This window comes from Streptomyces sp. NPDC002851 (assembly GCF_053591935.1).
Window position 1 is genome coordinate 56854 of record NZ_JBSFUT010000012.1, and the last position, 57171, is coordinate 114024.

The 57171-nt window shown below is 70.9% G+C and carries 50 protein-coding genes and 3 pseudogenes (1 of these 53 only partly in view); 29 read left to right on the top strand and 24 right to left on the bottom strand.

The genetic code is table 11. From position 1 onward, the window contains the following. The first annotated feature begins 49 nt into the window (after window positions 1-49). From ACWD10_RS15105 to ACWD10_RS15135, 7 genes and pseudogenes are all read left to right on the top strand, one after another. A complete protein-coding gene (locus ACWD10_RS15105; RefSeq protein WP_451090860.1) occupies window positions 50-814 on the top strand; it encodes an SDR family NAD(P)-dependent oxidoreductase in 765 nt (254 codons plus the stop codon). Between the two features lie 86 nt (window positions 815-900). After that, window positions 901-1824, top strand: a complete 924-nt coding sequence (locus ACWD10_RS15110) for an oxidoreductase (RefSeq protein ID WP_451090862.1) — start codon at window positions 901-903, stop codon at window positions 1822-1824. A gap of 105 nt (window positions 1825-1929) precedes the next feature. Beyond that, entirely contained in the window at window positions 1930-2517 is a 588-nt protein-coding gene (locus tag ACWD10_RS15115; protein ID WP_451090864.1) for a hypothetical protein, read from the top strand. Next, window positions 2466-2738 (top strand): annotated as a pseudogene (locus tag ACWD10_RS15120) (sugar ABC transporter substrate-binding protein); the annotation flags it as partial. The gene ACWD10_RS15115 and the pseudogene ACWD10_RS15120, both read left to right, overlap by 52 nt. Continuing rightward, window positions 2721-2934 (top strand): annotated as a pseudogene (locus ACWD10_RS15125) (hypothetical protein); the annotation flags it as partial. The pseudogenes ACWD10_RS15120 and ACWD10_RS15125, both read left to right, overlap by 18 nt. A gap of 198 nt (window positions 2935-3132) precedes the next feature. Further along, complete coding sequence (locus tag ACWD10_RS15130; protein ID WP_451090866.1) at window positions 3133-3381, top strand: hypothetical protein; 249 nt, start codon at window positions 3133-3135, stop codon at window positions 3379-3381. Then, window positions 3378-3779 carry a DNA-binding protein gene (locus ACWD10_RS15135; protein ID WP_451090868.1) on the top strand — a complete coding sequence of 134 codons (402 nt, stop codon included), beginning with the start codon at window positions 3378-3380 and terminating at the stop codon, window positions 3777-3779. Before ACWD10_RS15130 ends, ACWD10_RS15135 begins: the two co-directional genes overlap by 4 nt. 163 nt (window positions 3780-3942) lie before the next feature. Here the strand turns inward: ACWD10_RS15135 and ppdK are convergent, their stop codons facing one another. Beyond that, window positions 3943-6666, bottom strand: a complete 2724-nt coding sequence (gene ppdK / locus ACWD10_RS15140) for a pyruvate, phosphate dikinase (RefSeq protein WP_451090870.1) — start codon at window positions 6664-6666, stop codon at window positions 3943-3945. 416 nt (window positions 6667-7082) lie between these two features. Next, on the bottom strand, window positions 7083-8303 hold the full coding sequence (gene dusB / locus ACWD10_RS15145; protein WP_451090872.1) for a tRNA dihydrouridine synthase DusB: 1221 nt from the start codon (window positions 8301-8303) through the stop codon (window positions 7083-7085). 109 nt (window positions 8304-8412) lie between these two features. Between dusB and ACWD10_RS15150 the strand changes: the two genes are divergently transcribed. After that, entirely contained in the window at window positions 8413-9900 is a 1488-nt protein-coding gene (locus tag ACWD10_RS15150) for an MFS transporter (protein WP_451090874.1), read from the top strand. Here ACWD10_RS15150 and ACWD10_RS15155 read toward each other — a convergent pair. Further along, window positions 9855-11040: pseudogene (locus ACWD10_RS15155) on the bottom strand (MmyB family transcriptional regulator). The gene ACWD10_RS15150 and the pseudogene ACWD10_RS15155 sit on opposite strands and share 46 nt — an antisense overlap. Between ACWD10_RS15155 and ACWD10_RS15160 the strand changes: the two are divergent. After that, on the top strand, window positions 10976-12325 hold the full coding sequence (locus tag ACWD10_RS15160; protein ID WP_451090876.1) for an MFS transporter: 1350 nt from the start codon (window positions 10976-10978) through the stop codon (window positions 12323-12325). The pseudogene ACWD10_RS15155 and the gene ACWD10_RS15160 overlap by 65 nt on opposite strands. A 68-nt stretch (window positions 12326-12393) precedes the next feature. Here ACWD10_RS15160 and ACWD10_RS15165 read toward each other — a convergent pair whose 3' ends face one another. Then, window positions 12394-12651, bottom strand: coding sequence for a DUF6243 family protein (locus ACWD10_RS15165; RefSeq protein WP_451091080.1), 258 nt, complete (start codon window positions 12649-12651; stop codon window positions 12394-12396). A 275-nt stretch (window positions 12652-12926) separates the two neighbouring features. Between ACWD10_RS15165 and ACWD10_RS15170 the strand changes: the two genes are divergently transcribed. Next, window positions 12927-13142 (top strand): hypothetical protein, encoded by a 216-nt coding sequence (locus tag ACWD10_RS15170; protein WP_451090878.1) that lies wholly within the window; start codon window positions 12927-12929, stop codon window positions 13140-13142. Between the two features lie 5 nt (window positions 13143-13147). Here the strand turns inward: ACWD10_RS15170 and ACWD10_RS15175 are convergent, their stop codons facing one another. The 3 genes from ACWD10_RS15175 to ACWD10_RS15185 all read right to left on the bottom strand — a co-directional run bounded on the left by ACWD10_RS15175 (window position 13148) and on the right by ACWD10_RS15185 (window position 16459). Next, window positions 13148-13771, bottom strand: coding sequence for a TetR family transcriptional regulator (locus ACWD10_RS15175; RefSeq protein ID WP_451090880.1), 624 nt, complete (start codon window positions 13769-13771; stop codon window positions 13148-13150). Between the two features lie 109 nt (window positions 13772-13880). After that, entirely contained in the window at window positions 13881-14897 is a 1017-nt protein-coding gene (locus tag ACWD10_RS15180; protein ID WP_451090882.1) for an aldo/keto reductase, read from the bottom strand. A gap of 182 nt (window positions 14898-15079) precedes the next feature. Beyond that, window positions 15080-16459 (bottom strand): glycine--tRNA ligase, encoded by a 1380-nt coding sequence (locus ACWD10_RS15185; protein WP_451090884.1) that lies wholly within the window; start codon window positions 16457-16459, stop codon window positions 15080-15082. Window positions 16460-16657: 198 nt separating this feature from the next. Here ACWD10_RS15185 and ACWD10_RS15190 point away from each other — a divergent pair, with 198 nt between their 5' ends. The 4 genes from ACWD10_RS15190 (at window position 16658) to ACWD10_RS15205 (ending at window position 19987) form a co-directional block, all read left to right on the top strand. Beyond that, on the top strand, window positions 16658-17698 hold the full coding sequence (locus ACWD10_RS15190) for a metal ABC transporter substrate-binding protein (protein ID WP_451090886.1): 1041 nt from the start codon (window positions 16658-16660) through the stop codon (window positions 17696-17698). Between the two features lie 65 nt (window positions 17699-17763). Further along, the gene (locus ACWD10_RS15195) at window positions 17764-18552 is read left to right on the top strand and encodes a metal ABC transporter ATP-binding protein (RefSeq protein ID WP_451090888.1); all 789 of its coding nucleotides are present in this window, start codon (window positions 17764-17766) and stop codon (window positions 18550-18552) included. Window positions 18553-18554: 2 nt separating this feature from the next. After that, window positions 18555-19457: a metal ABC transporter permease gene (locus tag ACWD10_RS15200; protein WP_451091082.1), complete on the top strand. Its 903-nt coding sequence runs from the start codon at window positions 18555-18557 to the stop codon at window positions 19455-19457. Between the two features lie 122 nt (window positions 19458-19579). Next, the gene (locus ACWD10_RS15205) at window positions 19580-19987 is read left to right on the top strand and encodes a Fur family transcriptional regulator (RefSeq protein WP_451090890.1); all 408 of its coding nucleotides are present in this window, start codon (window positions 19580-19582) and stop codon (window positions 19985-19987) included. Between the two features lie 85 nt (window positions 19988-20072). Here the strand turns inward: ACWD10_RS15205 and ACWD10_RS15210 are convergent, their stop codons facing one another. Together ACWD10_RS15210 and recO are read right to left on the bottom strand one after the other, a co-directional pair. After that, entirely contained in the window at window positions 20073-20894 is an 822-nt protein-coding gene (locus tag ACWD10_RS15210) for an isoprenyl transferase (RefSeq protein ID WP_451090892.1), read from the bottom strand. Between the two features lie 85 nt (window positions 20895-20979). Further along, window positions 20980-21729 (bottom strand): DNA repair protein RecO, encoded by a 750-nt coding sequence (gene recO / locus ACWD10_RS15215; protein WP_451090894.1) that lies wholly within the window; start codon window positions 21727-21729, stop codon window positions 20980-20982. Between the two features lie 228 nt (window positions 21730-21957). Between recO and ACWD10_RS15220 the strand changes: the two genes are divergently transcribed. Continuing rightward, window positions 21958-22875, top strand: a complete 918-nt coding sequence (locus ACWD10_RS15220) for a hypothetical protein (protein ID WP_451090896.1) — start codon at window positions 21958-21960, stop codon at window positions 22873-22875. Between the two features lie 40 nt (window positions 22876-22915). Here ACWD10_RS15220 and ACWD10_RS15225 read toward each other — a convergent pair whose 3' ends face one another. After that, the gene (locus ACWD10_RS15225; RefSeq protein WP_451090898.1) at window positions 22916-24832 is read right to left on the bottom strand and encodes a beta-galactosidase; all 1917 of its coding nucleotides are present in this window, start codon (window positions 24830-24832) and stop codon (window positions 22916-22918) included. A gap of 226 nt (window positions 24833-25058) precedes the next feature. Between ACWD10_RS15225 and ACWD10_RS15230 the strand changes: the two genes are divergently transcribed. Genes ACWD10_RS15230 through ACWD10_RS15250 form a run of 5 tightly spaced genes read left to right on the top strand, consistent with a single transcriptional unit; the run spans window position 25059 to window position 31669 of the window. Beyond that, window positions 25059-26690 carry an ABC transporter substrate-binding protein gene (locus tag ACWD10_RS15230; protein ID WP_451090900.1) on the top strand — a complete coding sequence of 544 codons (1632 nt, stop codon included), beginning with the start codon at window positions 25059-25061 and terminating at the stop codon, window positions 26688-26690. Between the two features lie 39 nt (window positions 26691-26729). Next, complete coding sequence (locus tag ACWD10_RS15235) at window positions 26730-27689, top strand: ABC transporter permease (protein ID WP_451090902.1); 960 nt, start codon at window positions 26730-26732, stop codon at window positions 27687-27689. Continuing rightward, on the top strand, window positions 27689-29710 hold the full coding sequence (locus ACWD10_RS15240) for a dipeptide/oligopeptide/nickel ABC transporter permease/ATP-binding protein (RefSeq protein ID WP_451090904.1): 2022 nt from the start codon (window positions 27689-27691) through the stop codon (window positions 29708-29710). Before ACWD10_RS15235 ends, ACWD10_RS15240 begins: the two co-directional genes overlap by 1 nt. A gap of 1 nt (window position 29711) precedes the next feature. Next, the gene (locus ACWD10_RS15245) at window positions 29712-30737 is read left to right on the top strand and encodes an oligopeptide/dipeptide ABC transporter ATP-binding protein (RefSeq protein ID WP_451090906.1); all 1026 of its coding nucleotides are present in this window, start codon (window positions 29712-29714) and stop codon (window positions 30735-30737) included. Beyond that, window positions 30734-31669 (top strand): dihydrodipicolinate synthase family protein, encoded by a 936-nt coding sequence (locus tag ACWD10_RS15250; RefSeq protein WP_451090908.1) that lies wholly within the window; start codon window positions 30734-30736, stop codon window positions 31667-31669. Before ACWD10_RS15245 ends, ACWD10_RS15250 begins: the two co-directional genes overlap by 4 nt. Window positions 31670-31688: 19 nt before the next feature. Here ACWD10_RS15250 and ACWD10_RS15255 read toward each other — a convergent pair whose 3' ends face one another. From ACWD10_RS15255 to leuA, 3 genes are all read right to left on the bottom strand, one after another. Then, window positions 31689-32888 carry a sialidase family protein gene (locus ACWD10_RS15255; protein WP_451091084.1) on the bottom strand — a complete coding sequence of 400 codons (1200 nt, stop codon included), beginning with the start codon at window positions 32886-32888 and terminating at the stop codon, window positions 31689-31691. Window positions 32889-33043: 155 nt separating this feature from the next. Further along, entirely contained in the window at window positions 33044-33751 is a 708-nt protein-coding gene (locus ACWD10_RS15260) for a TerB family tellurite resistance protein (protein WP_451090910.1), read from the bottom strand. Between the two features lie 238 nt (window positions 33752-33989). Further along, window positions 33990-35750, bottom strand: coding sequence for a 2-isopropylmalate synthase (gene leuA / locus ACWD10_RS15265; RefSeq protein ID WP_451090911.1), 1761 nt, complete (start codon window positions 35748-35750; stop codon window positions 33990-33992). A gap of 309 nt (window positions 35751-36059) precedes the next feature. On the opposite strand from leuA, the gene ACWD10_RS15270 reads away from it, so the two are divergent. The 4 genes from ACWD10_RS15270 to ACWD10_RS15285 all read left to right on the top strand — a co-directional run bounded on the left by ACWD10_RS15270 (window position 36060) and on the right by ACWD10_RS15285 (window position 40192). Continuing rightward, window positions 36060-37163, top strand: a complete 1104-nt coding sequence (locus ACWD10_RS15270; RefSeq protein ID WP_451090913.1) for a M4 family metallopeptidase — start codon at window positions 36060-36062, stop codon at window positions 37161-37163. Between the two features lie 39 nt (window positions 37164-37202). Continuing rightward, a complete protein-coding gene (locus ACWD10_RS15275; RefSeq protein ID WP_451090915.1) occupies window positions 37203-37469 on the top strand; it encodes a protealysin inhibitor emfourin in 267 nt (88 codons plus the stop codon). A 120-nt stretch (window positions 37470-37589) separates the two neighbouring features. Then, window positions 37590-38969 (top strand): GH1 family beta-glucosidase, encoded by a 1380-nt coding sequence (locus ACWD10_RS15280; RefSeq protein WP_451090917.1) that lies wholly within the window; start codon window positions 37590-37592, stop codon window positions 38967-38969. Beyond that, on the top strand, window positions 38966-40192 hold the full coding sequence (locus tag ACWD10_RS15285) for an MFS transporter (RefSeq protein WP_451090919.1): 1227 nt from the start codon (window positions 38966-38968) through the stop codon (window positions 40190-40192). Before ACWD10_RS15280 ends, ACWD10_RS15285 begins: the two co-directional genes overlap by 4 nt. A 19-nt stretch (window positions 40193-40211) precedes the next feature. Here the strand turns inward: ACWD10_RS15285 and era are convergent, their stop codons facing one another. The 4 genes from era to ACWD10_RS15305 all read right to left on the bottom strand — a co-directional run bounded on the left by era (window position 40212) and on the right by ACWD10_RS15305 (window position 43742). Continuing rightward, window positions 40212-41174, bottom strand: coding sequence for a GTPase Era (era, locus tag ACWD10_RS15290; protein WP_451090921.1), 963 nt, complete (start codon window positions 41172-41174; stop codon window positions 40212-40214). Between the two features lie 99 nt (window positions 41175-41273). Next, complete coding sequence (locus ACWD10_RS15295) at window positions 41274-41756, bottom strand: hypothetical protein (RefSeq protein ID WP_451090923.1); 483 nt, start codon at window positions 41754-41756, stop codon at window positions 41274-41276. A 186-nt stretch (window positions 41757-41942) separates the two neighbouring features. After that, a complete protein-coding gene (locus tag ACWD10_RS15300) occupies window positions 41943-42296 on the bottom strand; it encodes a cytidine deaminase (RefSeq protein WP_451090925.1) in 354 nt (117 codons plus the stop codon). Between the two features lie 48 nt (window positions 42297-42344). Beyond that, a complete protein-coding gene (locus tag ACWD10_RS15305) occupies window positions 42345-43742 on the bottom strand; it encodes a 6-phospho-beta-glucosidase (protein WP_451090927.1) in 1398 nt (465 codons plus the stop codon). Window positions 43743-43991: 249 nt separating this feature from the next. Here ACWD10_RS15305 and ACWD10_RS15310 point away from each other — a divergent pair, with 249 nt between their 5' ends. The 5 genes from ACWD10_RS15310 (at window position 43992) to ACWD10_RS15330 (ending at window position 48489) form a co-directional block, all read left to right on the top strand. Beyond that, window positions 43992-45107 carry a carbohydrate kinase family protein gene (locus tag ACWD10_RS15310; RefSeq protein WP_451090929.1) on the top strand — a complete coding sequence of 372 codons (1116 nt, stop codon included), beginning with the start codon at window positions 43992-43994 and terminating at the stop codon, window positions 45105-45107. 128 nt (window positions 45108-45235) lie between these two features. Next, window positions 45236-46294 (top strand): PhoH family protein, encoded by a 1059-nt coding sequence (locus ACWD10_RS15315; protein WP_451090931.1) that lies wholly within the window; start codon window positions 45236-45238, stop codon window positions 46292-46294. 14 nt (window positions 46295-46308) lie between these two features. Continuing rightward, window positions 46309-46812 (top strand): rRNA maturation RNase YbeY, encoded by a 504-nt coding sequence (gene ybeY, locus ACWD10_RS15320; protein ID WP_451090933.1) that lies wholly within the window; start codon window positions 46309-46311, stop codon window positions 46810-46812. Between the two features lie 19 nt (window positions 46813-46831). Continuing rightward, complete coding sequence (locus ACWD10_RS15325; protein WP_451090935.1) at window positions 46832-48139, top strand: hemolysin family protein; 1308 nt, start codon at window positions 46832-46834, stop codon at window positions 48137-48139. Then, window positions 48136-48489, top strand: coding sequence for an MmcQ/YjbR family DNA-binding protein (locus ACWD10_RS15330; RefSeq protein WP_451090937.1), 354 nt, complete (start codon window positions 48136-48138; stop codon window positions 48487-48489). The genes ACWD10_RS15325 and ACWD10_RS15330 overlap by 4 nt, the downstream gene beginning before the upstream one ends. A gap of 55 nt (window positions 48490-48544) precedes the next feature. Here ACWD10_RS15330 and ACWD10_RS15335 read toward each other — a convergent pair whose 3' ends face one another. From ACWD10_RS15335 to dnaJ, 7 genes are all read right to left on the bottom strand, one after another. Next, a complete protein-coding gene (locus ACWD10_RS15335; RefSeq protein WP_451090939.1) occupies window positions 48545-49867 on the bottom strand; it encodes a glucarate dehydratase family protein in 1323 nt (440 codons plus the stop codon). 86 nt (window positions 49868-49953) lie between these two features. Next, window positions 49954-50868, bottom strand: a complete 915-nt coding sequence (locus ACWD10_RS15340) for a ribonuclease Z (RefSeq protein WP_451090941.1) — start codon at window positions 50866-50868, stop codon at window positions 49954-49956. A 19-nt stretch (window positions 50869-50887) separates the two neighbouring features. Continuing rightward, window positions 50888-51241: a histidine triad nucleotide-binding protein gene (locus ACWD10_RS15345; RefSeq protein WP_451090943.1), complete on the bottom strand. Its 354-nt coding sequence runs from the start codon at window positions 51239-51241 to the stop codon at window positions 50888-50890. 401 nt (window positions 51242-51642) lie between these two features. After that, window positions 51643-54888 carry a S41 family peptidase gene (locus ACWD10_RS15350; protein ID WP_451090945.1) on the bottom strand — a complete coding sequence of 1082 codons (3246 nt, stop codon included), beginning with the start codon at window positions 54886-54888 and terminating at the stop codon, window positions 51643-51645. Between the two features lie 203 nt (window positions 54889-55091). Continuing rightward, complete coding sequence (locus ACWD10_RS15355) at window positions 55092-55832, bottom strand: 16S rRNA (uracil(1498)-N(3))-methyltransferase (protein WP_451090947.1); 741 nt, start codon at window positions 55830-55832, stop codon at window positions 55092-55094. Further along, window positions 55829-56905, bottom strand: coding sequence for a nitronate monooxygenase (locus ACWD10_RS15360; protein WP_451090949.1), 1077 nt, complete (start codon window positions 56903-56905; stop codon window positions 55829-55831). Before ACWD10_RS15360 ends, ACWD10_RS15355 begins: the two co-directional genes overlap by 4 nt. A 106-nt stretch (window positions 56906-57011) precedes the next feature. Next, window positions 57012-57171: the 3' end of a molecular chaperone DnaJ gene (gene dnaJ / locus ACWD10_RS15365; RefSeq protein WP_451090951.1), read on the bottom strand. The gene runs 974 nt beyond the window's last position; only the last 160 of its 1134 coding nucleotides appear in the window; its start codon lies off the right edge, out of view — the gene reads right to left on this strand; it ends in the stop codon at window positions 57012-57014.

The window sequence follows — 57171 nt, forward strand, 5'->3', positions numbered from 1 at the left end:
GCCTCAATATTGGAATGAACGGTCAAGAAAAAGGTTAAGGAGCCCCCTCATGCCCCAGCGCTTCACCGGACGCACCGCCCTCGTCACCGGCGGCGGCACCGGCATCGGCCGCGCCATCGCCCTCGCCCTCGCCGCGGAAGGCGCGGGCGTCGTGGTGGCCGGGCGCACCGAGGCCCCCCTCAAGGAGACGGTCGAGCTGATCGAGGAGCAGGGCGGCACCGCCCTGGCCGTGCCCGCCGACGTCACCCGGTCCGAGGACACCGAGGCCCTGGTCCGCGCGGCGGTCGACCGCTTCGGCTCGCTGGACGTCGCGGTCAACAACGCGGGCGTCTTCCGCGCCGGGGGACCGCTCGCGGAGCTGCCCGAGGCGGACTGGCACACCCAGCTCGACATCAACGTCACCGGCGTCTTCCTCTCCCTGAAGGCCGAGGTCGCCCAGATGCGCGCACAGGCCGGCGGCGGCGCCATCGTCAACGTCTCCTCCGTGCTCGGCGCCCACCTGCGCGTCCCGGGCAAGGCCGCGTACGCCGCGAGCAAGGCCGCCGTCTCCGCCCTGAGCCGCGGCGCCGCCCTCGACCACATCGGCGACGGCGTGCGCATCAACACCGTGAGCCCCGGCGCCTCCGCCACCAGCATGTCCATGCTCCCCGGCGAGACCGAGGCCGAGCGCACGGAGCGGATGCGCTCCGCGGTGCCGGTCGGCCGGGTCTCCACCACCGAGGAGGTCGCCGCCGCCGTGCTCTACCTCGCCTCGGACGACGCCGCCTCCGTGGTCGGCACCGACCTCGTGGTGGACGGCGGAGCCTCCGCCTGACGGGATGCCCCGAGGGTTGACCAGCCCTCCGGACGTACGGTGAGGTGACGCTGCAGTAACCGCCAAGCCGTCCGGAGGGACCCGCCATGACGGGCTGGAACGCGAGCGCCATCCCCGACCAGCACGGCCGCACCGCGGTGGTGACCGGAGCCAACAGCGGCATCGGGTACGTGACCGCCCGCGAACTGGCCCGCCGCGGCGCCCGGGTGGTGCTCGCCTGCCGCAGCGAGGAGCGCGGCCGGGCCGCCGAGTCCCGGATCGCCGCCGAAGTCCCGGGCGCCGACGTCGAGTTCGCCCCGCTCGACCTGGGCGACCTGAAGTCCGTACGGGCCTTCGCGGCGGCGTACGAGGCGCAAGCCCTGGACCTCCTGATCAACAACGCGGGCGTGATGGCGCTGCCGTATGCCCGCACGGCGGACGGCTTCGAGACCCAGTTCGGGGTCAACCACCTCGGGCACTTCGCGCTCACCGGGCTGCTGCTCCCGAAGCTGCTCGCCTCGCCGCGCGCCCGGGTGGTCTCCGTCTCCAGCGGGCTGCACGCGCTCGCGAACATCGACATCGGCGACCTCAACAGCGAGCGCAAGTACCGCCGTTGGATCGCGTACGGCCGTTCCAAGACGGCGAATCTGCTCTTCGTGCACGAGCTGGCGCGCCGCCTCGACGCCGCGGGCGCGAGCGTCGTCGCGGCGGCCGCCCACCCGGGCTACGCGGCCACCAACCTGCAGACGGCGGGGGTGAAGCTGGAGGGCCGCAAGGCCGCCGAGCGGCTCGTCGATCTCTTCAACCGGATCGTCGCCCAGCCCGCCGAGTCCGGCGCCCTGCCCACGCTGTACGCGGCCACGGCGGCCGGGGTGCGCCCCGACTCCTTCACGGGCCCGAGGGTCCAGGGCTGGCGCGGCGCCCCGGCCCCGTCCTGGCGGGCCAAGTGGACCCTGAACGACGTGGCGGGCGAACGCCTCTGGGCGGCGAGCGAACAGCTGACGGGCGTGACGTACGCCTTCGACCGCTGAGGCCGCGGGGAGACCCGAGGACGGCCGCCGGAAGGCCACCAGAGGGCCACCGAAAGGGGCGAAGTCCCCGCGCACCCGGCCGCGACCCGGAGTAGCGTCACCCGTATGAGCGCAGGGAGCACAGGGAGTACAGGCAAGAAGATCACCGAGAAGGTCTCGGCCGCCGCCCTGACGGAGGCCACCGGCAAGGACTGGGTGGGCTGGTTCGCGGTGCTCGACAAGTGGGGCGCGGCCGGGAAGGGCCACACGGAGATCGCCCGCCATCTGCGCGAGGATCACGGCGTCAACGGCTGGCACGCCCAGTCGATCACCGTCGGCTACGAGCAGGAGCGCGGCCTGCGCGAGGTCGGCCAGTCCAGCTCCGGCACCTGGGACGCGAGCGCGAGCAAAACGGTCAGCGCCTCGCCCGAGGCGGTCACCGAGGCCTTCACCGACGAGGCGGTCCGCCGCCGCTGGCTGCCCGACGCCGAGCTGACCGTACGCACCCACCGCCCCGGCACCTCGGTCACGGCGGACTTCGAGGACGCGGCCGGGGGCGGTGGCCGGATCTCGGTGGACCTGACGGCGAAGGGCCCGGAGAAGACCGTGATCGGCTTGGGCCACCACAAGCTGGAGGACGCGGACGCGGTGGCCGCGTACAAGGAGTTCTGGCGCGACCGCCTGACCGTCCTCAAGGCCCTCCTGGAGGCGTAGGCACCCTGGTGGGGGCGTACGGCGCGGCGGTCAGCGCGCGGGCCCGGGACAAAGACGCGGCCAAGGCGTATGTGAAGTGGTTATGGGTCGAACAGACCGCGTACCAGGAGGACTTCGCACTCTCCTACGGTTTCCACATCCCGGCCCGGCTCTCGCTCGCGAAGCGGGCGGGCAAGCTGAAGGAGGGCGCGGCGGCGGACGCGGTGCGCTACGCCACCGACCCACCCCGCTGGTTCTGGCTGTTCGTCGGCCCCTTCGCGCTCGGCCTCGACCTGTTCACCTACGTCCCGCTACGTGGGGCTCGGCAACTACGCGGAGATGCTGCGGGACGGCGCGTTCACCGACAGCCTGGTGACGTTCCTGGTGTTCTCGCTGTTCATCGTGCCCGCGACGTTCGCGCTCTCGCTCGCGCTCGCGCATCGGGCAGGCCCGCTGGTTCGGCCTCGGCCGCAAGGAGGCGTGAGCGGCGATGCGGACGGATGCTGCGGATGCTGCGGATGCTTTCGTACGAGTGGACGCGCCCTGCGCGTGGCCCTCCTGGTGGCCCTGGCCCTGCTCTGCCTCACCCCTCGGACCGGGGGGCACGCGACACGCATACCGCAGTATGCTTAGGTCATGGCTGACACCACGCGCATCACGGTGACGCTCCCCACCGAGCAGGTGGCGGAGCTGAAGAAACTCACGGACAACGTCTCCGGCTACGTGGCCGATGCGGTAGCCCGCCAGATCCGGCACCAGCTGCTCGGCGCCGACCTGCGCGACTACACGGACGAGCACGGAGCCTTCAGTGACGAAGAACTGGCGCAGGCACGAGCGCGGATCTTCGGTACGACACAGGCCACGGACGGCGCGAGCGCCGCGTGAGCGGGCACGTCGAGACCCTTGTCCTGGACAGTGAGGGACTGTCGGCCTGGGTTGCCCAGGACCGGAAGGTCATGGCGATGCTCCAGGTGTTCCACGGGATGGGCTCGGATCTTGTCGTCAGCGCCAACACGATCGTGGAGGTGGGTCACGCCCGGGTGAACCTGCCCCGGCTCAGCTGGGCGCTCTCCCGGGTCAAGGTGGAGCCGGTCACGGAGGCGGCGGCCAAGGGCGCGGCACAGCTGCTCAAGGCGGCCGGGCTGCACGGCCACAAGCACGCGATCGACGCCACCGTCGCGGAAGCGGCGCTACGTCAGCCGGGCCCGGTCGCCATCCTCACCTCGGACGTCGATGACATGACCCGACTGTGTGGCAGCAAGGTCCGGCTGATCGGCCTCTGACCCGCCGTTCCGGGCCTGAACTGCGCCGGGGCACACCGAAGGGGGCGCCCCCGCACAAAGGGCGCCCCCTTCTGAACCGGGACGAGTGCCGGATCGGTGAGGGTCGGGTGACACGACACCGGTCCCGGGGTTCAGGCGGGCCCGCAGGCCCTCATGGCATCGGCTATCGGCTGTCGCTGCCCTTCGACTCCGCCGCCGCCCGGCCCGCCTCGAGCCGCGCCACCGGGATCCGGAACGGCGAGCAGGAGACGTAGTCGAGGCCCACCTCGTGGAAGAAGTGCACCGACTCCGGGTCACCGCCGTGCTCACCGCAGATGCCGAGCTTCAGGTCGGGGCGCGTCTCGCGACCGGCCTTCACGGCATCCCGTACGAGCTTGCCGACGCCGTCCTTGTCGATGGTCTCGAACGGCGACACCCCGAAGATGCCCTTCTCCAGGTACGCGGTGAAGAAGCTCGCCTCCACGTCGTCCCGGGAGAAGCCCCACACGGTCTGCGTGAGGTCGTTCGTGCCGAAGGAGAAGAACTCGGCGGCCTCCGCGATCTGACCGGCGGTCAGCGCGGCCCGGGGCAGCTCGATCATGGTGCCGAGCGCCAGCTTCAGCTCGACACCGGTCTGCTGCTGCACCTCGGCGATGACCTGCTCGGCCTCGTCGCGGACCAGCTCGAGCTCCTGCACCGTACCGACGAGCGGAATCATGATCTCGGCGCGCGGGTCGCCCTTGGCGTTCTTGCGCTCGGCCGCGGCCTCCGCGATGGCCCGTACCTGCATGGTGAACAGGCCCGGGATGACGAGGCCGAGGCGGACGCCGCGCAGACCCAGCATCGGGTTCTGCTCGTGCAGCCGGTGCACGGCCTGGAGCAGGCGCAGGTCGTTCTCGTTGGCGTCCTTGCGGGACTCCGCGAGCGCGACGCGCACCGACAGCTCGGTGATGTCCGGCAGGAACTCGTGCAGCGGCGGGTCGAGCAGGCGGACCGTCACGGGCAGCCCGTCCATCGCCTTGAAGAGCTCGACGAAGTCGGCCTTCTGGAGCGGCAGGAGCTCCTTGAGGGCCTCCTCACGCTCGCCCTCGGTGTCCGCGAGGATCAGCTTCTCGACCATCTCGCGCCGCTCACCGAGGAACATGTGCTCGGTGCGGCACAGGCCGATGCCCTGCGCCCCGAACCGGCGGGCGCGCAGCGCGTCCTCGGCGTTGTCGGCGTTGGCGCGCACGCGCAGGCGGCGGACCCGGTCCGCGTACGACATGATCCGGTGCACGGCGGAGACCAGCTCGTCGGCCTCGTCGGCCCCGGCGTGCATCCGGCCCTCGAAGTGCTCGACGACCGGCGACGGCACGACCGGCACCTCACCGACGTACACCTTGCCGCTGGACCCGTCGATGGAGACGACATCGCCCTCCTCGACCACGACACCGCCGGGCGCGGTCATCCGCCGCCGCTTGGTGTCGACCTCGAGCTCCTCGGCACCGCAGACACAGGTCTTGCCCATGCCGCGCGCGACCACGGCGGCGTGCGAGGTCTTGCCGCCGCGCGAGGTCAGAATGCCCTCGGCCGCGATCATGCCGTCCAGGTCATCGGGGTTGGTCTCGCGGCGGATCAGGATGACCTTCTCGCCGGACCGCGACCACTTGATGGCGGTGTACGAGTCGAAGACCGCCTTGCCGACGGCGGCACCCGGAGAGGCGGCAATACCGCGGGCGATCTTCTCGACGTCCTTCTCGGTCACGGACTCGTCGAAGCGCGGGAACATCAGCTGCGCGAGCTGCGCGCCGTTGACCCGCTGCAGCGCCTCGGCCTCGTCGATCAGGCCCTGGTCGACGAGTTGTGTGGCGATCCGGAAGGCGGCCGCGGCGGTGCGCTTGCCGACCCGGGTCTGGAGCATCCACAGCTGGCCGCGCTCGATGGTGAACTCGATGTCGCAGAGATCCTTGTAGTGCGTCTCCAGGGTCTCCATGATCTGCATGAGCTGGTCGTACGACTTCTTGTCGATCGTCTCGAGCTCCGCGAGCGGCACGGTGTTCCGGATACCGGCGACGACGTCCTCGCCCTGCGCGTTCTGGAGGTAGTCGCCGTACACGCCCTGGTGGCCGGAGGCGGGGTCGCGGGTGAAGGCGACGCCGGTGCCGGAGTCCGGGCCGAGGTTGCCGAAGACCATGGAGCAGATGTTGACGGCCGTGCCCAGGTCGTGCGGGATGCGCTCCTGGCGCCGGTAGAGCTTGGCGCGGTCGCCGTTCCACGAGTCGAAGACCGCGTGGATGGCGAGGTCCATCTGCTCGCGCGGGTCCTGCGGGAAGTCCCGCCCGGCCTCGGTCTTGACGATCTTCTTGAACTTGGTGACGAGCTTCTTCAGCTCGGCGGCGTCCAGGTCGGTGTCGACCGTGACCTTCTTGGCCGCCTTGGCCCGCTCCAGCGCGTCCTCGAAGAGGTCGCCGTCGACGCCGAGGACCGTCTTGCCGAACATCTGGATCAGGCGGCGGTACGAGTCCCACGCGAAGCGCTCGTCGCCGGCCTGCTTGGCCAGGCCCTGCACGGACTTGTCGGAGAGCCCGATGTTGAGGACGGTGTCCATCATGCCGGGCATGGAGAACTTGGCGCCCGAGCGCACGGACACGAGCAGCGGGTCGTCGCCCTGGCCGAGCTTTTTGCCCATCTTCTGCTCGAGGGCGTCGAGGTGCGCACCGACCTCGTCCCGCAGGGCGGCCGGCTCCTCGCCGTTGGCCAGGTACTCCTTGCAGGCCTCGGTGGTGATCGTGAAGCCGGGTGGCACCGGGAGACCGAGGTTGGTCATCTCGGCGAGATTTGCTCCCTTGCCCCCGAGCAGGTCCTTGAGGTCCCTGTTGCCCTCGGTGAAGTCGTAAACGAACTTCTGGCGGTCTACGTGATCCGACACGGGCCTGACTCCTCGGTGCGGCTGCCCTGACGGCGAGGAACATACCCAGATCGAAGGCGTCTGGGTACGTCCACTCAGTGGTCGCACGGCCGTAACCACCCGTCCGCCAGCAGATCAAAAGTGATGGACGCACGGCGTGACCAACCGGTGAACGTTCAGGGCGCGAAGAGCACTACGCCCGTAGACCCGGGTTTGGCGCTCATTCGAGCGTGGACTTAGCCCATTTGCGTTCAAGAAATAAAAGCAAAACCAATGGCACCCAGTGCCAGCGTTGGAAAGATGCAGCCACCCAAGATCCGCTCATCTGAGCGGCACCCCGATCAGGGGTGGCGAGAATCACGCCGCTCCGCGGAGGTCGGTTCCACGATCCGGACGGTGCTTGGGATGCCCTTTACCTGGCATCCAGGCTGGTCGGATCAGCCCCCGGAGGTGTCGAGCTCCGCGTCCTCGCCCACGCCCGCGCAGTCGTACGGGTCGCGGAGCCAGCCGTCCGGCAGGACCACGCGGTTGTTGCCGGAGGTGCGGCCGCGTGGCCCGTCCGCGCCGTCCGGCCACTCCTGGTCGAGGTCGAGCTCGTCGAGCCCGGCGCGCAATTCGGCCAGGGACGAGGTGATCGCGAGGCTCTTGCGCATCTGCGAGCCGACCGCGAAGCCCTTCAGATACCAGGCCACGTGCTTACGGAAGTCGATGACGCCGCGCGCCTCGCCCTCCCGTCTCCCACCACCGCCCTCAACGGTGGCCCTCCGGGCCGCCCCTCCTTCTTCGTACCACTCGCCGAGCAGCGTCGCGTGCCGGACCATCGCGTCCGCGACGACGCGGAGCGTGGGCTGGGCCCGGTCCGGCCGCCCCTCGAAGGCGGCCACCAGGTCCGCGAACAGCCACGGCCGACCGAGGCAGCCGCGCCCGACCACGACTCCGTCGCAGCCCGTCTCGCGCACCATCCGCAGGGCGTCCTCGGCGGACCAGATGTCGCCGTTGCCGAGCACCGGGATCTCGGGGACGTGTTCCCTGAGCCGGGCGATGGCGTCCCAGTCGGCCGTGCCGCCGTAGTGCTGTGCGGTGGTGCGGCCGTGCAGGGCGATGGCGGTGACGCCCTCCTCGACGGCGATCCGGCCCGCGTCCAGATACGTCAGGTGGTCGTCGTCGATGCCCTTGCGCATCTTCATCGTGACCGGCAGGTCCCCGGCCCCGCTCACCGCCTCGCGCAGGATCGCGCGGAGCAGCGGCCGCTTGTACGGGAGCGCGGAGCCGCCGCCCTTGCGGGTCACCTTCGGTACCGGACAGCCGAAGTTCAGGTCGATGTGGTCGGCCAGGTCCTCCTCCGCGATCATGCGGACGGCCTTGCCGACGGTGACCGGGTCGACGCCGTACAGCTGGATCGAGCGCGGGTTCTCCGTCGCGTCGAAGTGGATCAGCTGCATGGTCTTCTCGTTGCGCTCGACCAGCGCCCGCGTCGTGATCATCTCGCTCACGAACAAGCCCTTGCCGCCGGAGAATTCGCGGCAAAGGGTGCGGAACGGCGCGTTCGTGATACCGGCCATGGGGGCGAGCACCACCGGCGGCTGCACCGTGTGCGGACCGATGGCGAGCTGCGGACCGGCAAGGACTCCGGGAGAGGCGGGGGCGAGCGTGGTCATGGCGCCATTGTCCCGTACCCGGCCGAGGGTCCGGTCTCCGCTGTCGCTTCCCACTGTCGCCTCCGACGTGACGTTCTCTCGGTAGTTAGTTAGGCGTACTATTTTGCGCATGTCCGAGCTGGGTACGCCACGTACGCAGAGCGGCCGCCGACGGCTGCTCGTTCTGGCCATCTGCTGCATGAGCCTGCTGATCGTCAGCCTCGACACCACCGTCCTCAACGTCGCGCTGCCGGTCATGCGCAGGGACCTCGACGCCGATGTGGCGGGGATGCAGTGGACCATCGACGCGTACACGCTGGTCCTCGCCTCGCTCCTGATCCTCGCGGGCTCGACCGGCGACCGGATAGGGCGCCGCAAGGTCTTCGCGGCCGGGCTCGTGCTCTTCTCGCTCGGCTCGCTGCTCTGCTCCCTCGCGCCCAACCTGGAATCGCTCGTCGTCTTCCGGGCGCTTCAGGCCGTGGGCGGCTCGATGCTCAACCCGGTCGCGATGTCGATCATCACCAACACCTTTACGGAGCCGCGCGAGCGCGCCCGCGCCATCGGCGTCTGGGGCGGCGTCGTGGGCCTCTCGATGGCGGCCGGGCCGCTGGTCGGCGGGGTGCTCGTCGACACGGTCGGCTGGCGCTCGATCTTCTGGGTCAACCTGCCGGTGGGGCTGCTCGCGCTCGTCCTGACCCTGCGGTACGTCCCCGAGTCCCGCGCCCCGCACCCGCGCCGCCCGGACCCGCTCGGGCAGGTGCTCGTGATGGCGCTGCTCGCCTCGGTGACGTACGCGATCATCGAGGCGCCCGCCGCGGGATGGACCTCGCCCGGGATCCTCGGTTGTGTCGCGGTGGCCGTGGTCGCGCTGCTCGGGCTGCTGTGGCACGAGCCGCGGCGGGCCGAGCCGCTGATCGATCCGCGGTTCTTCCGGAGCGCTCCGTTCAGCGGCGCGACCGTGATCGCGGTGTGCGCCTTCGCGTCGCTGAGCGGATTCCTGTTCCTGTCCACGCTGTATCTCCAGGACGTACGCGGGCTCGACGCGCTGCACGCCGGGGTGTGGATGCTGCCGATGGCCGCGATGACGTTCGTCTGCGCGCCGCTGTCGGGGCGGCTCGTGGGCGGCCGGGGACCGCGGGTGCCGCTGCTCGTCGCCGGGTGCGGGATGACCGCGAGCGGGGTGCTGTTCGCGGCCTTCGATGCGGAGACCGCGAACGGGACGCTGGTGCTCGGCTATGTCCTCTTCGGCCTCGGCTTCGGCTTCGTGAACGCCCCGATCACCGACACCGCCGTGGCCGGGATGCCCCGCGCCCAGGCCGGGGTGGCGGCGGCGGTGGCCTCCACGAGTCGGCAGATCGGCGGCACGCTCGGCGTCGCGGTGATCGGCGCGGTGCTCGCGGCGGGTGTGGGGGACGGCGGGCACACGACCGACCCGGGCCGGTTCGCGGCGGCGGCCACGCCCGCGTACTGGATCATCGTGGGGTGCGGGCTCTGCGTCCTGCTCATCGGGGCCGTGACGAGCGGGAGTTGGGCCAGGCGTACGGCCGTCCGCGCGGCGCGGCGCCTCGGCGGTCAGGGTCGTACGGCCACCGAGGAAGCGGCGCACGCCAAGTCGTAGAGCTTCTCGATCCGCTGCCGCGACTCGTCGTCCGCCGGGGTGTACGTCACCATCCGCGGCCCCTGCTGCGGGCCGAGCCACAGGTCGGTGTGGAACAGGCGGACCAGGCCCACCTCGGCGTTGCGGAACTCCTTGGTCTTGCTGCGGGCGCCGACCACCTCGTGCCGGTCCCAGGCCGCAGAACTCCTGGGACGTCGTCTGTAGCCGGTGGAGCAGCGCCTTCCAGGGGCCCTCGGTCAGATGCCCCGCCATGGCGACGCGGAACTTGGCGGCCATCAGACGGTGCGTCTCGTCCAGCTTCACGATCGAGGACCGCCACTGCTCGTTCGTGAACGACAGGACCATGCAGTTGCGGTCCTCCGGCGGCACTTCCTCCAGGTCGCAGAAGAGCCTGCCGTACGTGCGGTTGTACGCCAGGATGTCGTACCGGCTGTTCTGGATGCAGGCCGGTGACGGCTCCAGCTGGCGGAGCATCTCCCGCAGCGCCGGGGTGATCGAGGTGCAGGTGGCACCCGGCGACGGGTCGGCGGTGCCCGCCAGGTTGAACAGGTGGGCGCGCTCGTTCGGGTCGAGCAGCAGCGCCCGCGCGAGCGCGTCGAGCACCTGCGCGGAGACATGGATGTCGCGGGCCTGCTCCAGCCACGTGTACCAGGTCACGCCCACCGCGGAGAGCTGGGCGACCTCCTCGCGGCGCAGTCCCGGGGTGCGACGGCGGCGGCCGCGGGGCAGGCCCGCCTGCTCCGGGGTGATCCGCTCGCGGCGACTGCGCAGAAAGCTCGCGAGCTCGCTCCTGCGCACGTCCGGTTCCGCCGTCGGCTCGGTCCTCAACGTGCTCATGCCCCCAGGGTGCCGAACGGCCGCGGCGGGTTCCAGGCCGTTACCGGGTAGTGCCAGTACCAGGATAAAGACACTCTGGTACCAGGCTGAGCGGCGGGTGATCGTTGCTGGCGTGAGCGAATCGACCCTACGGACCCAACCCCTTACCGAACCGTCCCCCCGTACCGAATCAGCGGTACGGGTCGTCCACCACGAGCAGGAGCGCACCCCCACCCTCGGGCCGCTCGGGCTCTTCACCGTGCTGCTCGGCGCCGCCCTGCCGCTGATCGACTTCTTCATTGTCAATGTCGCCCTGCCCACCATCGACCACGATCTGGCCGCGGGCCCCGCGATGCTCGAACTGGTCGTCGCGGGCTACGGCGTCACGTACGCCGTGCTGCTCGTGCTCGGCGGGCGGCTCGGCGATCTGGCCGGGCGGCGTCGGCTCTTCCTCGCCGGGATGGCGGCGTTCGGCCTGACCTCGCTCGCCTGCGGCCTCGCGCCGGACGCCTGGACGCTCGTCGGGGCCCGGGTGGCGCAGGGCGCCGCGGCCGCGCTGATGCTGCCGCAGGTGCTCGCCACCATCCAGGCCGCGACGCGGGGCCCGCGCCGGGCCCGGGCGATGGGCCTGTACGGCGCCACGGCCGGGCTCTCCATGGTGGCCGGGCAGATCCTCGGCGGCGTACTCGTGGCCGCCGACGTGTGGGGCACCGGCTGGCGCGCGATCTTCCTGGTGAACGTGCCGGTGGCGGTGCTCGGTCTGATCCTCGCGGCCCGCTCCGTGCCGGAGACCCGCAGCGACCGGCCCGCGCCCGTCGACGTACCGGGCACGCTGCTCCTGGCCCTCACCCTGGTCACGCTGCTCGCGCCGCTGACCGAGGGCCGGGCCGCGGGTTGGCCGCTGTGGACCTGGCTGTCACTCGCCGCCTTCCCGCTCGCGGCGCTCGCGTTCTGCCTGGTCGAGCGGCACGCGGACCGGTCCGGACGGCTCCCGCTCGTGCCGCCGAGTCTGCTGCGCCTGGCCACGCTGCGCCGGGGGCTCGCGCTGATCCTGCCGTTCTCGATCGGCTTCGGCGGCTTCATGTTCGTGATCGCGGTGGCGTTGCAACAGGGGCTGCGCAAGGGCCCGGTCGAGGCGGGCCTCGCCCTGGTGCCGATGGCGGTCGTCTTCTTCTTCGGCTCGCTCGCCGGGCCGCGCCTCACCCGGCGGTACGGCAGCCGGATCGTCACCGCGGGCGGCCTGATCCAGGGTGTGGGCCTGGCCCTGGTCGCGGTGGCGGTGTGGCGGGACTGGTCGGGGCTCGGGGTGCTCGAACTCGCCCCCGGGTTCGCGGTGGCCGGGCTCGGCCAGGCGCTGCAACTGCCGGTGCTCTTCCGGATCGTGCTCTCCGACGTACCGGCGGAGCGGGCGGGCGTGGGCAGCGGGGTCATGATCACGACGCAGCAGTCGGCGCTCGCGCTCGGCGTCGCGACGCTGGGCTCGCTGTTCCTGTCCCTGGTGCCGGGGGCGGGCATGCGGGACGCGCTGGTGGTCACGCTGCTTGTGCAACTGGGGCTGGTCGCGCTGACGGTGCTGCTGAGTGTGCGGTTGCCGCGGAAGGTGGGCTGAGGCCGGGGAACGCGACGGGGCCCGGGGTGTGCTGCCCCGGGCCCCGCTTGCGTGATCGTGCTCGTCGGTTACTTGGACCGCTGCTCGTCGTCGGTGGCGGCGCCCGTACCGGCCTCGGTGTCCGTACCGGTGTCGGTGTCGGTACCGGCCTCGGAGGTCTCCTTGCCCTGGGCCCGCTCGCGCATCTTGCGGAGCAGTTCCTGCTTCTTGTCCTCGGCCGCCTTGCGGTCGTTGGCACGGTCGGCGGCGGCGCCCTGCGCGTAGTCGCGGGACATCTTCGTGCGCTGTCCGCCCACGCCGAGGAGGTTATTGCGGCTCTTGGCCACGGGTTCTCCCATCGCGGTGAAAGAAATTGATTGGCGTACGTCATGAGGGGGCGGGCCTGAAGCCTCGCCGCACTCTCACTCGTAAAGCGGCAGATGAAAGAACATACGGGGACGCTATCGAAGGGCAGGCCGGGACGCACCCGAGTTTTCGGACGTACGCGATCACAGGGGGCGCGGTCGCCCAACCGTCCGACGCGATCGCCCTGTTGATATTGGTCTTGCTGCACACTGGTCGGCGCACGACGCAGCAGCGCCGGCAGCACCGGGAGGCACGGATGCCGTCCATGACCACGAGCAAGGTGAGCCGCTGGGACCAGCACGGCCGCGAACACACGGTCCATGTGCGCAAGTCGGGGGTACAGCGCGCCCTCGTCTGCGAGACCTGCGACTGGCGCCGCAGCGCCCAGTTCCTGCCGTGGCTGAAGGCGGAGGAACATCTGGCAGAGGCTCATCAGGCGACGGTGGATCCGAGCATGTCCCCCGACTCGTAACCCCGTTAGCGCGTGCGCAGTCCGCGCAGGATCAGGTCCACGACCGCGGTGAACTCGTCCTCGATGCCGGGGGCCGACCACTGGGGCGCGTAGGCCGGGTCGTGGAAGCGGGACGTCGCGTCGAAGACCGCCCGGGCCGCACCCTCGGCATCGCCTTCCGCGCCGAGGGGCGTGAACTCGCCCGCGCGTACGCCCTCTTCGATGATCCCGGTCAGCTGGGCGACCAGGTCGCCGATGTGCTCCTCGACCACCGTGCTGCTCTCGTCGAGCAGTACCTCGTACGTGGCGAAGAGCTGCGGGTCGTCCCCCGCCTTGTGCCGCTTGGCGGCGAACAGCGCCGTCAGCCAGTCGCGCAGCTTCCGCTCGGCGCTCCCGGGACCCCCGGGGCCGCCCGCCACCGCCGCCAGGGTCGCCGTCGTACGGTCGAGCCACCGCTTGGTGACCGCCTCGCGCAGCGCGGCCTTGGTACGGAAGTGGCGGTAGACGCTGGCGTGGCTGACGCCGAGCGCGCGGGCCACGTCGACCACCGTCGCCTTGGCCGCACCGTGCCGCCGCAGCACGCCCTCGGTGGCCTCGAGGATGCGTTCCGCGGTCAGGGGTCCGGTGCTCGCCGGTTCGGTCCTTGTCACGCCGGAAACGGTACCGGGAATGCGGAGGGCACCCTGGGGGCGCCCTCCGCATCGTCCTTCCGTATCGCCCCTGCTCAATCCCGAATCGCCGCTGCTCGATCGCCCCTGCTCAGCGCTCGCTGTCCAGGTGCGCCATCTGCGCCGCGGGGTAGCGCTCCCCGGCCGCCGCGCCCGCGGGCACGGCCTGCTCGATGGCGTCGAGGTCGGCCGGGTCGAGCGTGAGGTCGGCGGCGCCGAGTGCCTCGGCGAGCCGGTCGCGGCGGCGCGCGCCGATCAGCGGAACGATGGCCGTGCCGCTCCGCTCCTGCTGTGCGAGCACCCAGGCGATCGCGGTCTGCGCCACGCTCGCGCCCTTCTGCTCCGCGACCTTCCGCAGCGCGTCCACGAGATCCAGGTTGCGCTGGAGGTTCTCGCCCTGGAAGCGCGGGCTCATGCCGCGGAAGTCGCCGGGCGCGAGCTGCCGGTCCCGGGTGAAGTGGCCGCTGATCAGGCCGCGCGAGAGCACCCCGTACGCGGTGACGCCGATGCCGAGTCCGGCCGCGGCGGGCAGGATCTCGTCCTCGATGCCGCGCGAGATCAGCGAGTACTCGATCTGGAGATCCGCGATCGGCGCGACGGCGGCGGCCCGCCGCAGCGTCTCGGCGCCGACCTCGGACAGGCCGATGTGGCGTACGTGACCGGCCTCGACGAGCTCCGCGATGGCGCCGACGGTCTCCTCGATCGGGACGTCCGGGTCGAGCCGGGCGATCCGGTAGATGTCGATGTGGTCGGTGCCCAGGCGCTGGAGCGAGTACGCGGCGAAGTTCTTCACGGCGTTCGGCCGCCCGTCGTACCCGGTGAAGCCGCCCTCCACGGTGCGCAGGGCGCCGAACTTGACGCTGGTGAGCGCCCGTTCACGGGCGGCGCCGGTGGCGGTGCGCAGCGCCTCGTTGATGAGCAGTTCGTTGTGGCCCATGCCGTAGAAGTCGCCGGTGTCGAGCAGCGTGATGCCCGCGTCGAGGGCGGCGTGGATGGTGGCGATGGACTCGGCGCGGTCGGCCTCGCCGTACAGCGCGGACATGCCCATGCAGCCGAGACCGAGGGCGGAGACGGCCGGGCCGGTGGTGCCGAGGGTGGTGGTGCGCATGGATCGCTCCTTGGGCGTGCGGTGCGGATCGGTGTGCCCTCACGGTGCCACATGCGCTGACAGATTTCAAATTCTGTAATCTGTCAGCCACTCCTCAACCCGCCGGACACCCGCCGGACCCGGGCAGCACGAAGGCCCCGGCTCCCCCAAGGGGAACCGGGGCCTTCAGCGACGTACGGGACTCAGCAGCCGATCAGACGCTGCGCGAGATAGCCCTCGATCTGGTCGAGCGAGACGCGCTCCTGCTTCATGGTGTCGCGCTCGCGCACCGTCACCGCGTTGTCGTCCAGGGTGTCGAAGTCGACCGTGACACAGAACGGCGTACCGATCTCGTCCTGGCGACGGTAGCGGCGGCCGATCGCGCCCGCGTCGTCGAACTCGATGTTCCAGTGCTGCCGCAGCGCCGACGCGAGACCCTTGGCCTTCGGGGACAGGTCGGGGTTACGGGAGAGCGGAAGCACCGCGACCTTGACCGGCGAAAGCCGCGGGTCGAGGCGGAGCACGGTGCGCTTCTCCATCTTGCCCTTGGCGTTGGGCGCCTCGTCCTCGATGTACGCGTCGAGCATGAAGGCCAGCATCGCGCGGCCGACACCGGCCGCGGGCTCGATGACGTACGGCGTCCAGCGCTCGCCCGCCTCCTGGTCGAAGTAGGAGAGGTCCTGGCCCGAGGCCTTGGAGTGCGCCGTCAGGTCGAAGTCCGTGCGGTTGGCCACACCCTCGAGCTCGCCCCACTCGGAGCCGCCGAAGCGGAAGCGGTACTCGATGTCAGCGGTGCGCTTGGAGTAGTGGGAGAGCTTCTCCTTCGGGTGGTCGTACCACCGCATGTTCTCCTCGCGCAGACCGAGGCCCGTGTACCAGTTCCAGCGCTGCTCCATCCAGTACTCGTGCCACTTCTCGTCCTCGCCCGGCTTGACGAAGAACTCCATCTCCATCTGCTCGAACTCGCGGGTGCGGAAGATGAAGTTGCCCGGAGTGATCTCGTTCCGGAAGGACTTGCCCATCTGCGCGATGCCGAACGGCGGCTTGCGGCGCGAGGTCTGCTGGACCTGGGCGAAGTTGGTGAAGATGCCCTGCGCGGTCTCGGGGCGCAGGTAGGCGACCGAGGCGGAGTCCATGCTCGGGCCGAGGTGCGTGGAGAGCAGACCCGAGAACTGCTTGGGCTCGGTGAACTGGCCCTTGGTGCCGCAGTGCGGGCAGTTGACCTCGGCGAGCGACTCGGGCAGCCGGCCGTGCTTGGCCTCGAAGGCCTCCTCCAGGTGGTCGGCGCGGAAGCGCTTGTGACAGGAGGTGCACTCGGTGAGCGGGTCCGTGAAGGTGGCGACGTGGCCGGAGGCCTGCCAGACCTCGCTGGCCAGGATCACCGACGAGTCGATACCGACGACGTCCTCACGCGAGGTGACCATGTGGCGCCACCACTGGCGCTTGAGGTTCTCCTTGAGCTCGGTGCCCAGCGGCCCGTAGTCCCAGGCGGCGCGCTGACCGCCGTAGATCTCACTGCAGGGGAAAACGAAGCCACGGCGCTTGCTCAGGCTGACGATGGTGTCGATCTTGTCGGCGGCCACTGTGCTCTCTTCATGACGAATGGACGGACAACTTGTTGCGGCGCGAAGCGCCTCGATGAGGGGCGGCGGTCGGGAGCCGGGTGGGCGAATGGTTCAGGGTACCGGCGCTGCCCACCCCTGGATCAAATCGGTTCGCTGCTCAGCACCGCTCCGACGCTTTGTTGACAATCGTTTCCATCTTTGATGAAAATGACTGTCATGAAAAAGGTACGACGCCGCCTCATATCCACCACCGCCGTCGCAGGAGCCACTGCCCTCGGCCTCATCTCCCTCTCAGCCTGTGGCAGCTCCGACGCCGCGGGCAAGAACGAGTCCGGCAAGCTCGACGTGGTGGCGTCGTTCTATCCGGTGCAGTTCCTCGCCGAGCAGATCGGCGGGAAGCACGTCAACGTCAACACCCTGACCAAGCCCGGGATCGAGCCGCACGACCTGGAGCTCAAGCCGCAGCAGATCGCCGAGATCGGCGAGGCCGATGTGGCGCTCTACCTCAAGACCGTGCAGCCCGCCGTGGACAAGGCCGTCGAGCAGGCCGACACGGAGACCAAGATCGACGCCGGATCCCTCACCAAGCTGGAGAACCACGGCACCGACGGCCACGACCACGGCGGCGAGCACGCCGAAGAGGGCGGCCACGAGGGCGAGGAAGCCCACGGCGACGAGCACGGCCACGAGGGCGAAGAGGCGCACGGCGACGAGCACGCCGAAGAGGGCGCGTCCGCCGGCGACCCGCACGTCTGGCTCGACCCGGTGAAGTACGCCGAGGTCGCCAAGGGCGTCGGCAAGGCCTTCGAGAAGGCCGACCCGGACCACGCCGCGGACTACAAGAAGAACACCGAGGAGCTCGTCGGCAAGCTCGGCGACCTCGACAAGGAGTTCGCGGACGGTCTGAAGAACACCAGGACCAAGACCTTCATCACCACGCACGCCGCCTTCGGCTACCTCGCCGAGCGCTACGGCCTGGAGCAGGAGGGCATCGCGGGCCTCGACCCGCACAGCGAGCCCAGCCCGGCCCGCATGAAGGAGCTGCAGAAGATCGCCAAGACGGACAACGTCTCCACGGTGTTCTTCGAGACCCTCACCAGCGACGAGACCGCCAAGGCCCTCGCCACGGACACCGGCCTGAAGACCGACGTCCTCGACCCGCTCGAGGGCATCACCGACAAGTCCAAGGGCGACGACTACTTCGCGGTCATGAAGGCCAACCTGACGGCCCTCGAAAAGGCGCTCGGCGCCAAGTGAGGGCCGGGACCGACAGCACCGCAGCAATGCAGCAATGCAGCAATGCAGCAACGGAGGCGCGACGCATGAAGTCCGGCAGCGGAACCGGGGCCGACCCCGTCATATCCCTCACGGCGGGCCGGGCCACCCTCGGCGCGCGCCCCGTCCTGCGCGGCGTCGACCTCACCGTCCACCGCGGCGAGGTCGTCGCGCTGCTCGGCGCCAACGGCTCCGGCAAGTCCACCGCCGTACGCGCCGTGGTCGGCCAGGTCCCGCTCGACGACGGCACCCTCGAGCTGTTCGGCACCCCGCTGCGGCGCTTCAAGGACTGGGCCCGTATCGGTTACGTACCGCAGCGCACCACCGCCGCCTCCGGGGTGCCCGCCACCGTCCGCGAGGTCGTCTCCTCCGGCCGTCTCGCCCGTACGAAGCTGGGCCTGCCCGGCAAGGGCGACCGTGCCGCCGTCCGCGCCGCCCTCGACCTGGTCGGCATGGGCGACCGGATCAAGGACTCGGTGAGCGCGCTCTCCGGCGGCCAGCAGCAGCGGGTCCTGATCGCCCGTGGCCTGGCCTCCGAACCCGAGCTGCTGATCATGGACGAGCCGATGGCCGGGGTCGACCTGGCCAACCAGGAGGTCCTCGCCGAGGCGCTGCGCACTCAGGTCGCGAGCGGCACCACGGTCCTGCTCGTGCTGCACGAACTCGGGCCCCTGGAGCCGCTGATCGACCGGGCCGTGGTGCTCCGGGACGGCTGCGTCGTGCACGACGGGCCGCCCCCGCGCGCCGTCGGCCAGCACGCGCTGCCCGGCCACGACCACGTACACCCGCACGCGGCGCACGGCGCCGAGCCGATCCGGACGGGGCTGCTGACCTGATGCTGGAGATCCTGAACTACGCATTCATGCAGCGGGCGCTGCTCGCGGCCACCATGGTCGGCCTGACCGCGCCCGCCATCGGTACGTACCTCGTCCAGCGCCGCCAGGCGATCATGGGCGATGGCATCGGGCACGTGGCGATGACCGGTGTGGCGCTCGGCTTCCTGTTCAACCAGAACCCGGTGTGGATGGCGACGCTCGTCGCGGTGCTCGGCGCCGTCGGCATGGAGTTGGTCCGCTCGCGCGGGAAGACCAGCGGCGACGTGGCGCTCGCGATGCTCTTCTACGGCGGCATGGCGGGCGGTGTCATGATCATCAACCTCTCGCCCGGGAACTCCACGGCGAGTTTCAACACGTACCTCTTCGGCTCGATCTCGACCGTCTCCCCCGAGGACGTCACCGCGATCTGCATCCTCGCCGCCTTCGTCCTCGCCGTGACGGTGGGGCTGCGCCGCCAGCTCTTCGCGGTCTGCCAGGACGAGGAGTTCGCCCGGGTCACCGGGCTTCCGGTGCGGCTGCTCAACCTGCTCATCGCGGTCACCGCCGCGGTCACCGTGACCGTCGCGATGCGCATCGTCGGCCTGCTCCTGGTCAGCGCGATGATGGCGATCCCGGTCGCGGCCGCCCAGCGGGTCACCCGCGGCTTCGTGACCACCCTCGCGCTCGCCATGACCCTGGGCACCGCGGTCTCGCTGACCGGCACGGCGACCACGTTCTACCTGGACGCCCCGTCCGGCGCCGCGATCGTGCTGCTCGCCGTCGCCGTGTTCCTGGTCCTCGCGCTGCTCGCCGCCCCGGTGGCGCGGCGCCGGGCGCGCGGTACGGGGTCCGCGGACAGGGCCGCGGTGGCGGAGTGCACGCTGCCGCCCGCTCCCCGTGAGGTGGTGGACGACGTCAAGGTGTGAGCGATACCGCTGCCGGGCGGTGGCACTCTGGGTACAGGACACCTCAAGGTGACGTAAGGCTTGCCTTACGCACACCGGGCAACCTGGCACAATGGCCCGGCAGCAGATGCGAGGAGGTACCTGTGACAGCGCCCGTACGCGGCCGGTCGACCCGGCAGCGCGCCGCCGTGGCGGCTGCCCTGGACGAAGTGGACGAGTTCCGCAGCGCCCAGGAGCTCCACGACCTGCTCAAGCACAAGGGCGACTCGGTCGGCCTGACCACGGTGTACCGCACCCTGCAGTCGCTCGCCGAGGCCGGCGAGGTCGACGTCCTGCGCACCAGCGACGGCGAGTCCGTCTACCGCCGCTGCTCCACCGGCGAGCACCACCACCACCTCGTCTGCCGCGTCTGCGGCAAGGCCGTCGAGGTCGAGGGCCCCGCCGTGGAGAAGTGGGCGGAGTCGATCGCGGCCGAGCACGGGTTCGTGAATGTGGCGCATACGGTCGAGGTGTTCGGTACCTGTGCGGAGTGCGCGGCGGCCGACAAGTAAGCGCGGATACCAAATGAGCGGGTATACGAAGGGCCCGCACCGTCGTACGGACGGTGCGGGCCCTTCGTAATCACCAGGTCTATGCCTACGCCTGGGAAGCCTCCACCTCATTGGGCAGCGCCCCGCCGAAGCGGCGGTCGCGGGAGGCGTACTCGACGCAGGCCCGCCACAGGTCGCGGCGGTCGAAGTCGGGCCACAGGACGTCCTGGAAGACCATCTCGGCGTAAGCGCTCTGCCAGATCAGGTAGTTGGAGGTGCGCTGCTCGCCGCTCGGGCGCAGGAACAGGTCCACGTCCGGCATGTCCGGGTAGTACAGATACTTCGCGAAGGTCTTCTCGTTCACCTTCGACGGGTCGAGCCGCCCGGACCGCACGTCCTCCGCGAGGGCCTGCGCGGCATCGGCGATCTCGGCGCGGCCGCCGTAGTTCATGCAGAAGTACAGCGTGAGCCGGTCGTTGTCCTTGGTCTGCTCCTGGGCGATCTGGAGCTCCTTGGCGACCGACTTCCACAGCTTGGGCATCCGCCCCACCCAGCGCACCCGCACGCCGAGCTCGTCGAGCTGGTCCCGCGTCTTGCGGATGAAGTCGCGGTTGAAGTTCATCAGGAAGCGCACCTCGTCCGGGGAGCGCTTCCAGTTCTCGGTCGAGAAGGCGTACAGGGAGATGGCCCCGACACCCATCTCGATCGAGCCCTGCAGGACGTCGAGGACCCGCTCGGCGCCGATCTTGTGCCCCTCGGTGCGGGGCAGCCCCCGCTCCTTGGCCCAGCGGCCGTTGCCGTCCATGACGACGGCCACGTGCTTGGGGACGAATTCGCTGGGGAGCTTGGGTGGCGTGGCCCCGGACGGGTGCGGCTCGGGCGTCCTGTACTCGCGGCGCTGCCGTCCCAGAATCCCGCGTCGTGCCATGTGGTTACTCGCTCCCTAACTCTTCTCAGCTCTTCTCGGCTTTTCCCGGCCGATGTCAGCTCTTCGCAGCGCTTCGCAGCGCTCCTCAGCCCTTCTCGACGTATCGCAGCGATCGGAGTCCGCGCTCCAGGTGCCAGTGCAGATACGCCGATACGAGACCGCTGCCCTCCCGCACGTACCGCGGCTCGCACGCGTCCGCCGTCGCCCAGTCGCCGGTGAGCAGCGCGCCGAGCAGGGCGATGGCCTCCGCAGACGGTACGACACTTCCCGGCACCCGGCACTCGCCGCATACGACACCGCCCGCCGCGACCGAAAAGAACCGGTTGGGGCCCGGCATCCCGCACTTCGCGCAGTTCACAAAGCTCGGCGCGTACCCGTTCACGGCGAGCGAGCGCAGCAGAAAGGCGTCGAGAACGAGATTCGGCGCGTGTTCCCCGCGGGCCAGGGTCCGCAGCCCCCCGACGAGCAGCAGATACTGCTGCACCGCGGGCTCCCCCTCGTGATCGGTGAACCGCTCGGCGGTCTCCAGCATCGCGGTGCCCGCGGTATAGCGCGCGTAGTCGCTCACGATTCCGCTACCGTACGCAGCGATCGTCTCACTCTGCGTGCACAACGGCAGCCCGCGGCCGATGAGTTCACTGCCGCGCGCGAAGAACTGCACATCGACATGGGAGAACGGCTCGAGCCGCGCCCCGAATTTGGACTTGGTCCGCCGCACCCCCCGGGCCACCGCCCGCACCCGCCCGTGCCCGCGCGTGAGCAGCGTAATGATGCGATCGGCCTCGCCCAGCTTCTGGGTACGCAGCACGACCCCATCGTCACGGAACAGGCTCATGCGCTCATTGTCCCGCATGGAGGAGGGCACGGCGTAGCTGGCAGTTTCCTGGACGGATCGTGGCCGGGTCCTGCGCGGACCCTGGACGGGTCCTGGACAGATCCTGGGCAGTTCCTTGCTCAAAGGACTTGTATTGAAAGGGAGTTGGCGCAATCGTCGCCCTTGACGCCGCTCCGGGGGGACGGCGGGAGCACCGGATCGATGTCGTATCGACGGGGATAACTCAACGTGCTGCGTGTCCACTTCACCGCCGCGGACCTGGCCCGCACCCGGGTGTCCGAGGGCGCGGATCCACTCTGGGAGATCGTCCTGAGCCTGCACCGGCTACAGGAACGGCGTCCCGACCCGACGCTCGCCGCCTGGCGCAAACACACCGTCGGGCGCGGCCCCGAGCCGCTGCGGATGCTGCTTCCGCTCGTGCCGCCGCGCGGCTACTTCCCGGACTTCCTCACGCCACCGGCGGCCGCGGCCGGAGTGGAGCACGGCTTGGAGGCGGTGATGTCCACGCCGCGGCGCCGTCTGCGGGCCGAGCTCACCACCCTGGCTGCGGACCACGACCTGCCGTCCTGGACCCGCGCCCTGGCGGACGGCGAACCGGCCACGCTCCGCCGCCTCGCCCGCGGCCTGCGCGCGTACCACCACCGCGCCCTCGGCCCCCACTGGCCCCGGATCGGCCGCCGCATCGACGCCGACCGCGCCCTGCGGCTGCACGCCCTGTGGCACGGCGGCGCGGAGGCGATGCTGCGGACGTACGGGCCGGAGATGCGCTGGCAGCCGCCGGTCCTCGAGGTCGACTATCCGGTGGACCGGGAACTCCACCTGGAGGGGCGGGGGTTACTCCTCGTGCCGTCGTACTACTGCCGCGCCCCGGTGGCCTTCGCGGACCCCTCGCTGCCGCCGACCCTCGTCTATCCGGCGAGCGGGGACCTGGTGGAGCGGGCCTACGGGGGTGTGCGGGGAGGTACGCAGGAGGATGCGTACGGTGACGGGTACGAGGGTGTGTACCGGGGTGGGTACGGGGGTGTGTACGGGGGTGTGTACGGGGACGCGTACGGTCGCCGCTCCGAGACGGCCGCGCCACCCGGTGCCCCGCGCCACCTGGCCCCGATACTCGGGCTCACCCGCTCGCCGGGCCCGCCCGCCTAGGGTCTGGCCCTGTCTTCGGCACAGGCCGTCAAACTCCCGCCTACACCCGCGTCACCCGTACCTCCCCACCCTCCTCACCCTCCTCGTCCACCCGAACCGCCCACCGCACCCCGTCCGCCCCCCGCCGCACCCGTACCTGCACGCCCTCCGGCAGGTCGGGAAGGACGGGGTGGACGTCGGTCTCGGCGCGGACCCGGTCGAGCAGGGTCCGCAGCTCGACTGGTTCGGGGAGCGTGCCCAGGTACCAGGCCGTGCCCGCGCCGTACGCGTGCCGGGTCACCGCGGGGCCGCCCTCCGGGAACGGCAGGATCTCCGTCGCGCCCTCCAGGCGGATCTCCTCCCGCCAGGTGCCGTCCGGACGGGGGTCGAACTCCTCCACCGTCAGGCCGAGGAGTTCCCGGAACGGCGCCGGGTAGCCGCCGAGGTGGACCCGGTCGTGCTCGTCGGTGATGCCGGAGAAGTACGTCATGACGAGGGTGCCCCCGTCCCGTACGTACTCCGTCAGGCGCCGGGCCGTCTCCGTGGTGACCGAGTAGAGCGCTGGGACCAGGAGCAGCCGATACGCCGAGTACACCGCCGGGTCGCCGTCGACGGGCAGCACGTCGCAGGCCACCGACGCCTCCCACAGGGGGCGGTGCAGCGCCCGCGCCACGTCGAGGAGCCGCACCTCGGTGCTCGGGTGGGCGTCCTGCTCCAGGGCCCACCAGTTGGGCCAGTCCCACAGCAGGGCCGCGTCCGCGGGCTCCGGGACCGAGCCCAACAGGCCGGGGTGCTCGGCCAGTTCGGCACCGAGCTCCGTGACCTCGCGGAAGATCCGGGTGTCCCGGCCGCCGTGCGGCACCATCGCCGAGTGGAACTTCTCGGCGCCGCCGCGCGACTGCCGCCACTGGAAGAACAGCGCCGAGTCCGCGCCGTGCGCCACCGCCCGCCAGGTGTCCAGACGCATCCGTCCCGGCGGCTTGCGGCCGTTCCTCGGCCGCCAGTTGACCGCGCTCGGGGCCTGTTCGAGAAGGAGCCACGGCTGCCCGCCGCGCAGGCCGCGCATCACGTCGTACGCGAAGGCCGTCTCGTGCGGCGCGGTGGCGTCGTGGGGGTCGGGATAGGAGTCGTACGAGATCACGTCCAGCTCGCGGGCCCAGGCGAACAGGTCGAGGGTCGGGGCGAGCGGCACGAAGTTGGTGGTCACCGGCACGTGCGGGGTGAACCGGTCGAGGACCGCCTTCTCGGCGCGGTAGCAGGCGAGGAACTCGTCGGAGGAGAAGCGCAGATAGTCGAGGCGCTGGGCCGGGTTGCGGAAGGACGGGGCGGTGCGGGGGGTGTGGATCTCCTCGAAGGAGCTGTAGCGCTGGGACCAGAAGTCCGTGGACCAGGCCGCGTTGAGCGCGTCGAGGTCGTCGTCGTAGCGGGTGCGAAGCCACTGCCGGAACGCGGCCGTGGACACCTCGCAGTGGCAGTGCCGGGAGATGTGGCAGCCGAATTCGTTGCCGATGTGCCACAGGGCGAGGGCCGGGTGGTCGGCGTACCGGTGGGCGAGCTGCTCGGTCAGGCGGGTGGCGTAGGCGCGGAACACCGGGCTGGACGGGCACCAGTGCTGGCGCGAGCCGGGGTGCAGCCGGGTGCCGTCCTCCAGAACGGGCAGGGTCTCGGGGTGGCGGTGGGCGAGCCAGGGGGGTGGCGATGCGGTCATGGTGGCGAGGCAGACGGCGATGTTCGCGTCCGCGAGGCGGTCGAGGTGGGGGTCGAGCCAGGTGAAGTCGTAGCTGCCCGGGGCGGGTTCGGCTTTCGCCCAGGAGAAGATGCCGAGGGTGACGAGGTTGACGTGGGCCTCGGCCATGAGGGTGACGTCCTCGGAGTGGACTTCCGGGCCCCACTGTTCGGGGTTGTAGTCGCCGCCGTACCCCGGTGAGTTGAGCCGGTCGTAGAGGTGCTGGAGCCTGTCGCGTTCGGTGGGTTTCATTCCCGATTCCGCCCCTTCCCGTCAGCAGGGGTTGCACCCCTGCACCCCCTTATGTCGCGCTGGACGCGCTCGTCCTCAATAGCCGGACAGACTCCGGTGTGTGCGCGATCCCTTGACCGCACCCACCCCGGCTCCTATGGTCGCGCCACCCGGGACATAGGACGTGGGACCTCTTAATTTGCCACAGTCGTACGGGAGTTGTCGTACGGGACTTGGAGAAGACACCGTGAACGACGTAACCCCTGGGCTGACCGCCCTCCAGCGCCGGTCCTTCCTGAAGTACGCCGGTGCGCTCGGCGCCGCCGCCGGCATCACGACGACCCTCTCGGCCTGCTCGGGCGGGCCCGAATCGACCAACACCGGGGGAGGCGGCGGGGGCGGGCAGGACACGCTCACCGCCGTGATCGGGTACGGCAACGACCAGAGCTGGGACCCGATGCAGACCGCGTCCGCCTTCAGCATGGCGGCCAACCACCACATCTACGAAGGGCTGCTCGACACCGACCCGATCAGCCGCGAGCCCTACCCCGCCCTCGCCACCGCCGTACCCTCCGACCCTCAGGCCACCACCTGGCGGTTCACGCTGAGATCCGGCGCCACCTGGCACGACGGCAAGCCGGTCACGGCCGACGACGTGGTCTTCACCTTCGACCGGATCCTCGACCCGGACGTTCCGTCCCTGGCCAAGAGCTTCATCGAGAGCTGGCTGAAGGAGGCCAAGAAGGTCGACGAGCAGACCGTCGAGCTGGTCCTCAAGTTCCCCTTCCCGGAAGGGCTTCCGCGGCTCACCCTCGCCAAGATCATGCCGAAGCACGTGTTCTCCAAGCCCGGTGCCTGGGAGAAGGCGATCAAGGGTCTCGCGGTCGGTTCGGGCCCGTACCAGATGACCGCGCACCACGCGAAGTCGAATACGACGTTCGCGGCGTACGAGAAGTACAACGGCCCGCGCAGGGCGGCCTTCAAGAAGATGAACTGGCTGTCCATCGTGGACGCCGCCCCACGCGTCGCCAAGATCTCCGGTGCCGACGCGGGCGCGCAGATCGCCGACAACATCCCGTACGCCAACGTCGGCCAGCTGGAGAAGGAGGGCCTGAAGGTCGAGGGCGGGGCGGGGATGAACAACCTGTTCCTGATGTTCAACACCGGCCACAAGCCCTTCGGGGACGTACGCGTGCGGCAGGCGCTGCACTACGCCATCGACACGGACAAGATGATCGAGGCCGCCCTGCGCGGGCACGGCAAGGCGTCCACGTCCTTCCTCGACGAGGGCAATCCGACGTACCGCAAGGCCAAGACGGTCTACGACTACGACCCCGACCGGGCCAAGAAGCTGCTCAAGGACGCCGGGGTCACCGACCTGAAGGTCAACCTCATGGCCGTGAACGTGAGCTGGATCGTGGACTGCCTGCCCACCATCGAGGAGTCCTGGCGGAAGATCGGCGTCGAGACCACCCTCCAACCGCAGGACACCGCGGCCCTGTTCACCAAGCTCGACCAGAAGAAGGACTTCCAGGTCGTCGCGGCCGCGTCCAACCCCAACCAGTTCGGCATCGACGCCGACCTGATCATGCACTACAACTACAGCGCCTCCAACCTGTGGATGCAGTACGCCCGTTGGGCCGAGAACCCGCAGGCCAAGCGGCTGTTCAAGATGATGGACCAGGCGACGCGCGAGCCCGATCCGGCGAAGAAGAAGGAGATGACGCAGGAATACATCGACCTCGTCGCCGAGAATGCGGTGATCTATCCGGTCGTCCACAACGAGCTCATGACCGCCTGGTCCCCGGACCGGCTCACCGGCATCCGCGCCCAGCCCTATCCCGGCATCAACCTGCTGCAGGCGAAACCGGCGAGCTGAGCGGACGGGACAGCAACGGATGGACGGACAGGCTCATCCATGATCGCGATTCTCAGAATCCTGCTCCGGCGCGTCGCCCTGCTCGTGCCGATGCTGCTCGCCATCGTGCTCTTCGTGTTCCTGGTGATGCGGTTCTCGGACATCGACCCGGCGGCGGCGTTCTTCCAGGGCACCAACCCGACGCCGGAGCAGCTGCACCGCTTCCGCGAGGAGAACGGCCTCCTCGACCCGCTGCCGGTGCGCTATGTCGCGTTCGTCGGCGAACTGCTCCAGGGCGATATGGGCATCAGCGTCCTGGAGCGGGCGCCGGTCGTCGACAAGGTCGCGACGGCGCTGCCGCTCACCATGCAACTCACCTTCATGGGCCTGGGGATCGGGGTCGTCCTGTCCCTGGTCTTCGGCATCACCGCGGCCCTCTACCGGGACCGGCTGCCCGATCAGCTCATCCGGGTCGTCTCCCTGACCGGCGTCGCCGCGCCCGGGTTCTGGCTCGCGCTGCTGATGATCCAGTACCTCGCCGTGGAGCTCGGGTGGTTCCCGACGGGCGGGTACGTCAACCCGGCGGACTCCTTCACCGGGTGGCTGAAAACCATGACGCTGCCCGCCTTCTCGCTCTCCCTGCCGATCGCCGCGCAGCTGACCCGGATCGTACGGACAGCGGTCGTGGAGGAGCTCGACAAGGACTACGTGCGCACGGCGATCGGCAGCGGTCTGCCGCCGTTCGTCGTGGTGGGCCGCAATGTGCTGCGTAACGCCCTGATCAACCCGCTGACGGTGCTCGGGCTGCGGGTCGGGTATCTGCTCGGCGGCGCGGTCGTCACGGAGACGATCTTCGCGCTGCCGGGGATGGGGAACCTGATGATCACCGCCGTGAAGAACGGCGACCCGGCGGTGGTCCAGGGCGTAGTGATCACCACGGCGGTCGGCTTCGTCGTCATCAACCTCGTCATCGACATCCTCTACCTCCTGGTCAACCCGCGGCTGAGGAGCGCGCATTGATGCTGCACACGCGTCGGACCCTCGCCGACCGGCTCGCCCGCCCCGGCATCCGCCTGCGCGGGTTCAAGCGGCTGCCCGTCCTCTCCCGCGTCGCCGTCGCCGTACTCGGGGTCATCGTCCTGGTCGCGCTGCTCGCCCCGCTGCTCGCCCCGCACGACCCGCTCGACCAGGCCACCATGGCCGACGGCACCGGGCATCCCTCCGGGGCGCACTGGCTCGGCCAGGACAGCCTCGGCCGGGACATCCTCAGCCGCCTGATGTACGGGGCGCGGCTCTCCCTCCTGATCGGCCTGGGCGCCACGGTCCTCGGTCTGGCCGCGGGTGCGCTGCTCGGCGCGATCGCGGCGACTTCGCGCAAGGCGGTCGACGAGGGCGTGATGCGCTGCCTCGATGTGGTCATGGCGTTCCCGGGGATCGCGCTCGCGGCGGTCCTCGTGGCCGTGTTCGGCGGCGGCATCCCGGTCCTGATCTGCGCGATCGCCTTCCTCTATACGCCGCCGATCGCCCGTGTCGTACGCGCCAACGTGCTTGACCAGTACGGCGAGGACTACGTCACCGCGGAACGGGTCATCGGCGCCCGCACCCCGCACATCGTGCTCAAGCACGTGGCGGTGAACTGCGCGGCGCCGATCCTGGTCTTCTGCACCGTGCAGGTCGCCGAGGCGATCGTCTTCGAGGCCTCGCTCTCCTTCATCGGCGCGGGCGTACGGCCGCCGGACCCGTCCTGGGGCAGCGTCATCGCCGACGGCAAGAACATGGTGCAGATCGGCGGCTGGTGGGCGACGGTCTTCCCGGGCCTGATCATGCTGATCACGGTCCTGTCCTTGAACGTCCTCTCGGAGGGCGTCTCGGACGCGTGGGCGGCACCGGCGGCCCGTGCCGTACCGGCATCCACGGCCAAGAAGGCGTACCGGCAAGACGAGTTGGAGGCACCCGTCACCGGCACCGGTGAGGTGGTCCCCCTGCCCGGCCTGACGGACGCCGCCGCCCGACTGCGCGCCCGCGCCCGCCCACTCCCCGAGGGCCCACCCGTCCTCCAGGTCACCGACCTGGCGATCGGCTTCGCGGACCGGCACCGGGGCACCGACATCGTCGACGGCATCAGCTTCGACGTACGGCCGGGTGAAGTCCTCGGCCTGGTCGGGGAGTCGGGCTGCGGCAAGTCCCTGACCGCCCTGACCGTGATGGGCCTACAGCCGAAGGAGGCCCGCATCCGGGGCTCGGTCGCCTTCGACGGCCGGGAGCTGACCGGGCTTCCGATGCGCTCCCGGCGCGCCCTGCTCGGCCACGACATGGCGATGATCTACCAGGACGCGCTGTCTTCCCTGAACCCGGCGATGACGATCCGCGCCCAGCTCAAACAGGTCGTACGCCGAGGAGGCCACCGCACCCCCGCGGAACTCCTGGAACTGGTCGGCCTGGACCCGGACCGCACCCTGCGCAGCTACCCGCACGAGCTCTCCGGCGGCCAGCGCCAGCGCGTCCTGATCGCGATGGCGCTCTCCCGCTCGCCCAAGCTGATCGTCGCGGACGAACCGACAACAGCTCTGGACGTCACGGTCCAGGCCCAGGTCATCGAGCTGCTGCTCCGCCTGCGCGAGGAGCTGGACTTCGCGCTGATCCTGGTCTCGCACGACCTGGCCCTGGTCGCGGACGTCACGGACCGGGTGGTGGTGATGTACGGCGGCCAGATCGTCGAGACGGGCATCACGGCCGACCTGGTGGCCGCCCCCGCCCACCACTACACGCGCGGCCTGCTCGGCTCGGTCCTGTCCCTGGAGTCGGCCGCCCAACGCCTCACGCAGATCAGGGGCGTGGTCCCGTCCCCCGCGGACTTCCCACCCGGCTGCCGCTTCGCGGACCGCTGCCCGCAGGCGAGCGAGGTATGCCGTACGACGACACCGGAACTGACCGGCGCGGGCCGCACCCACTCGGCGGCCTGCCACCACCCGGCGACGGACCTGACGGTAGCGGCGTCGGGGTCGGCACCGCGGCACAGCACAGCGAAGGGGAGGCGGTGAAGTGACGGCTCTGGTTTCGGTGCGGGACGCGCACGTGGTCCACAAGGCCCGCTCGGGCGGGCTCTTCTCCCGGGACAAGGTGTACGCCCTGACCGGCGCCGACTTCACGGTGGCGGCGGGTGAGACGGTCGGGGTCGTAGGTGAGTCCGGCTGCGGAAAATCCACCCTGGCGAAGGTCCTGGTCGGGGTGGAACGCCCGACATCCGGAACGGTCCGCTTCGGCGAGGCGGACCTGTGGACCATGAGCCGGGCCGAACGTCGCGCCACGGTCGGCGCGGGCACCGGCATGATCTTCCAGGATCCGTCGACGGCCCTGAACCGCCGCATGCCGGTCCGCCGCATCCTCCGGGACCCGCTGGACGTACACAAACGGGGAACCCCGGACGAACGCGAGGACCGGGTAAGGGAGTTGATGACCTTGGTGGGCCTGCCGGAGGTCCTGGCAGAAGCCCTCCCGGCCCAACTGTCGGGCGGCCAACGCCAACGCGTGGCGATCGCCCGGGCCCTGGCCCTGCACCCCCGCTTGGTGGTGGCCGACGAACCCACAAGCGCGCTGGACGTATCGGTCCGTGCCCAAATCCTGAACCTCCTGCTGGACCTGAAGGCCCGCCTGAACCTGTCCCTGGTCTTCATCTCGCACGACATCCAGACGGTACGGAGGATGAGCGACCGGGTGGTGACGATGTACCTGGGCCGCATCGTGGAGGACGCCCCGGCGGACGAGGTCCTGACCGGCTCCCGCCACCCGTACACCAGGGCCCTGTTCTCGGCGACGCCGGGCCTCCTTGACCCGATCGACCCCATCCCGCTGGTCGGCCCGGTCCCGTCCGCCACGCGTCCGCCATCGGGCTGCCCCTTCCGTACAAGATGCTGGAAGGCGGACGCGGAGTGCGCGGCGACGATGCCGGACTTCACGGAGCCGGGGCTGGAGCCGGGGCCGGGCAACGGCTCGGGCCACCGCTTCCGCTGCCACCACCCGGTGGCCGAGACCCAGTCGACCCAAGACCTGCTGACGGAGGCCCGATGACCCTGCCCGCCCCGCTGACCGGCGTGGTGCCGCCCGTGTGCACACCCCTGACCCCGGACGGCGAGGTGGACACCGACTCCCTGGCCCGCCTGGTCGACCACTTGGTGACGGCGGGCGTGGACGCGCTGTTCGTCCTGGGCTCGACCTCGGAGGCGGCGTACCTGCCGGACGCGCACCGGCGCGTCGTCGTGGATACGGTGACGGGCCACGTGGCGGGCCAACTCCCGGTCCTGGCAGGCGTCCTGGACATGACGACGCTACGGGTGCGGGACCACGTCACGGCGGTGACGTCGGCAGGAGCGGACGCGGTAGTGGCAACGGCCCCGTACTACGCACGCACGCACGTGGCGGAAGTGGCCACGCATTTCCGCATGCTCGCCTCGGCGTCCCCCGTCCCGGTCTTCGCGTACGACCAGCCGACCTCGGTCCACACGAAACTGCCCCCGGACCTGATCCTGACCCTGGCGGCGGACGGCACCCTGGCAGGGCTGAAGGACTCGAGCGGCGACGAGGGAGCCTTCCGGGAGGTGGTGGTGACCGCCCGCACGCGCACCGACATCGCGTCCTTCAGCACCCTGACAGGCTCGGAACTGACGGTCGACTCGGCCCTGTCCATGGGCGCCGACGGCGTGGTCCCGGGCCTGGGCAACGTCGACCCGGACGGCTACGTCCGCCTCTACGACGCCTGCCGCACGGGCGACTGGGACCGCGCGAGGATCGAACAGGAACGCCTCTGCGCCCTCTTCGCCATGACACGTGTAGGCAACCCGACCCGCATGGGCGGCTCCTCCTCGGCCCTGGGCGCGTTCAAGGCGGCCCTGCACCTGCGCGGCATCATCGCGTGCCCGGCGACGGCGGTGCCTCAGGTGCCGCTGTCGGCTGAGGAGGTGGCGCGGGTGGAAAAGTACTTGGCGGCGGCGGGCCTGCTCTAGGCCGTGCCGTTGGGCGGCCCTACCCGCCCACCTCCCCGACCGGAATCCGCCGGAACTCGATCGTCTCGTACGTCCCCGAGACACCCGTCTCATACAGGATCCCGACCGTCCGCCGGTCCGGCTGCACCAGATCCGAGTACGCCGCCCTCTGCTCGGACAGCGTGCGAACCTTCGCGAAGGTGCGCCCGGCGTCCCCACTCCGCCAGATCGCCATCGACTGGCGGGCCGTCGGGACGGACGGCCCGGAGAACAGCAACCCGCCACCGCGCCCGGCGAGTTGGAGCACGCTCCCCTGCACTATCGGTACGTCACTCAGCGTGGGCTGCACCTGGTACGGACGGTCGATGGACTCGCCCCCGTCGCTCGCATACGTATCGAGCCGGTTGCCCGCACTCGTCCCGTGCTGATCCCGCGCACTGAAGTACAGCCGCCCATCGGGCAGTTGAGCGGCCATGGACTCGTTGGCGTTGTTCACCCCCTCATACGCGTCCTCCACGAACCCCAGCTCCCAACTACGCCCCCCGTCGTCGCTGTAGATGGCGTGCGCGCCGTAGTACTTGGGCTCCTGCCCGGTGTCCGCCGAACCCTCCGGCGGCGCCACGGAGTGGTTGGACGGCACGACAAGGCGTCCGGCGTGCGGCCCACGGGTCAGAGCAACGGCATGCCCGGGTCCGGTCGCGTACCACCGCCAGTGCGGCAGCTTCACGTCCCCGGTGATCTCCCGCGGCGCCGTAAAGGACCGCCCGTCGTTCCGGCTGCTCTGCACGAACACCCGACGGCTCTGCTCTGCGGTGGCCTCGCCCCGCATTATCTGCGCCTCGGTCACGGCCCCGCTGTTGTACGACGTGACGAGGACGACCCTGCCGGTACGCGGGTCGACGACGGGCGCCGGGTTGCCCCGGGTGTCCCCGCCCCCCGACGCGACGACGCTCAGCGGACCCCAGGTGCAGCCGCCGTCCGTGGAGCGCTTGACGACGACGTCGATGTTCCCGGTATCGCCCGCCCCGCCAACCCGCCCTTCGGCAAAGGCAAGCAGCGTGCCCGTCGGGGTGCGGAGGACGGCGGGAATCCGGTACGTGTCGTACCCGCCGATCCCGGCTCTGTAGGGCACGGACGAGGCACATCTCTTGGATGGGGATAACGGCGCGGCCCCACCCGTCCCTGCCCCCGCGAGAACGGTGAGACCAGCGACGGCGACGCAGACGATGAGGCGGCTCATACGGCTCGGATACAGCATGGGCACTCCCCTGCACCAGGGCGGGACGTAGGACGTCGGATGTCTGGTGAAGGTACTGCGCCCTGAACGACGCGCCAATACTCATGCACTCACGGCATGTTGAAGGTGCAAGGTGGTGCCCGGAGAAACTGACCCTGTCAGGACGGCGTCCGAGCCGCCTCAAGCAGCCGGGCCACCTCGTCCGTGTCGATGCTCAGGGCCCGCCCCACCGTCGTCAGGACCTCCCGCTCCGGAGGCGTGTACGGGCCGTCGGCCAGGGCGATTCGGGCGCCCTGCAAGAGCAACGACTCACGGCCCGGCGGGGCCAGGTGGGGGGCCAGGGGTTCCAGGGCCTCGTGGAGTTCTATGGCCAGGGTGACGCCGGTTGCGTTCTCGGAGGGGGTGCCGGTGGTGTAGCGGAGGCGGCCTGTGTCTGCCTCCAATGCCTTTACCAGGGACGCAAGTTGGTCCTTGGTGCAGTCTGCGAAGCCCGCTGCTCGGACTGTGTCCGCCGCTGTGCGTAGGGCCGTACGGGAGGACGAGGACGTGCTGGATGACGTACCCGACGCCGCCAGGACCGCAAGCGCGACCGTGTGGACCGCGTCGCGAAGCATGGCCGCGAAGCGGACCGTGGTCGGGTGGTCCAAGCAGTCCGTGCCGAACCTCTCCTTGCACGAGGCGCATTCCACCACCGCGGCCGCCGTGCCCCGCGGCAGTACCGGCAGGCCCAGGAGCGTGAAGCGGCGGCGGCCCGTCCTGCGCCGGTAATTGCGGTCGCCGCCGCAGCCGGGGCAGAAGAACTCGCCGTCACCGATGGTGGTCCAGACCGTGCGGACCCCCCAGAGCCGTACCTTTCCGCGCCGCACCCCGCACCTCCGTAACGCATCGGCAACGCCCCGTTGCGCTGCGCTCCACTCCGCCTCCGCTCCCTTTTGAAGCCCTTGGATGCGGAGCCTGCGTTGGCGTGATGTTAGCCACACCAGTGTTGTGACGTCAGCACCTTGGGCCGTAGATGGCCAAGACCAGACCCACCAGCACCCGCCAGCACAGCAAGAGGCCTCGCTCGCCGGCCACCCGGCGAGCGAGGCCCCGGCCGTTCAGGCGTCAGCGGGCCGCGCGGTTCACGGCCGAAATGACCGCCTTCAGGGACGCGCGCGTCGTGTTCGCGTCGATGCCGATGCCCCACAGGACCTTGTCACCGATGGCGCACTCGATGTATGAGGCGGCCTGGGCGGAGGCGCCTTCGCTCATCGTGTGCTCCTGGTAGTCCAGGAGGCGTACGTCGATGCCGATGGCCTGGAGCGCGTCGAAGAAGGCCGAAATCGGGCCATTGCCCGAGCCCGTCAGGACCGTCTCGGCCCCGTCCACGACCGCCTCGACCGTCAGCGTGTCCACGCCGTCCTTGTCCGTCGTGGTCTGGCCGTTGCGCAGCTGGATGCGGCCCCAGGGGTTGGCCGGGTTCGGCAGGTACTCGTCCTCGAAGGTTTCCCAGATCGCGGCCGGGGTGACCTCGCCGCCCTCGGCGTCGGTCTTGGCCTGGATGAGCTTCGAGAACTCGATCTGCATCCGGCGCGGCAGGTCCAGCTTGTGGTCGTTCTGCAGGACGTAGGCGATACCGCCCTTGCCCGACTGCGAATTGACGCGGATGACCGCTTCGTACGAGCGGCCCACGTCCTTCGGGTCGATCGGCAGGTACGGGACCGCCCATTCGATGTCGTCGACCGTCTTGCCCGCCGCCGCGGCGCGGGCCTCCATCGCGTCGAAGCCCTTCTTGATGGCGTCCTGGTGGGAGCCGGAGAAGGCGGTGTAGACGAGGTCACCGGCGTAGGGGTGGCGCGGGTGTACCTCCATCTGGTTGCAGTACTCGTACGTACGACGGATCTCGTCGATGTCCGAGAAGTCGATCTGGGGGTCCACGCCCTGGGAGAACAGGTTCATGCCCAGGGTCACCAGGTCCACGTTGCCGGTGCGCTCGCCCTGGCCGAACAGGCAGCCCTCGACGCGGTCGGCGCCCGCCATGACGGCCAGCTCGGCGGCGGCGACGGCCGTGCCGCGGTCGTTGTGCGGGTGGACCGACAGGCAGATGTGCTCGCGGCGGGACAGGTTGCGGGACATCCACTCGAAGCGGTCCGCGTGCGTGGAGGGGGTCGAGCGCTCCACCGTCGCGGGCAGGTTCAGGATGATCTCGCGGCCGGGGCCGGGCTGCCAGACGTCGCAGACGGCCTCGCAGACCTCCAGGGCGAAGTCCAGCTCGGTGTCCGTGAAGATCTCCGGGCTGTACTGGTAGCCGAAGGTCGTACGGTCGTCGAGCAGCTTCTCCGCGTACTCCATGACCAGGCGCGTGCCGTCCACGGCGATCTGCTTGACTGCGTCGCGGGAGCCACGGAAGACCACCTCGCGCCAGACCGGCGCGGTGGCGTTGTAGAGGTGGACGGTGGCGCGCTTGGCGCCCACCAGGGACTCCACCGTGCGCTCGATCAGCTCCTCGCGGGCCTGCGTCAGGACGGAGATCGTCACATCGTCCGGGATCGCGTTCTCGTCCTCGATGATCGACCGTACGAACTCGAAGTCCGTCTGGCCGGAGGACGGGAAGCCGACCTCGATCTCCTTGTAGCCCATGCGTACGAGCAGGTCGAACATCTCGCGCTTGCGGGCCGGGGACATCGGGTCGATCAGGGCCTGGTTGCCGTCACGCAGGTCGGTGGAGAGCCAGCGCGGCGCGACCGTGATCCGGTTGTTCGGCCAGGTGCGGTCGGGGATGTCCACCTGCTCGTACTGGCCGTACTTGTGGATCCGCATGCCGGAGGGCTGCTGGAAGTGGGCGCCGTTGGTGACGGGCGTGGGATGACCGATCGGTGCAGTCATGATGCGTAGGGCTCCTCATTGGTCCGCTCTGGAAGGCGGCCGACGGGTCGTAGCGCAACACCAAACTCCGCGGGGAGGGGGTCGGCCTACGTCTTACAGGCCCTCGCCGCGGCAGCTAAGGAGAAGCAGCCCGAAACGCATGATGCGGTGCAGCCTAACCGAGGCGGGCGCCGAGCGCGGGTGCGTATCAGTATGCGGGACCGGGCACGATTACGGGCCGGTAACGGCCCAGAGGTGATGAATCCCTCCATTTCATTAATCCTGGTCGCTGGTAGTGACACCCAGATGACGCAGTGCCACCTTCGGAGCATGGCCATCAACACCAGCAACGCATCGCCCTCCGGCCCCGCCGAGGCCCACGACACCCCCGTCTTCTGCGGCATCGTGCCGCCCCACCTCCTCGACCGGCTCGCCCGCTCCGACAACGCGAGGGTCTCCGGGCACGCCCGCCGCACCCTGGAGCGTGACGCCTTCGAGCGCACCCGGCGCGACATGATCATCACCACCGGTGCCGCCACCACCGGCCGGGGCCCGGGAGCCGTGGAGGCCAAGCCGAACCGCACCATCTACGACGCGGAGAACGGGACGGAGCTGCCCGGCACCAAGGTCCGCGGCGAGGGCGACGAGCCCGGCCAGGACGCCACGGTCAACCGCGCCTATGCCGGTCTCGGCACCACCTTCGAGCTGTTCCTGAGCGCCTTCGAGCGCGACTCCATCGACGGCGACGGCCTGCCCCTGATCGCCACCGTGCACTACGACAAGGAGTACGGGAACGCCTTCTGGAACGGCGACCAGATGGTGTTCGGGGACGGCGACGGCGAGATCTTCCGCGACTTCACGCTCTCCGTGGACGTCATCGGCCACGAGCTGACCCACGGCGTCACGCAGCACACGGCGAACTTCACGTACTACGGGCAGTCCGGTGCCCTGAACGAGTCGGTCTCCGATGTCTTCGGCTCGCTGATCAAGCAGTACACGCTCGGCCAGACCGCCGACCAGGCCGACTGGCTGATCGGCGCGGAGCTGTTCACGCCACAGGTCACCGGCGAGGCGCTGCGCTCCATGAAGGCCCCGGGCACGGCGTACGACGACGACGTACTCGGCAAGGACCCGCAGCCCGCCAAGATGGAGGACTACGTACACACGAGCCGCGACAACGGCGGCGTCCACATCAACTCCGGCATCCCGAACCACGCCTTCTATCTGCTCGCCACGGACCTGGGCGGCAGCGCCTGGGAGCGGGCCGGGCAGATCTGGTACGACGTCCTGACCGCGGGCGGGCTCGAAGTCGACTGCACCTTCTCGGACTTCGCGAAGGCGACGGTGGCCAAGACCGTGGAGCGGTACGGCGAGGGCGCGGAGCAGGAGGCCGTCCTGAAGGCCTGGTCCGAGGTCGGGGTGCCCACCGGCTGAGCGCTCGCGCCCCGCACCGGCACGTACTAGACAGGAAGCATGCGCATCGAGGTACGACGCACAGGAGGATTCGCCGGTATCGACCGCTACGCCGAGGTGGACACCTCGGGGCGGCCCGACGCCGACGAGTGGCAGGCCTTGGCGGAGCAGGCAGTCGCCGACGGCCGGGAGACGCCACCGGTCGGGGTGCCGGACGGATTCAGCTACCAGCTCACGGTGGACGACCGCACGGTCTACTGCTCGGATCCGCGCCTTACGGAGGAGCAGCGGCACTTGATCACTCGGGTACTGAAGGAGGGTTCTTGAACGGCCGTTCCTGAGTTCACGGCTGTTCCTGAGTTCAGGGGGCCACGCCTCGCGGCCCGCCCCCTGAACTCCGCGCACACCCGTTGACACCCGTTACCCCGGGTACGGATGATCGCGCGCATGACGGCCACTCCTGCCCGACCTGCCCGCCCCCACCCCCAACTCCCCCGCTTCCCACGGGACTTCCTCTGGGGCGTGGCCACCTCCGCGCACCAGATCGAGGGCGCGGCCGCCGAACGGGGCCGGTCCGTCTGGGACGCCTTCACGGAGGTGCCGGGCCGGGTGAAGGACGGCTCGACCGCGGACGTGGCCTGCGATCACTACCACCGGTACCGCGAGGACGTCGCCCTGATGCGGGGCCTCGGCATCGACGCGTACCGCTTCTCCGTCTCCTGGCCCCGCGTCCAGGCGACCGGCTCAGGACCGGTCAGCGAGCGGGGGCTCGGCTTCTACGACCGGTTGGTGGACGAGCTGCTCACCGCAAGGCTCCGTCCGGTGCCGACGCTCTTCCACTGGGACCTGCCCCTCGCCCTGGAGGAGAACGGCGGCTGGCTGAACCGCGACACCGCGCACCGTTTCGCGGAGTACGCCGCCGTCGTCGCCGAGCGGCTCGGCGACCGGGTCGGCACCTGGATCACCCTCAACGAACCCGCCGAGCACACCCTGTTGGGGCACGCGCTCGGCGAGCACGCCCCGGGCCGCGAGCTCCTCTTCGACGCGCTGCCCGCCGCCCACCATCAGCTCCTCGCCCACGGTCTGGCGGTACGGGCGCTGCGCGCGACCGGCGCGACGGACATCGGGATCGCCAACTCGCACGGCCCGACCTGGGCGGCCTCGGACGACCCGGCGGACACGGCGGCCGCGGACTTCTACGACGTACTCCTGAACCGGCTGTTCTCGGACCCGCTGCTGCTCGGGCGCTACCCGGACGGGATCGGGGAGCTGATGCCCGCGCCCGATCCCGCCGCCGACCTCGAGGTGATCGCCGAGCCGCTCGACTGGTACGGCGTGAACTACTACCAGCCGACGCGGGTGGGGGCGCCGACGACGGACGGTGCCACGGAGTTCTCGGGCGTGCGGCTCCCGCCCGAACTGCCCTTCGCGCCGCGCGAGATCGACGGGTATCCGCGCACGGACTTCGGCTGGCCGGTGGTGCCGGAGGCGTTCACGGAGCTGCTCACGCACTTCAAGGAGCGGTACGGCGACCGGCTCCCGCCGCTGATCGTCACCGAGAACGGCTGCTCGTACGACGGGCTCGACGACCAGGACCGGATCGCGTTCCTCGACGGGCATCTGCGGGCCCTGCACACGGCGATGAGCACGAGCGGCGTCGCGGTGCGCGGCTATTTCGTCTGGTCGCTGCTCGACAACTTCGAGTGGGCGGAGGGGTACGCCCAGCGTTTCGGGCTCGTGCACGTCGACTTCGAGACGCTGGAACGTACGCCCAAAGCCTCGTACGCCTGGCTGCGTGAAGCGCTGCGCGCGCAGGCGCGGGGGTGAGCGCGCTCGCGGAGCCCACCATCCAGGTCGGCCGCTCCTGGACCTTCTCGCTCTGCCTCGCCAACGGGGCGGTGTGGGTGGGCTGGTACGGCCCGTTGCAGATCCTGCTCGCCCTGCAGGCGGACGGGCTCGCCCCGGACGGGGTGGCCAAGGAGACGGTGCTTGCCTGGGTGACGGGCGCGGGCGCCGTGGTCTCGCTGGTCGCCAATCCGCTCTTCGGGGCCCTCTCGGACCGTACGACCTCGCGCTTCGGGCGGCGTACGCCCTGGATCGCGGCCGGAACCGCGGGCGGTGCGGCGGCGCTGCTTCTCACCTCGGCGGCAGGTTCGGTGTGGGCCCTGGCGGCCGCCTGGTGTCTGGTGCAGCTCACGCTGAACGCCGCGTTCGCCGCCGTGACGGCGGCCGTCCCGGACCGGGTGCCGCGGCTCCAACGCGGCGCCGTGGGCGGCTGGTTGGGCGCGGCGCAGCTGCTCGGCGTGGTGGCGGGCACGGGGCTCGCGACGTTGGCGGGCGGGGTCGGGGCGGGGTATGCGGCGTGCGCGGCGTTCACGGTGCTCGGCGTGGCGCCGTATCTGCTCGGCCACCGGGATCTGCGGCTGACGACCCGGCCGCCCTTCACATGGCGCGGCTTCCTGGCCGGGTTCTGGCTGAGCCCGCGCCGCTACCCGGACTTCGGCTGGGCCTGGCTGACCCGCTTCCTGATCAACCTCGGCAACTCCGTGGTGCTGCTCTATCTCCTGTACTACCTGCGGGACGGGCTGCGGCTCACCGACCCGGAGGGCGGGGTGCTCGTGCTCACCGCGGTCAACGGGGCGACGCTGCTTGCCACGGTGGTGGTCGGCGGCGTCTGGTCGGACCGGGTGGGGCGGCGCAAGCCGTTCGTGGTGTGGTCGGGGGTCCTTATGGCGGCGGCGACGGGGCTGCTGGCCGTGTGGCAGACCTGGACCGGCGCGATCGTGGCGGCGGCGCTGCTCGGCCTGGCCTTCGGGGTGTTCACGTCGGTCGACTTCGCCCTGATGACGGACGTCCTGCCGAAGGCCCTGGACCGCGGCAAGGACCTCGGCGTCATCAACATCGCCAACTCCCTGCCCCAGGTGGCCGCCCCGGCCCTGGCCGCCCCGATCGTGACGCACTTGGGCGGCTACCGGGTGCTGTATCTGGTGGCGGCGGGGGTGGGGCTTGCGGGGGCGGTGCTGGTGGGCCGGATTCGCGGGGTGGAGTAACCGATTCTGCCCGGGTGGGTCAGAACCCGAGCCGCCGCAGCTGCTTGGGATCCCGCTGCCAGTCCTTGGCCACCTTCACGTGCAGGTCGAGGAAGACCGGCGTACCGAGCAGCGCCTCGATGTGCTTGCGGGACTTCATGCCGACCTCCTTGAGCCGCTTGCCCTTGGGGCCGATGATGATGCCCTTCTGGCTGGGCCGCTCGATGTAGACGAACGCGTGGATGTCGAGCAGCGGCTTGTCCGCCGGACGGTCCTCGCGCGGCAGCATCTCCTCCACCACCACGGCGATGGAGTGCGGCAGCTCGTCCCGTACGCCTTCGAGCGCGGCCTCACGGATCAGCTCGGCCACCATGACCTGCTCGGGCTCGTCCGTGAGGTGGCCCTCCGGGTAGAGCTCGGGGCCCTTGGGAAGGAGCGGCACGATCAGGTCGGCGAGCAGCTCCACCTGCTTGTCGCCAACCGCCGAGACCGGCACGATCTCCGCCCACTCGATGCCGAGCTCCTTGCCGAGCTGGTCGATGGCGATCAGTTGCTCGGCCAGGGTCTTACCGTCGACCAGGTCCGTCTTGGTGACGATCGCGACCTTCGGGGTCTTCTTGATCCCGGCGAGCTCCTTGGCGATAAAGCGGTCGCCGGGCCCGAGCTTCTCGTTCGCGGGCAGGCAGAAGCCGATCACGTCGACCTCGGCCCAGGTGGTGCGTACGACGTCGTTGAGCCGCTCGCCGAGGAGGGTGCGCGGCTTGTGCAGGCCGGGGGTGTCGACCAGGACGAGCTGGGCGTCGGGGCGGTGCACGACGCCGCGGACCGTGTGCCGGGTGGTCTGCGGCTTCTTGGAGGTGATGGCGACCTTCGTCCCCACGAGGGCGTTGGTCAGGGTCGACTTGCCCGCGTTCGGCCGGCCGACGAAGCAGGCGAAGCCCGCGCGGTGCCCGTCGGTCCCGGGCTCGGGCTGCGAGGGCTGCGTCGAGGAAGGTGCGCTCATGGGCCCCATTGTCCCCGATGCGGCAGGCAGCACCGACCAGGGCCGTCCCGCACCGGGACAGCCCTGGCGTACGTATGCCCTCGGCTCAGTCGGATCGGCTCAGTCGAAGACGAACGGCCCCGGCGCAAGCGCCTCGGTGGACTCACAGGTCACCGTGATGCCCTGGACGACCAGGGTGAGCGAGCCGGGGTGGTCGAGCGAGTCCCCGGACGCGACGGTCCCGGTCAGCGGACCGGAGTCGACGCCGCCGCCCGCCTCCATGGCCGGGTTGCTGCTGCCGGTGAACTCGGCGGTGCCGCCGCCGGCCTTCGTCATGGTCAGCGTGGACTGCACGGAGTTCGCCTCGACGGCCACCGGCGTGGTGATCTCGTCCGAAGTGACGGTGATGGTGGCGGTGGTGCCGTCCTGGGTGGCGGTCAGCGTGACCTTGCCGCCGCCGTAGACGCCGCAGTCGGCCTGGGTGGTGGCCGTGCCCGGCTCCACGGCCGCGGCGGACGGGGCGAAGGCCAGGCCGGCCACGGCGAGGGCACCCGCGGCGACGGCGGTGCCGAGCCTTAATCGACTGGTTCTGGTGCGCTTCATGGTTCACCTTCCCGTTGGTGGGGGCTCAGGTCAGGTGCGGAAGAGCTCGGTCCATTTACGCGTGGGTAACCAGAGATTGCAAGACGAAGTTCGTTGATTTTTCTAGGAACTTGAGCGATTTCGTCGGCCCTGGAGCGGCCGTGGATCGGCTGCGAAGACGTGGTTGAGGCGGGCGGGATACCGCCGTCAGCCCGCCGACACCGTCGCGGTCACGGTGCCGTCCGGCCCCGCGAGCAGCACCGGCGTACCGGCTCCGCCCAGATCGCGCACCGCCGCGCGGTCCTCGTCCGGCACCGCGCCCGCCTCGCTCACCACGGCCGCCGCCTCCAGGGACTTGGCGCCGCTGGCCACGGCCATGGCTACGGCGGTCCGCAGCGCGCTCAGGCGCAGCGAGTCGAGCTCCACGGTGCCGGCGACATAGGTGCGACCCGTCTCGTCGCGCACGGCGGCGCCCTCGGGCACACCGTTGCGGGCCCGGGCGGAGCGGGCCAGGGTGACGATCTTGCGGTCCTCGGGGTCGAGCTGGGTGCTTTCGGTCATGCCCCGAGCATACGAAGACGTCCTCAGCTCCCCGGTCCCGCCCCGTGTTTACGCCCCCTGTGACGCCCGCTGTGACGCCCGCTGTGACGCCCGCTCCAGGATCCGGGCCGCCACCGCGGGCGAGTCCACCAGAGGGTGCAGGGCGAGGGCGCGCAGGGCCGCCTCGCGGTCCTTGAACAGGGCCGCGTCGACCGTCGCCCGCTCCACCGCCTTCAGCTGGAGCATCAGACCGAGCTCGGCCTCGCCGAGGGGTGCGCAGGGCAGCGGCCGGGCCCCGGAGGCGTCCACCTCGCAGACCGTCTCGATGATCGCGTCATCCGGCAGCGCGGGGACCGTACCGCGATTGCGTACGTTGAGAATCAGCCGCGTACGAGAGTCGGACCGGGAACCGGAGCCTGACCCTGACCCGGAACCGGACCCGGAACCAGCCTCGGAGCCGCCGGAGGCGATCGCCCGCATCAGCGCAAGCGCCACCCGGTCGTACCCGCCGCCGTCCAGGTCGCAGCTGTCCCGCTGCCAGCCGCCCGTCGCCGCGCGGCTCTCGGCCATATACGTCTCCTCACGCTCCCGGCGGGTGCGCTCCCACAGCTCGTACGCGCGGCCGGGCTCGGCGGCGGCGCGGGCGAAGAAGCCGCCCTGCTGATCGTCGAGGAACTCGCCGCGCGTCTGCTCGGCTTCCCGTACCGCGGCGAGGGTCTCGCGGCGGAAGTAGTAGTAGTGCAGGTACTCGTTGGGCAGCGAGCCCAGGGCGCGCAGCCAGGTGGCGCCGAAGAGGCGGCCCTCCTCGAAGGAGCCGAGTGCCGCGTCATCCGCGAGCAGGGCGGGCAGCAGCTCGCGGCCGTCCGGGGCGGTGAGGCGGCGCAGCCAGCCGAGGTGGTTGAGCCCGACGTAGTCGTACGTCACCGAATCCGGGTCCGCCCCAACAGCGCGGGCCGCACGCCGCACCAGGCCCACCGGGGAGTCGCAGATGCCGATGACCCGGTCACCGAGGACCGAGGCCATCGCCTCGGTCACCATGCCCGCGGGGTTGGTGAAGTTGATGACCCAGGCGTCCGGCGCCACGGCCGCGACCCGCTCGGCGATGCGCAGCGCCACCGGGATGGTCCGCAGGCCGTACAGCACGCCGCCCGCGCCGACGGTCTCCTGGCCGAGCACGCCCTCGGCGAGCGGCACGCGCTCGTCCTTGACCCGGCCCGCGGTGCCGCCGACCCGGATCGCGGAGAACACGAAGTCCGCGCCGCGCAGCGCGTCGTCGAGGTCGCGGGCGACCCGTACGGCGGGGGCGCGCTCCGTGGCCCCCGGCATCCCGGCGATCACCTCACGGACGACGCCGAGCCGCGCCGCATCGGTGTCGTACAGGGTGAGCTCGGAGACCTCGCTGCCCACCAGGGCGCCGTACACAAGTGGCACCCGGAATCCGCCGCCACCGAGAATCGTCAGCCTCATGCGCCGGAAGCTACCCGAACCCGTCGGGGCGTTTCTTACGCATCACGGATCCGTACCGTCGGACAGGCTCGCTGATCGCGCTGAACGCGCTCGTCCTCAAGCGCCGGACGGGCTTGTTCTGGAACCCACACCGTGCGCGCCCGTACCGTGCTACGACCACGACCCCAGGGGCGCATCCGAAACTTCGGGCACACTGGCCTGACCTGCACGCACCATGTACGGGAGCGCACGATGTACGGGGAGCGCACGGTGGATACACACTCGGCACAGAGCACGACGGGACGGGACCACGCGCACTGGCTCGACCCGCTCGCCGGGCTGCGCACGCCGCAGGACCCGCCCTGTGACGTGTACCTCACCGGCGCGGTCTTCCTCGACCTCGTCTTCACCGGCCTGGACTGCGCGCCCGTGCGCGGCACCGAGTCCTGGGCCCGCGGCATGGGCTCGAGCCCCGGCGGCGTGGCCAATATGGCGACGGCCCTGGCCCGGCTCGGCCTGCGCACCTCGCTCGCGGCGGCCTTCGGCGACGACCACTACGGGGAGTACTGCTGGGACGCCCTGGAGCTGGGTGAGGGCATCGACCTGTCGGCCTCACGCCGGGTGCCCGGCTGGCACTCGCCGGTGACCGTCTCGATGGCGTACGAGGGCGAGCGCACGATGGTCTCGCACGGTCACGAGGCCCCGCCGGAGGAGCCCGCCCCCGACTGCCCGCCGCGCTCGCGTGCCGCGGTCGCCGCGCTCGCCCCGGGGACGCGCGCGGAGTGGATCGCGCAGGCGGCGGCCAAGGGCACCCGGATCTTCGCGGACGTGGGCTGGGACGACACCGGCCGCTGGGACCTGGCGGGCCTGGCCGACCTGGAGCACTGCGAGGCGTTCCTGCCGAACGCCGAGGAGGCCATGCGCTACACCGGTACGCAGTGCCCGCGCGCGGCCGCCCACGCCCTCACCGAGCGGGTGCCGCTCGCCGTGGTGACCCTGGGCGCGGAGGGCGCGTACGCGGTGGACGGGCGGACCGGCGAGACCGCGGAGGTCCCGGCGATCGAGGTGGAGGCCCTGGACCCGACCGGGGCGGGGGACGTCTTCGTCGCGGGCTTCGTCACGGGCACCCTGGCCGGGTGGCCGCTCGCCGACCGGCTCGCCTTCGCGGGGCTCACGGCGGCCCTGTCGGTGCAGGAGTTCGGCGGGTCCCTGTCGGCGCCGGGCTGGTCGGAGATCGCCGCGTGGTGGCGCGAGGTGCGCACCATGCCGGGCCAGGACCCCGCGGCCCTGCGCCGCTACGCCTTCCTCGCGGACCTGGTCCCGGCGTCCCCACGCCCGTGGCCGCTGCGCCGGGCGGTACCGACGATCGGCTTCGGCAGCCTCTGACCCTTCGCCTCTGAGCCTTCGAAAAAGCTGTCGGAGTTGTCAGTGCACCGTCGTACCCTGGCAGTGCAAGCTTCCGTCGAGCGGACCAGCAGGCCCAGAGGAGGATGAGCAGGCCAGAGAGCCGGCCCATGACTCAGACATCCACAGCTCAGACCCCCGTGCAGGGGGAGGCGCGAGCCCAATTCACCGTTCCCGCCAAGCACCCGATGGTGACGGTCCTCGGCTCCGGTGACGCTCTGCTGCGCGTCATTGAGAGGGCGTTCCCGGCGGTCGACATCCATGTCAGGGGCAATGAGATCAGCGCCGTCGGCGACGCGGCGGAAGTCGCTCTCGTCCAGCGCCTGTTCGACGAGATGATGCTGGTGCTCCGCACCGGACAGCCGATGACGGAGGACGCAGTGGAACGCTCGATCGCCATGCTCCGGGCCGACGCGGACGGCGAGGGCGCGCAGGAGACCCCGGCCGAGGTGCTCACGCAGAACATCCTGTCGAACCGCGGCCGCACCATCCGCCCCAAGACGCTCAACCAGAAGCGGTACGTCGACGCCATCGACAAGCACACCATCGTCTTCGGCATCGGCCCCGCCGGTACCGGCAAGACGTATCTGGCGATGGCCAAGGCCGTGCAGGCGCTCCAGTCCAAGCAGGTCAACCGGATCATCCTGACCCGCCCCGCGGTCGAGGCCGGTGAGCGGCTCGGCTTCCTGCCCGGCACGCTCTACGAGAAGATCGACCCGTATCTGCGACCGCTCTACGACGCGCTGCACGACATGCTCGACCCGGATTCCATCCCGCGCCTGATGGCCGCGGGCACGATCGAGGTCGCGCCGCTCGCGTACATGCGTGGCCGGACGCTCAATGACGCGTTCATCATCCTGGACGAGGCGCAGAACACGAACCCCGAGCAGATGAAGATGTTCCTGACCCGCCTCGGCTTCGACTCGAAGGTCGTGGTCACGGGCGACATCACCCAGGTCGACCTGCCCGGCGGCACCAAGTCCGGCCTCCGTCAGGTGCGGGACATCCTGGAGGGCGTCCCGGACGTGCACTTCTCCATGCTCACGTCGCACGACGTCGTACGGCACAAGCTCGTCGGCCGTATCGTCGACGCGTACCAGAAGTACGACGACGCGAACGGCACCGAGAACGGCTCGTCCCAGAGCCGCGGCCGCCACAGCGGGAAGTAGCGAGAACGAACCAGATGGCGATCGACGTCAACAACGAGTCCGGCACCGAGGTCAACGAGCAGGCGATCCTCGACATCGCCCGCTACGCGCTCGCGCGGATGCGCATCCACCCGCTCTCGGAGCTCTCGGTGATCGTCGTCGACGCCGACGCCATGGAGCAGCTGCACGTCCAGTGGATGGACCTGCCGGGTCCGACGGACGTGATGTCGTTCCCGATGGACGAGCTGCGGCCGCCCAGCCGGGACGACGACACCGCGGAGCCGCCGCAGGGCCTGCTCGGGGACATCGTGCTCTGCCCCGAGGTCGCCGAGAAGCAGGGCGCGGAGGCCGCCACGCAGCACTCCATGGACGAGGAGCTGCAACTGCTCACCGTGCACGGCGTCCTGCACCTGCTCGGGTACGACCATGAGGAGCCGGACGAGAAGGCCGAGATGTTCGGCCTTCAGGCGGCGATCGTCGACGGGTGGCGGGCCGAAAAGGGCCTGACCGGTCCCTCGCCCGCCCCCACCGTTTCCTGACCGGCCGGGGGGTCGCCGTATGACCGCTTCACTGATCCTCGGGGCCGTCCTCCTGGTGATCGTCGCGTGGCTCGCCTCGTGCGCGGAGGCGGGCCTCGCGCGCGTCTCCAGCTTCCGCGCCGACGAGGCGGTGCGGAACGGGCGGCGCGGCAGCGCCAAGCTCGCCCAGGTCGCCGCCGATCCGACCCGCTATCTCAATGTGGCGCTGCTCGTGCGGGTGGCCTGCGAGATGGCGGCCGCGGCCCTGGTGACGTACGCCTGTCTCCAGGAGTTCGAGGCGACGTGGGAGGCCCTCGCGGTCGCCATCGGTGTGATGGTGCTCGTCAGTTACGTCGCCGTGGGGGTGTCGCCGCGGACCATCGGGCGGCAGCATCCGCTGAACACGGCGACGGCGGCGGCGTACGTGCTGCTCCCGCTGGCCCGCGTCATGGGCCCGATCCCGCCGCTGCTCATCCTCCTCGGTAACGCGCTGACGCCCGGCAAGGGCTTCCGCCGCGGCCCGTTCGCCTCCGAGGCCGAGCTGCGCGCGATGGTCGACCTGGCCGAGCAGGAGTCGCTGATCGAGGACGAGGAGCGCCGCATGGTGCACTCGGTCTTCCAGCTGGGCGACACCCTCGTCCGCGAAGTCATGGTGCCGCGCACCGACTTGATCGTCATCGAGCGGTACAAGACCATCCGGCAGGCGCTCACGCTCGCCCTGCGGTCCGGGTTCTCGCGGATCCCGGTGACCGGCGAGAGCGAGGACGACATCGTCGGCATCGTGTATCTGAAGGACCTGGCCCGTAAGACGCACATCAGCCGGGACGCCGAGTCGGAGCTGGTGTCGACGGCGATGCGGCAGGCGTCCTTCGTACCGGACACGAAGAACGCGGGCGATCTGCTGCGCGAGATGCAGCAGGAGCGCAACCACGTCGCGGTGGTCATCGACGAGTACGGCGGCACCGCCGGCATCGTCACCATCGAGGACATCCTGGAGGAGATCGTCGGCGAGATCACCGACGAGTACGACCGCGAACTCCCGCCGGTCGAGGAGCTCGGCGACGGCCGCCACCGCGTCACGGCCCGCCTCGACCTCGGCGACCTGGGCGAGTTGTACGGCGTGGAGTCCTTCGACGACGAGGACGTGGAGACGGTCGGCGGGCTGCTCGCCAAGGCACTCGGCCGGGTGCCGATCGCGGGCGCGACGACGGTCGTGGACCTGCCGGACGGGCGGGGCCTCAAGCTCACCGCGGAGGCCGCGGCGGGCCGCCGCAACAAGATCGCGACGGTGCTGGTGGAGCCGGTGGGAGCGGGGCCGGGGGCCGCCAAGGAGGAGGAGACGGAGTGACCCCGGACCAACTGCGCGCGTTCTGCCTGGAGTTCAACGCCTCCGCGGAGGAGTTCCCGTTCAACCCGGAGACCTCGGTCTTCAAGGTGCTCGGCAAGGTGTTCGCGCTGAGCGCCCTCGACGCCCGGCCGCTGAAGATCTCCCTGAAGTGCGAGCCGGAGGACGCGGTGCGGCTGCGCGAGCAGTACGCGGCGATCGTCCCCGGCTACCACCTGAACAAGCGGCACTGGAACACGGTGACGGTCGGGGAGCTGCCGGAGCGCCTGGTCCGTGAACTGATCGAGGACTCGTACGACTTGGTGGTGGCGGGCCTGCCGAAGCGGGACCGGCTGCGCCTGGACCGTCCGTAAGTCGTCCGTAAGCCGTCCGTAAGCCGTCCGGGAGCCGTGGACCGTAGGCCGGGGCTCACCAGCGAGGCAGCTCCGGCGCCGTCCACTCCTCGTACCCCGGTGCCCGCCGCATGGCCGCCGCGTCGTCCCGGTCCCGGAGCGTGCCGTCGTCGTCCAGCCAGCGCCTGTGCAGCCGCTCCAGGGCCTCGCGGTCGAGGGTGACACCGAGGCCCGGCGCGTCGGAGACCGTCAGCCGCCCGTCGCGGAAGACGTGCCGCGTGGTGATGACGTCCTCCGTCTGCCACGGGTAGTGGCTGTCGCAGGCGTGGTCCAGGTTGGGCACGGTCGCCGCGACGTGGGTCATGGCGGCGAGGCTGATGCCCAGGTGGGTGTTGGAGTGCATGGAGAGCCCGACCCCGAACGTCCGGCAGATCGCGGCCAGTTCGCGGGTGTTCCGCAGGCCGCCCCAGTAGTGGTGGTCGCTGAGCACGATCTGCACGGCGTCCCGCGTGAACGCCTCCCGTATCTCGGGAAAGGTCGTCACGCACATGTTCGTGGCGAGCGGCACGGAGGTCCCCGCGCTCACCTCGGCCATGCGGGCCGTCCCCGGCGCGGGATCCTCCAGATATTCGAGTACGTCGCCGAGCTCGGCGGCGACGCGCAGCGAAGTCGCCACGCTCCAGGCCCCGTTGGGATCGAGCCGCAGCGGCTGCCCCGGGAACGCCTCGGCGAGCGCCCGTACGGCGGCGATCTCCTGGTCCGGCGGGAAGACGCCGCCCTTGAGCTTGAAGGACGTGAAGCCGTGGTCGCGGGCGAAGCGGCGGGCCTGCGCGACCACGCCGTCCGGGTCGAGCGCGGCCCCCCAGTCGTCGGACTCCCCTTGCCCGCCCGGGTGTTCGGCCCACCGGTAGAACAGATAGGCGCTGTAGTCGACCTCGTCCCGCACCTTCCCGCCGAGCAGGACGTGCACGGGAAGCCCGAGGGTCTTGCCGAGGGCGTCCAGGCAGGCGACCTCGAACGCCGAGACGACGGAGAGCCGCAGCTTGTCCGCGGTCTGAACGCCACGGAGTCCGCCGACGTCCACGGCGGTGTCGACCCGCCGCCCGTCGACGCGGAGGTGGTCCGCGTATGTGAACAGCCGGTTGAGGTCGGCGATGGAGTGCCGCTCGGCGACGAGCAAGTCCCCCAAGGGCCGGGCGATTTCGAGATAGCTACTGTCCCCGTACGTCTCGCCGACCCCGGTGACACCACCGGCCGTAACGACCTCGACGATCAGGCGTGGGGTGTACGGCTGGTGCACGCCCTGCACATTGAGGAGCGGCGGGTCGCTGGCGAGCACGGGCGTGAGCCGTATCTCGGCCAGGTCCAGTTCCTTGCGGCCGCCGACGATATTACCCACGCCACCCACCCCTTGGTTCACATACATGAACTCAGATCACAAACCGAACCGAGCTGAACCGACCCTAAGGAGGAGTACGGGAACCGTCAACGCTCCGGACGCCGCTTCGGCACCGCCACCCGGGCCAGGTCGGCCGCGACGGTGAGCTCGCCCTCGAACCCGGCCTGCCGCGCCTCGAGCTCGAAGGCCTCCGGATCCGAGTAGCGCTGCGAGAAATGGGTCAGGACGAGATGCCGTACCCCCGCGTCCCGAGCGACGGCCCCGGCCTGACCGGCGGTCAAATGCCCGTACTCGGCGGCAAGCTCGGCGTCGTCATCGAGAAAGGTGGACTCGATCACCAGGAGATCGCAGCCCTCGGCGAGCGCGAACACCCCGTCACAGAGCCGGGTGTCCATCACGAAGGCGAACCGCTGCCCGGGCCGCACCTCGCTGACCTCGTCGAGCCGCACCCCGCGCAGCTCCCCGTCCCGCTGTAGCCGTCCGACGTCGGGCCCGGTGATGTCGTGCTCGGCGAGCAGCTCGGGCAGCATCCGCCGCCCGTCGGGCTCGACGAGCCGATAGCCGTAGGTCTCGACGGGGTGCGAGAGCTTGCGCGCCTCGAGGCGGTACGAGTCGGCGGTGGCGATCACGCCGTCCGCGGCCACGGGGATCTCGCTCAGGGACACGGTCTCGCGGTACGCGGTGGCGTACCGCAGCCGGTCGAAGAAGCGCTGGCCGGAGCGCGGATAGTGGGCGCTGACCGGGTGCGGCACGCGGTCGAGGTTGATCCGCTGGATCACCCCGGCGAGCCCGAGGGAGTGGTCACCGTGGAAGTGCGTGACGCAGATCCGGTGGATGTCGTGCGCGGCGACCCCGGCGCGCAGCATCTGCCGCTGGGTGCCCTCGCCGGGGTCGAAGAGGATGCCCTCGCCGTCCCAGCGGAGCAGATAGCCGTTGTGGTTGCGGTGCCGGGTGGGGACCTGGCTGGCGGTGCCGAGGACCACCAGTTCACGTACAGACACGGGTTGTTACCCAGGCTCCTTATCCGGGGGGCCATTCCATGCCGCGGCCGCCCAGGACGTGGGCGTGGGCGTGGAAGACGGTCTGACCGGCGCCGGGGCCGGTGTTGAACACCACGCGGTAGCTGTGCAGCTTGTCCTCGGCGGCGACCTCGCCGGTCTCACGCAGCACGTCGGCGGTGAGCTCCGGGGCGGCGGTGGCGAGCGTGGCGGCGTCCGGGTAGTGCGCCTTGGGGATCACCAGGACGTGGGTGGGGGCCTGCGGGTTGATGTCGCGGAAGGCGAGGGTGGTGTCGGTCTCGCGGACGACGGTAGCGGGCACCTCCTTGGCGATGATCTTGCAGAACAGGCAGTCAGCCTGGGCCTCACCGGCCATGGGGAGTCTCCTCGTTCCGAGCGTGATCGGTATGTCGGCATGGTATCGGCCCGAAGGGCCCCCGCCCCGGCCGCCTGCGGCGGGCTTTCTTCCCCAGCCCCGCCCCTTCCCGAAAGCCTGACGGCACTTCGGGGGCTCCGCCCCCCGGACCCCCGCTCCTCAAACGCCGGAGGGGCTGATTGGGGTGGGCGGGTTCCGAGGACGTGTAGGCGGTGCCCCGACCTCCCCCACCCACCCGGAGGGGGCGGGCATTTCGGCCCGTGCGGCACCTATCAGCCCGTCCGGCGCTTGAGGACGAGCGCGTTCAGCGCGATATCTGCGGCGGGGGTCCGGGGGGCGGCAGCCCCCGAAGCCGCTGCAAGCCTTCGGGAAGGGGCGGGGCGGGGAGAAAACCCACCCCCTCACCCCAGCGGCGGGACCTCCGGAGGAACCTTCGCCGGGTTCTCCGCGAGAACAGCCAGCGCCATCCGTACCGCCTCATCCAGCTGCGGGTCCCGCCCCTGCGCGTAATCCTGCGGTGTCGTCACGACCTCCACATCCGGATCCACGCCGTGGTTCTCCACGTCCCAGCCGTAACCCTCCAACCAGATCGCGTACTTGGGCTGGGTCACCAGCGTGCCGTCCACGAGCCGGTAGCGGCTGTCTATGCCGACGACGCCGCCCCACGTCCGCGTGCCCACCACCGGTCCGATCCCAAGGGCCTTGATCGCCGCATTCACGATGTCACCGTCCGAGCCGGAGAACTCGTTCGCGACCGCCACCACCGGGCCGCGCGGCGCGTCCAGCGGGTAGCTGAACGGGCGCATCCCGCGCGGGATGTCCCAGCCGACGACCCGCCGCGCCAGCTTCTCGACGACCAGCTGCGACGTATGGCCGCCGCGGTTCTCGCGTACGTCCACGATCAGGCCCTCGCGCGCGACCTCCACCCGCAGATCGCGGTGGATCTGGGCCCAGCCGGGCGCCTGCATGTCCGGCACGTGCAGATAGCCGAGGCGGCCCGCCGACTTCTCGTGGACATACGCCCGCCGGTCCGCGACCCACGCGTGGTACCGCAGCGGCTCCTCGTCGTCGATGGGGACGACCACGGCGTGCCGCGGATCGCCGCCCCCCGCGGGGGAGATGGTCAGCTCCACCGGACGGCCCGCGGCGCCGACGAGCAGCGGCCCGGGCCCGGTGACCGGGTCGACCGGACGCCCATCGACCGCGAGCAGCGCGTCCCCGGCACGCACCGCCACGCCGGGCGCGGCGAGCGGCGACTGGGCGTGCGGGTCGGAGCTCTCGGACGGCAGGATGCGGTCGACGCGCCACTGGGCGGGGCCGGCGGGGCCATCGTCGGGGCTGTCGTGCCGGGAGATGTCGGCGCCGAGCAGGCCCTGGCGGGTGTCGGAGCGTCCGCCGCCGGGCGCTACGACGTACGCGTGCGAGGTGCCGAGCTCGCCGTGCATCTCGTAGAGGAGGTCCACCAGGTCGTCGTGGGTGGCCACGCGGTCGACCACCGGGCGGTAGCGGTCGAGGACGCCGGTCCAGTCGACGCCGGACATGTCGGCGCGCCAGTAGTGGTCGCGCATCAGGCGGCCGGTCTCCTCGAACATCTGCCGCCACTCGGCGGCCGGTTCGACGGTCTGCCGGATCCGGCCGAGGTCGACGGTGATGTTCGTGTCGCCGTCGTCCTCGGCGGCGGGCCGCCGGTCGCTGGGGATGACCCGCAGCGACTCGCCGGAGTGCAGCAGGACGCGCTTGCCGTCACCGCTGACCGCGAAGCCGTCGACGTCGGCGGCGAGTTCCTCGATCCGGCGCTGCGCCAGGTCGTACCGCTCCAGGTCGGTGCTCGGCTCCGGGGCGTCGGGCGTGGCCCGGGAGGCACCGAGGGCGCCGCGCACCGGGTGGCGCAGCCAGAGCAGCCCGTCCTTGGCGGCCTGGAGGGACGAGTAGCGGGCCGCCTCCACGGGGAACGGCACGATCCGGTCGGCGAGCCCGTCGAGGTCGATCCGGGTGGCCGGGGTGTCGTCGCCGCCCGAGACCTCACCGGACTTCTCGGCGCTCTCGAACGGCAGCCCGTGCCGCTGCGGCCCGAAGGGCGACGGCGTGGCCGCGGACAGCGTGATCAGGTGCGGGCGGCAGGCGCCGACGAAGGCCAGGTCGAAGACGTGCGCGTCGTAGACCGGGTCGAAGGAGCGCTCGGAGAGGAACGCCAGGTGTTTGCCGTCGAGCGTGAACGCGGGCGCGAAGTCGCGGAACCGCAGCGGTGTGGCCTCGGAGACCGACAGGTCCCCGGTGTTGGCCAGCTTGAGCTGGCGCAGCGGCGACGGGCCGGGGTGCGACCAGGCCAGCCACCCGGAGTCGGGCGAGAACGTCAGCCCACTGGCCTCGCCGTGCTCGCTCCGGTCGACCTCCCTGACCTCCCCCGACTGCCGCTCGACGAGCAGGACGCGGCCGTCGTGCGAGGCGACCGCGGCGCGGCTGCCGTCCGGGGCCATGGCGAGCGAGAGCACCCGGCCCAACTGGCCCGCGGCGACGCGGCGTACGGAGGCACCCGAGGCGACCCCGGTGGCGGGCGCGAACTCCAGGGCGTCGTCGCCCTCGGCGTCGGTCACCCACACCGCGTACTCCTCGCCCTCCACCCGGAAGGTCCGCGGCAGCCGGGCGCGCACGCCGGGTTCCGCGGCGAGCGCGCGGGCCGGGCCCTCGCGGTGGGTGAGCCAGTGGATGGCGCCGCGCACCGAGACGGCGCTGCCGCGGCCGGTGTGGTCGGGCGTCGCGGAACCGAGGTTCCGCCCGGCCCTGACCTGGTACGGCTGCTGGTCGACGCGCTGCCCGCCGAGCGTGATGTCGAGCCGCCGCGGCTCCTCGTCCGACTCCAGGTCCTCGATCAGCCAGAGTTCCCCGGCGGACGCGTACACGATCCGCCGCCCGTCGGTGGCGGCATGCCGCGCGTAGAACCCGCTGACGGGCGAGTGGCGCCGCAGGTCGTTCCCGTCCGGCAGCGAGGAGTAGACGGCCCCGACGCCCTCGTGGTCGGAGAGGAAGGCGATCCGCTCCCCCACCCACATCGGGTACTCGATGTTCCCGCCGAGCTGCTCATGGACGCGTACGAACTCCCCCTCCCCGGCGCCCGTTTCATCCCTTTCGATCCACAACTTGCCCGCCGTGCCGCCCCGGTAGCGCTTCCAGTACGCGGCCTCGCGGCCCATGGTCACGGAGAGGAGCAGGGTCCGGCCGCCCGGGCCCTGGGCGAGATCGCCGACCGGGCCGTACGGCAGGGTGCGGGAGGTGCCGCCGTCGAGCGGCACGGCGTGCGCCCAGCTGCGGCGGATCGAGGCCTGGCCGTACGTGGTGGTGGCGAGCACCTGGCCGTCCTGGGTCCAGCCGCGCACGGACGTACGCCAACTCCCCCAGTGCGTCAGGCGCTTGGAGCGGCCGCCGGTGGCCGGGGCGAGGTGCACCTCGGGGGCGCCGTCGCGGGTCGACGTCCAGGCCACGTGGGCGCCGTCCGGCGATATCCGTGGGTGGCCGACGGGCATGTTGTCGGCACTGACACGCCAGGCGCGGCCGCCGTCGAGCGGCGCGACCCAGACGTCGTCCTCAGCGGTGAAGGCGATCAACTCGCCCTGGACATGCGGATACCGAAGGTAAGCAGGCTGCGTCACCTATTCACCCTACGCAGGCCCGGCCCTCTGGGACAGCCTGTTTCGGATCACAGAATGAGCCCGCCCGGCTTCCACTCGGCCCGCCCGGTTCCCACTCAGCCCGTCCGGCGTTTGCGGACGAGCGCTCCCCCAAGCTCTCGGCTGCGCTCGAGCAGGGAGGTACCCTCCTGCGCGACATCTGCGGCGGGGCTGGGGAAAAAGACCTACCCCCACCGCCCCGTACGCCCAAGCAGCAACGCCACCCCCGCCGTCCCGGCCGTGGACGTACGCAACACACTCGTCCCGAGCCGCAGCGCCCGCGCTCCCGCATCTCCGAAGAGCCCCAACTCCTCCGGAGAAACGCCCCCTTCAGGCCCGACGACAAGCACGATCGACCCGGAGTCCGGCAGCGGAACCGACGCCAGCGGCACCGCACCCTCCTCGTGCAGCACCCCCGCGAAGTCCGCCCCCGCGAGCAACGCCGCCACGTCCTTCGTCGACGCGAGCTCCCCGACCTCGGGGAACCGCAGCCGCCGCGCCTGCTTGCCCGCCTCCCGGGCCGTGGCCCGCCACTTGGCGAGGGACTTGAGGCCCCGCTCGCCGCGCCACTGCGTGATGCACCGGGACGCCGCCCACGGCACGATCGCGTCGACGCCGGTCTCCGTCATGGTCTCGACGGCGAGTTCACCGCGGTCGCCCTTGGGCAGTGCCTGGACGACGGTGATACGGGGCGCGGGCTCGGCCTCCGCGAGTTCCCCCGTCACGTCGACGACCAGCCGGTCCTTGCCCTCGGCGGCCCGTACGACCCCCGTGGCGCCGAGCCCGCGGCCGTCGGTCAGGACGACGGGCTCCCCGGCCCGCAGCCGCCGCACCGATACGGCGTGCCGACCCTCGGGCCCGTCGAGCACGAACTCTCCGGCACCGGCCCGTGGCACCTCGTCCACCACGAACACCGGCGCGGTCACGACACGCCGTCCCGCAGCGCCAAGGACGCCTTCGCGGCGTCCAGTTCGACGGCGAGCACCTCGACCAGGCGGGCGGCCGGGAGCTCCCGGCTCATCCGGTGGCCCTGGCCCGCCCAGAGCGCCATGCCCTGCGCGTCGCCCGCCTTCGCCGCGGCCTTGCGCAGGCCGCTGGTCATGTGGTGCACCTGCGGGTACGCGGCGGGGGCGTACGGCCCGTGCTCGCGCAGGAAACGGTTCACCAGGCCGCGCGCCGGGCGCCCGGAGAACGCCCGGGTCAACTCGGTCCGTACGAACAGGGGGTTGGTCATGGCCTGCTTGTGCAGCGGGTTGGCGCCCGACTCGGGGCAGACCAGGAACGCGGTGCCGAGCTGGGCGGCCTCCGCACCGGCCGCGAGCGCCGCGGCGATCTGGCCGCCGCGCATCAGGCCACCGGCCGCGACGATGGGCAGCTGTACGGTCTCGCGCACCTGCGCGATCAGCGAGAGCAGCCCGATCCCGGCGTGGTCGCGCTCCGGCTCGTCCCGGTGGGTGCCCTGGTGGCCGCCCGCCTCGACGCCCTGCACGCAGACGGCGTCGGCGCCCGCCCACTGCGCGGCCTGCGCCTCTTCCGGCGTGGTGACCGTGACGACGGTCTGGGTGCCGACCCGCGCGAACGCGTCGAGTACGTCGCGGTCGGGGCAGCCGAAGGTGAAGGAGACCAGCGGCACCGGGTCGTCGAGGAGTATCGCCAGCTTGGCGTCGTAGCCGTCGTCGCGCCCGGAGTTCGGGTCGCCGAGCGGGGTGTCGTACCAGGCGGCCTCGCCCGCGAGCTGGTGCGCGTAGACGGCGATGGCCGCCGGGTCCGCGTAATCGGGCTGCGGCATGAAGAGGTTGACGCCGAACGGCCGGTCGGTGAGCCCGCGCAGCTGCTTGATCTCCTGGTACATCCCGTCGGCCGTCTTGTACCCGGCGGCGAGGAACCCGAGGCCCCCGGCCTGGGACACGGCCGCGGCGAGCGACGGGCAGGAGGCGCCGCCGGCCATGGGGGCCTGCACGATCGGAAGGGGGCAGAGATCGGTCAGCGCGGAGGACATGACGTTATGGTTTCACGTCCTCCGCACCACGCGTATTTCGGCCCCCACGGGGCTCGGTTCATCGCGCTGAACGCGTTCGTCCTGAAACGCCGGACGGGCTGATTGATTACCGCCCGTTGAACGCGTCCTTGAGGCGCGAGAACAACCCCTGCTGCCCCGGCTGGAACTGCCCGGTCGGCCGCTCCTCACCCCGCAGCTGTGCCAGCTCCCGCAGCACCCGCTCCTGCTCGGGATCAAGCTTCGTCGGCGTCGTCACCTCGACATGC

Excerpts from the sequence above, each read along its gene's own strand:
- ACWD10_RS15150 (WP_451090874.1), top strand. The coding sequence starts at position 8,413 with ATGTCCGAGCTGGGTACGCCACGTACGCAGAGCGGCCGCCGACGGCTG.
- ACWD10_RS15115 (WP_451090864.1), top strand. The coding sequence starts at position 1,930 with ATGAGCGCAGGGAGCACAGGGAGTACAGGCAAGAAGATCACCGAGAAG.
- ACWD10_RS15360 (WP_451090949.1), bottom strand. The coding sequence starts at position 56,905 with ATGTCCTCCGCGCTGACCGATCTCTGCCCCCTTCCGATCGTGCAGGCC.
- ACWD10_RS15280 (WP_451090917.1), top strand. The coding sequence starts at position 37,590 with ATGACGGCCACTCCTGCCCGACCTGCCCGCCCCCACCCCCAACTCCCC.
- ACWD10_RS15235 (WP_451090902.1), top strand. The coding sequence starts at position 26,730 with ATGATCGCGATTCTCAGAATCCTGCTCCGGCGCGTCGCCCTGCTCGTG.
- ACWD10_RS15270 (WP_451090913.1), top strand. The coding sequence starts at position 36,060 with ATGGCCATCAACACCAGCAACGCATCGCCCTCCGGCCCCGCCGAGGCC.
- ACWD10_RS15325 (WP_451090935.1), top strand. The coding sequence starts at position 46,832 with ATGACCGCTTCACTGATCCTCGGGGCCGTCCTCCTGGTGATCGTCGCG.
- ACWD10_RS15305 (WP_451090927.1), bottom strand. The coding sequence starts at position 43,742 with ATGAGGCTGACGATTCTCGGTGGCGGCGGATTCCGGGTGCCACTTGTG.
- ACWD10_RS15110 (WP_451090862.1), top strand. The coding sequence starts at position 901 with ATGACGGGCTGGAACGCGAGCGCCATCCCCGACCAGCACGGCCGCACC.
- ACWD10_RS15170 (WP_451090878.1), top strand. The coding sequence starts at position 12,927 with ATGCCGTCCATGACCACGAGCAAGGTGAGCCGCTGGGACCAGCACGGC.
- ACWD10_RS15275 (WP_451090915.1), top strand. The coding sequence starts at position 37,203 with ATGCGCATCGAGGTACGACGCACAGGAGGATTCGCCGGTATCGACCGC.
- ACWD10_RS15195 (WP_451090888.1), top strand. The coding sequence starts at position 17,764 with ATGAAGTCCGGCAGCGGAACCGGGGCCGACCCCGTCATATCCCTCACG.
- recO (WP_451090894.1), bottom strand. The coding sequence starts at position 21,729 with ATGAGCCTGTTCCGTGACGATGGGGTCGTGCTGCGTACCCAGAAGCTG.
- dusB (WP_451090872.1), bottom strand. The coding sequence starts at position 8,303 with ATGACCACGCTCGCCCCCGCCTCTCCCGGAGTCCTTGCCGGTCCGCAG.
- ACWD10_RS15255 (WP_451091084.1), bottom strand. The coding sequence starts at position 32,888 with ATGAGCCGCCTCATCGTCTGCGTCGCCGTCGCTGGTCTCACCGTTCTC.
- ACWD10_RS15180 (WP_451090882.1), bottom strand. The coding sequence starts at position 14,897 with ATGCGCACCACCACCCTCGGCACCACCGGCCCGGCCGTCTCCGCCCTC.
- ACWD10_RS15130 (WP_451090866.1), top strand. The coding sequence starts at position 3,133 with ATGGCTGACACCACGCGCATCACGGTGACGCTCCCCACCGAGCAGGTG.
- ybeY (WP_451090933.1), top strand. The coding sequence starts at position 46,309 with ATGGCGATCGACGTCAACAACGAGTCCGGCACCGAGGTCAACGAGCAG.
- ACWD10_RS15225 (WP_451090898.1), bottom strand. The coding sequence starts at position 24,832 with ATGAAACCCACCGAACGCGACAGGCTCCAGCACCTCTACGACCGGCTC.
- ACWD10_RS15105 (WP_451090860.1), top strand. The coding sequence starts at position 50 with ATGCCCCAGCGCTTCACCGGACGCACCGCCCTCGTCACCGGCGGCGGC.
- ACWD10_RS15210 (WP_451090892.1), bottom strand. The coding sequence starts at position 20,894 with ATGGCACGACGCGGGATTCTGGGACGGCAGCGCCGCGAGTACAGGACG.
- ACWD10_RS15190 (WP_451090886.1), top strand. The coding sequence starts at position 16,658 with ATGAAAAAGGTACGACGCCGCCTCATATCCACCACCGCCGTCGCAGGA.
- leuA (WP_451090911.1), bottom strand. The coding sequence starts at position 35,750 with ATGACTGCACCGATCGGTCATCCCACGCCCGTCACCAACGGCGCCCAC.
- ACWD10_RS15295 (WP_451090923.1), bottom strand. The coding sequence starts at position 41,756 with ATGAAGCGCACCAGAACCAGTCGATTAAGGCTCGGCACCGCCGTCGCC.
- ACWD10_RS15345 (WP_451090943.1), bottom strand. The coding sequence starts at position 51,241 with ATGGCCGGTGAGGCCCAGGCTGACTGCCTGTTCTGCAAGATCATCGCC.
- ACWD10_RS15300 (WP_451090925.1), bottom strand. The coding sequence starts at position 42,296 with ATGACCGAAAGCACCCAGCTCGACCCCGAGGACCGCAAGATCGTCACC.
- era (WP_451090921.1), bottom strand. The coding sequence starts at position 41,174 with ATGAGCGCACCTTCCTCGACGCAGCCCTCGCAGCCCGAGCCCGGGACC.
- ACWD10_RS15240 (WP_451090904.1), top strand. The coding sequence starts at position 27,689 with ATGCTGCACACGCGTCGGACCCTCGCCGACCGGCTCGCCCGCCCCGGC.
- ACWD10_RS15250 (WP_451090908.1), top strand. The coding sequence starts at position 30,734 with ATGACCCTGCCCGCCCCGCTGACCGGCGTGGTGCCGCCCGTGTGCACA.
- ACWD10_RS15315 (WP_451090931.1), top strand. The coding sequence starts at position 45,236 with ATGACTCAGACATCCACAGCTCAGACCCCCGTGCAGGGGGAGGCGCGA.